The sequence below is a fragment of the Ruegeria sp. AP7 genome (assembly GCF_056539905.1).
The window spans coordinates 1-54,958 of record NZ_JBQFVT010000015.1 but is presented as its reverse complement, the minus strand read 5'-3'; the positions used below and the strand labels follow the sequence as shown (position 1 = coordinate 54,958).

Genomic DNA, 54,958 nt, shown 5'->3' with positions numbered 1-54,958 from the left:
GTTCCTGAAATAATGATTTTCCAGCCGTGCAAAGGTACGGGCGTATTCCCCGGGGCTTTCCCCAACCGATCCGTTGGTGTGGATTGAGGCCAGAGCGTTCTCCCAATGAGACCAAGCGCGCGCAAAGAGGATCTCGGTCGCACGATCGCCCGAAAAGAGGCGCTTGTGATAGGCATTGATCGCGTCAGACTGTTCGGCCTCGGGCAACAGGGATGCAAACTTGGCCCACTGTTCCGGCCAAAACTTGCCCGCACCGCCACCATAAAACCAATCGAGCTCGGCCTGCGTCGCCAGAAACACGCCGCGCAACACCAGACGGTTGACCCGATCCGGGTGTGTCTGCGCGTAAATCAAAGCCAGTGTTGCACCCCAGCTGCCGCCAAAGACAATCCAGTCCTCGATACCAAACAGCGTTCGCAACCGTTCGATATCCGCGACCAGATGCCAGGTCGTATTGTCTTCGACCGAGGCCGTGGGCCTTGAACGGCCACAACCGCGCTGATCAAAGAGAATCACCCGGTAGACCTCTGGATCGAAATAGCGCCGCATCGCGGGGCTGCAACCGCCACCCGGCCCACCATGCAGCACCACGACCGGTATCCCATTGGGATTACCGCATTGTTCCACATAAATACGGTGCCCATCACCCATATCAACGACGCGCTGATCGAACGGATCGATCGGCGGGTAAAGATATTGAACTGCGCGCTTTTGGTCCGGGTACTTATCCATTACGGCCCTATATAGTCCTTAAGCGTAAAAGAGCACACGGAGACAGGAATGCAAGCGCATCCGAACACGGTCGACCCGTCAGAGATCGCAAAATTCGAGGCGATGGCCGCCGAATGGTGGGACCCGCATGGGAAATTCAAACCTCTGCACATGCTGAATCCGTGCCGTCTGGATTATATCACACATCAGATCGCGGGTGAGTTCGACCGCGATCTCAAGACCTCACATCCCTTTGAGGGGCTGTGCCTGCTGGATATCGGCTGCGGCGGCGGGCTGCTGAGCGAACCGATGGCGCGATTGGGCGCGACGGTCGTGGGCGCCGACGCCGCCGAAGGCAACCTGCCCGTCGCCCGCATCCATGCCGAGCAATCGGGGCTGGATATCGACTATCGCCACACCACCGCCGAGGATATGGCAGCCGCAGGTGAGCAGTTTGACGTGGTGCTGAACATGGAAGTGGTCGAACATGTGGCCGATCCGCTGGGTTTCCTGACCGCCTCGCAGCAGTTGTTGAAACCGGGCGGGCTGCTGATCTGCTCGACCATCAACCGCAACCCGAAATCCTATGCTATGGCGATTTTCGGGGCCGAGGTCGTCATGCGCTGGCTACCGCGCGGCACGCATGAGTGGAACAAGTTCATCACGCCGGATGAGCTGTTCGACCTGCTGCGTCAGGCCGGACTGGAGCCGGTGGACCGCAAGGGCTTTGTCTTCAACCCGATCCTGTGGAGCTGGTCGATCTCGGACCGGGATTTGAGCGTGAATTATGTGACGGCGAGTGTGAAGGCGGGATAGGATGGGTGTAAACACCATCCAAATACTGACAAAAATTAACTCTTCAACAGCTATTTAGATGGAACTTGAGCGCGGCATCGCTCTTTATCAATCGGGGCGCGATTTACAGGCGAGAGCAGCTTTCAAACGTGCCCTTCAATATTCACACGCAGCCCCACAGAGTTGGGTACAAGGCTCATTGATCGTATGAACACCTTTGAAGATATGGGCGCTGTAGATCTTTGAGAGTCGGTTGTCTCGAAAACCAAATAGTTGCGCTCTTCACTCCCCCTCCAACTGCAACCGCAAATCTCGCAGCACCGGCAGCGTGCTGCGGACGCGCTCCAGCCCCAGCTCTCCGACCACGCGGTTGATCAGCGGGGCAATCGAGGAAATCGCCTGATCGCGCGCGCGGCGGCCGGCTGGGCTGATCGCGACCATTTTGCGGCGGGCGTCGTCCCAGTCGGGGCGTATGTGAATGTATCCAGCCCATTCCAGCTTGGCCAAGGTGTTGGTCATCGCTCCGCGCGTGACGTGGAACGTGTTGGCCAGCTGCGCCGGGCTGCGTTCATCTCCGACAAAGACCAGATGGTTCAGCACCGAGAAATGTGAGATTTCCATGCCCTTGGGCAGCACCCGGCTCAGCCGGTTGCGCAATAGCTGGTCTGCGGTCAGTATTTCGCTGAACAGCGTGACCGCCAGGGCATTTTTCTCGTCCGTCATAAGCCCGGTTCTGGATCAGGGACCTTTGAAAGGCCGTACATGAGTCAATGAGGGCACACGCCGGCGCGCCTCGGACACAGAACTATCATGCAATTCGAAAAAGTGAATGCCCGGATCGGTGCCTGCGTCGATGACGACCTCTCCCCAAGGGGCCACGACCATGCTGTGGCCATGAGTATATCGGGTCTTGCCGCGCGTCTTTGGATGCGCGCCAGTCTGCGCTGGGGCAAGCACCCAGCAGACGGTTTCAATCGCCCGCGCGCGCAGCAGGGATTCCCAATGTGCAGCACCTGTGACCGGCGAAAACGCTGCCGGGACGGTTAGAATCTGTGCTCCAGACTGCGCCAGCGCTGCATAAAGATGCGGAAAGCGGATATCATAGCAGATCGTCATACCAACTTTCCCGAAATCTGTATCTGCGATCACGGCATTCTCGCCGGGGCGATAGTTCTTCGATTCGCGGAACGTCTCGGTCTCACTGACCTGCACGTCAAACATGTGGATCTTGTCGTATCGCGCCACGATCTGCCCCTGCGGGTTGATCATGAAGCTACGGTTGGCAAAGCGGCCATCGGCATCGTGGGTCTTGATCCCCAAAGAGCCGATCAGCAGCCAAACACCCAAATCAGCGGCCTGCTTGCGCAGGCCAGCCAGGGTGATGTCATCCTCTTCATGCTGCAGAACTTCGCGCTGCCGCGTAGTGCTGGTTGAGACGCAGTTCGTCACCTCGGGCGTCAAGATAAAGCCCGCGCCTTGCTCTGCCGCCTCGGCCATCATGGCGCGCACCATGTCCAGATTCTGGACCGGGTCGTCCGACGAAGTGATTTGCAGCAGAGCGGTCTGCATCAGGCCGCGAGCAGGCGATCCAGCTTGCCCTGACGTTCAAGCTCGTAGAGGTCATCGCAACCGCCAACATGAGTTTGGCCGATGAAAATCTGCGGGACAGTGCGTTTCCCACCCGCCCGCTGGATCATTTCGGGTTTGCGTTTGGGATGCATCAGCACGTCGACTTCCGAGAACTTGACGCCTTTCTGCTTCAACAACCGTTTGGCAGCGTGGCAAAAGCCGCACAGCGGCGAGGTGTAGATTTCTACCGGCTTCATATTTCGTCCCTTTGGGTTCCGCACATTCATGGGCGAATTAGGCATCCTTGGCAACGCGCGCCAGTACCAACACGAAAATATGATTTGCTCCTGAAGCACGGCAAACACGCGCGCAGGCCTCCAGTGTCGCACCCGAGGTCATAACGTCATCGACCAGAAGAATATCGCGGCCCTGTGTCATACGTTCTCGTTTCGGATGTACAGCTATGGCGTCGGCGAGTGCTGCGGCACGTTCAACCGCTGTTTTGCCATCCAGGACAGGCGTGCGTCTGATTCGAACCAAAAGATCAGGGCATACGGCCAGACCCGTTTCCTGACCCAGATGATGCGCAAGCAGTGCGGATTGGTTATATCGCCTGCGGATCATTCGGGACCAATGCAGCGGGACTGGCGCGATCAACATGTTGGGGCGAAACACTTCGGACCCGGCTTGTGCCATCCAGCGCGCAGCCGGGCGCGCCAGTTCCGTACGATCCCCATGTTTCAACGCCAGTATCAGCGATTTGGCACCCCCTTGATACATCAGAGCTGCCCGACCGTCCTGCCAAGCGCGCGGCCTTGTGAGGCAGTCGTCGCATTCGATTCTATGCCCATCCCGTGCGCCGGGGACCGGCACGCCGCAACTTTCGCAAACTGCGCCACCGATAAATGGTGTGTCTCGCCAGCATGGACCGCAGAGGCCAAAGTCGGATTCAGTCAGCGCACCGCATGAAAGGCAACGCGGGGGATAGATCATCTCGACAACGGTTTGAATCCCCCGACGAATGCGATACTTGCGGCTTATGAAACTGCCGTCCGACACTGCACCCTCTCTGTTTGACCGCTCTGCCCTCGCGCTCCACCGCAGCCGCGCGCAGGATGAGGCGCTGTTTCTGCACCGCGCCGCTGTTGACGAGGTGCAGGATCGTCTATCGATGGTTAATAAAACCTTTAAGGCGCCTGTCGTCGTGACCCCGTTCCCACACATCTGGGAAGGATTATGGACCGAGGCCCGGTTCATCCCGGATGATGAGGTTCTGGACCTGACGCCAAGCGCGCATGACCTGGTTATACACGCGATGGCGCTGCATTGGGCAAACGACCCGGTTGGCCAATTAATCCAATGCCATCGTGCTCTGAAACCTGATGGTTTGCTCTTGGTCGTGTGCTTGGGCGGCGAAACCCTTCAGGAGTTGCGTTCAGTACTGGGTCAAGCGGAGATTGAGATTACGGGCGGTCTAAGCCCGCGTATTGCACCGATGGCAGAATTACGTGATCTGGGCGCGTTGCTGCAACGGGCTGGTTTGGCTTTGCCCGTTGCAGACAAGGCAACGTTATCTGCCGAATATCGCGACCTTAACCATCTGATGCATGATTTGCGCGCTATGGGAGAAACCAATGCGCTGCAAGATCGTCTGAAGCAACCGACCCGGCGGGCTGTTTTCGAGAAAGCGCAGGAAATCTATGCCGCTCATTTCGCAACCTCCCAAGGCCGTTTGAGGGGAACTTACGAACTGGTCTGCCTGACAGGCTGGTCCCCTGATGACAGTCAGCCCAAACCTTTGCGTCCGGGATCGGCCCAAATGCGCCTTGCTGATGCGTTGGGCACGGATGAGGGCAAACTGCCCGATTGACGACCGTCCTTTTCCCGTTATTTCAGGCCAGACACATAAATTCAGGAAGCTTCACATGTTTGATGCCACTCGTCCTACCCACGCGCCCGCAGAGCATCCCAAGGTTAAAACGGGACGTGTCGGTGTCCTGCTGGCCAACTTGGGCACACCTGATGATTATAGCTATTGGCCCATGCGGCGTTATCTGAACGAATTTTTGTCAGACAAGCGCGTGATCGACTACCCGGCCTGGAAATGGCAGCCCATTCTGCAAAGCATCATCCTGACCAAACGCCCTTTCAGTTCGGGCGAAGCGTACAAGTCGATCTGGAATCACGACAAGGGTGAAAGCCCTTTGATGACGATCACCAAGGACCAGACCGCCAAGATACGCGAGGCGATGCACGAACAGTATGGCGATCAGGTCATGGTCGAATTCTGCATGCGCTACGGGAATCCTTCGACCCCTTCAAAGGTGCGCCAGATGGTGGAAGAAGGCTGTGATCGCATCCTTTTCTTCCCGCTCTACCCGCAATATGCCGGGGCTACGACCGCCACAGCGAATGATCAATTCTTCCGTGCGTTGATGAAAGAAACCTGGCAACCGGCCAGCCGAACTGTGCCGGCCTATTTCGATGAACCCTCTTATATCGACGCACTGGCAAGTTCGGTCGAGCTTGCCTATGCAGTGATGGAGACCAAACCGGATGTCCTCGTGTGCTCGTATCACGGCATGCCGGAACGCTATCTGCAGCAAGGTGATCCCTACCATTGCCAGTGCGTCAAAACCTCAAGACTTCTGAAAGAGCGTTTGGGTTGGTCAGATGACCAGCTTGTCTCAACCTTCCAATCGCGATTTGGGCCGGAAGAGTGGCTGAAACCCTACACCGTCGATCATGTGGCCGATCTTGCGCGGGCAGGTAAGAAAAATATCGCCGTTATCGCGCCTGCGTTCTCTGCCGACTGCATCGAAACGCTGGAAGAGATCAACGAAGAGATCAAGGAAAGCTTCGAACACGCGGGCGGCGAATCGTTCACCTATATCCCGTGCCTCAACGATGATGATTCGCATATCGCGGCACTGAGCAAGGTGATCCAAGACAATTTGCGCGGCTGGTTGGAATGACGGCCCACTTAACCAAACACACAAAAAAAGGCGGTGGTTTGCACCACCGCCTTTTTAAATTGATAAAGTCTCGTCGACTTAGCTTGCTGCAACAGCTGCGGCAACTACAACCAGCAGGATCAGCGGCAGGATGATGCCCTGCGACGAACCTTGGGTTTCTTCGACAACAACAGGTGCTTCAACAACCGGCTCTTCCAGGTTGCCAGCATATGCGGTCGAAGCAGCAGCAGTCAGAGCAGCAGCGAGAACGAGTTTCTTCATATTAACCTCCAGAATTTGCGCGATTCCCAATAGCGAAACCGCACATCTAAGACTTACCTCGTGAGTTTTTCTAATCAGCTATCCCCATGGATTGCAATTGCAACTTACGTAAATGGCAGGTTCGCGCGCGAAAATGTCGTCAAATTAGCAACACTTGCGTACCGACCTTGGCCATTGAGAACAACTCAGCGATATCTTCGTTGAACAAACCAATGCATCCGTTCGAAGACCGACGGCCGATTTTGCGTGTATCATGGGTGCCGTGAATGCGATAATATTTCCAACTCAGATATAAAGCGTGCGTTCCCAATGGGTTATCAGGTCCCGGCGGGATATAATCAGGCCATTCGGGGTTGCGTTTTTTCATCGATGGCGTCGGTGACCAACTTGGACCCTCGACTTTGCGGATGACACTGGTGCGCCCACGACGGGTCAATTCTTCGGTCAATGGCACTGACGAGGGGTACAGTTTGTATACGGATTGATCATCTGACCAATAATGCAGCGCTCGGGATACCGTATCGACCAGAATGGCGCCGTTTCTGGTATTGGAAAAGTAAGGCTGCCAATCCAGCGCCCTGAATCCGGATACATTGCGTCGTACCTGAGGCTCAGGTTCGGGCGCAGGGCGCAACGGATCACCCGGAATGTATTGGGCTAGCGCAGGCGAAGCCAAACTGGCAGTGGCAGCCGCCAGAAAGCCGCGACGCGTCGGAGACAAAAGAGTTTTCTTGACCATGTTGAGCGGTCCTTTGTTATGAGCAAATGCAATTTCTGTGATATTTTATGGCCAGAATGCTTCAGTCGCAAATCAAACCGGCAGAATCACGCAAGGTTGGGCCTTTGTGCGTTTGCTCTGGGCGCTCAGGCAGGCTATTTCCGTGGTTGACACTAAATTCAGGCCGATCATGACACGTATTCTTTCTCTTCTAGCGATTTGTTTAGTCGCACTTGCCGCATGTACCGATTCGGGTACGACAACTCTTGGTGCTGATGGCAGGCCATTGCCGAGCGTCTATAAAATCCGCGGCAACCCAGAAAAGTTGCAGTTCCGGATGCTGGATTCAGTAAACGCACTACGGCAAGCCTCAGGTCTGCAGCAAGTTCAGTTGAACGCACAGCTGAACGCTGCCGCCGAGACTCACTCTAAGGACATGGCCCGCCAAAATCGGCCCTGGCATTTTGGTTCGGATGGGTCTTCCCCCCTGGATCGGGCTTCGCGGGTCGGATATTATGGCACCTTCCTGGGCGAAGCGATCTCGGAGACCTATGAGACCGAGACGGAAACGCTGGCTGCTTGGATGCAAGAACCCGGACCGCGTGCGGTAATAATGGACCCCAAAGCCACACAGATGGGCTTTGCCTGGCACCAGGAAAAAGGCGGTAAAATCTGGTGGACATTGGAGATGGGCACCGGCGGCTGAGTAACCCGGTCACAGGACCGAACGAACCTTTGACTGTCTATCACCCATGCGAAACGAGCACCCTCGCAGACACTTGCGAGGGTGCTGTCATTTCAGAGAGGCCAATTTGGTAAAAAGTGAGCTCAAACGGCCTGCTGCAGCGATCCAAAAGGGTGGTGGAGTTGGATAGCAACTTGCATTGGGTTTTAACGCTGCCTTCGGGGCATCCGCTAAAGCGTGACATAGTTCACGGTGATATCCATCGTGTTCCTCTAAGCAATCCCAATGCGAATCAAGATACCCAGACAAAACAGAAAATGGATATCGCTGATTTTGTTCGGCGGAATCGCAACATTCCTGATGCTCGGCGGCGAGTTTACAGGTTCGCACGACACATGTCGCTTAAGGTGCTTTACACTAACAATGCAGGAATGGGTGGATGAAGGGCACAAAATCTATGTGATCGCCGGCCTCTACCTGGCCGCCATATTCAGTTTTCTTTGGGATCATCTTTAGTTGGACTGATCGGCCGTGTATTGCCCGCAAAAGGCGGCGCCAACGATGACTACCTTGCCGTCGTTCAACGGATTCTTCGTTTCTTAGTACCTTACGCCGCCTGCATCGACTGAGCTTCGGTCAGGATCGCATACAGCTTTACCGGATCAGGATTTGCCCGCAACTTCGCGCAAACCGATTGCTCACGCAATGTGCGCGAGACCAACGCCAGCGCCTTCAGATGCTCAACCCCGGCTTCTTCAGGGGCAAACAGCGAAAACGCCAGATCAACGGGCTGACGGTCGACCGAGCCAAAGTCGATGGGTTTCTCGAGCATGACAAACACACCCGAGACCGATTCCAGTTCCGACAACCGAGCGTGCGGAAGCGCAACACCATGGCCAACGCCAGTCGGGCCAAGGCTCTCCCGCTCGAGCAAGCTTTCAACGATGGCCTGCGCATCCAGCCCAAGCGTCGCAGCGCCTACGTCGCCAATTTCCTGAAACAATCGCTTCTTACTGGACGCAGCGGACAATACACGCACCGCTTCGGGCTTTAGAATACTCGAAAGCTCCATCAATCTGCTCCTAAGCCGTGCCCCCTCTGCGAGGGGGCGTTCCGACTATTCTTGCCTGTTACGGATCAATCCAGCCAATATTGCCGTCCTCACGACGATATACGACATTCAATCCGTCCTTGTTCTCATTCCGGAACACCAGCACCGGGGCACCGGCAAGTTCCATTTGCATAACAGCTTCTCCCACACTGAGCGATGGGATCTTGGTCTCCATCTCAGCCACAATCATTGGCTGCAGCGATTCGGGTTCATCCGCCGTGTTCGATTCGTCAGAGGCGAGGATATAAGAGGACGCGCCAAAGAGTTCAACCGGCTCGGATCGATCCTTATGGTGGTCTTTGAGGCGCCGTTTGTAACGCCGTAGTTGTGTCTCCATCTTGTCACAGCAGCCTTCAAACGCCGCATAAATCTCGGTCGCATGAGCCTTAGCCTGAGCGGTCAGGCCAGTCGACAGATGCACAGTGGTTTCGCATACATATTCATGCGCCGAACGGGAAAAGACGACGTTGGCGTCAGTCGGTCGCTGGGCGTACTTGCCCACGACCTCGCCCAGTTCGGTCTGCACGTGGGTCTGCAGCGCCGCACCGATGTCGATCTGTTTTCCGCTGATTTGGTAACGCATGTGATCTCCTTCACAATTCACACCCATTCTGACGCCGCGTAACGCGACTGACTTGTTTTTATCGGGTGGGGGGTATCGGCATTTTCTGCGGTTGCCGCTGATCCTCCCCTTCCAAGAAGGGACATCGAGATCCTGACTGGAACCGAAGCAATGCCATGTCCCAATTGATGCAAGGGACGGCGGGAGAGTCAATCAAAACAGATGTGTTTATGCGAGATTTCCGCCATGCGCCCGGCGCATTTCCGCGTAAACTTATGAAATACGGAAGTTTTCGCCCAGGTAGACCCGACGCACATTTTCGTTTTCCACCACCTCGTCTGGGGTGCCGGACATCAGAACTTGACCGTCATGCAGAATGTAGGCGCGATCCACAATTTCCAGCGTTTCCCGGACGTTGTGATCCGTGATCAAAACCCCGATACCCCGTTTCTTCAGATCAGCCACCAAATGCCGGATATCACCGACACTGATCGGGTCGACCCCTGCAAAGGGCTCGTCCAACAGCAAATAATTCGGATCGGCGGCCAAACAGCGCGCGATCTCAACCCGGCGCCGCTCACCACCCGAGAGAGCAAGCGCTGGTGCGCGGCGCAGATGTTCGATCGAGAAATCCGATAGCAGCTCTTCAAGCCGCTCTTTCCGGCGATGAGCGTGTTTGACCGTGATATCCAGAACCGAGACGATATTGCCCTCGACACTCATACCGCGGAAAATTGACATTTCCTGTGGCAGATAACCAATACCCAACCGCGCACGGCGATACATTGGCAGAGTCGTGACGTTCTGCCCGTCAATGGTCACGGTACCTGCCTCGGGAAAAACCAGCCCTGCGACGGAATAGAACGTGGTGGTCTTGCCCGATCCATTCGGCCCCAGCAGCGCCACGACCTCAGATCGGTTCAGCTCCATAGACACGTCACGGATGACGGTCTTCTTGCGATAAGACTTGCGCAGCTTCTCGATTTTCAGACCGGAAGAGCCTTCAGCGATGGACAATTCGGGACGGTTCATCAGTTGCCACCTTGCTGCAGGATCGTCTTGACGCGCCCCGACATCGTTGCGGTTCCGGACGTCAGATTTGCGATCATCTGATCACCGCTGATAATGCTGGGCCCCTGAGTCAGCAGCACATTGCCCTTCATTTCGATCACACCGGAATCGATGGTGTATTCCGCCCAATCACCTTCGGCAGCGTCAGGTGGACTGACCAGAACGACATTTTCCGTCGCCTCCATCCGATCAATGGCCGAACGTTCTTCGTTATACATGACAAGAACACGATCTGCGGTCAGGCGCATTTCACCCTGTATGACGATCACGTTGCCGATAAACTCGGCAGAGCCGTCTTCCTGATTTACGTTCAGAGTCTCGGACGTGACTTCAACCGGCAGGGTCGGGTCAGCGTTGACCGATCCAAATGCCACCTGAGCCTCCTGCGCAAATGCAGGCATGGCCCCAACTGCGATGGCACAACACAAAACGGCGACACGTAAATCGAACACAAGTTATCTTTCTGCTTTTTGCGGCTCGTATATCAGCTTCACGCCGCCTGTAAAAAGAATATGGACCGGACCGTCCTTTTTTACAGTCCCAAAAATCATTCGTCCTGCGGTAAAGTCGCCAATCGGACCCGTTCCGTCAATCTGACCTGGGCTGTCGCCGCGGATTTCATCCAAAGATGTATTCAAAAGATCAGTCGTTACCTGAATACCATCCGCCGTCGTGATGACTACATCGCCCACAAATGTCGCGGTGCCCTTGTCTGGCCGGATCATGCCTGTATTCGATTCAAGTGTAATCTCGCCACCGCTGCTCAACTCAAATCGCCCCTGAACCTCAGACGCCGTTGGGGTTTCTAGTTCACCGCTTTGGCTGGCACGACGAGCCTCGACCCGAATCCCTTCGCCCTTGCGGGTTACACCTTTGTAGTCGGGGCGGGTAACGACCTGAGCTGTCAGTCGCTCTCCAATATCCTGATCACTGAAGGGCACCGACACATTGGTGTCGATGCTGCGGGACAGCAAAAACACAGAGGACAATATAAGAATCGCCGCCAGTGGTAGCAGAACTTTCAGAAACTGCACCCAACGGGAATGGCGATCCACTTCGGCCATATCCTTAACCCAGCCCTACACGCAGACAGTCGTGGATATGCAACAGCCCCGATGTCGGACCATTGGTCTCGGGATCCACCACAAAAAGAGAAGTGATCTTGCGATCATTCATGATCGAAACCGCCTCTTCTGCCATTGCGTTTGGCGCGATGGTCAGAGGATTTTCGGTCATTACCTCGGTGGTGTTTTTGTTCAGTAGCCCGTCCATGTTTCGACGCAGGTCACCATCCGTGATAATGCCCAGCAAACAGCCGGCCTCATCAGTAACGCCAACGACCCCAAAGCTCTTCTGGCTCATAACCAGCAGTGCCTCGCTCATCGGAGTACCGGCAGTTACCAGAGGCATATCTTTGTGCATCAAATCGCGCACGGTGGATAATTGCGCCCCCAGTTTGCCTCCTGGGTGGTAGGCACGAAAATCCTCGGGCCTGAAATCTCGGGATTTCATCAACGCGATTGCCAAAGCGTCACCCATCGCCAACGTCAGAGTGGTCGAGATCGAGGGAACCATACCAAATCCGCAGGCTTCTCCCATCGATGGAATAAGCAGGTGCACGTCAGCCTGCTTCATCAACGTGCTTTCGGGCTTGCTGGACAGACCAATCAGCGGAATTCCAAAACGCCTCGTAAAGGCCAGCAGATTGGCAAGTTCCGGCGCTTCACCTGAGTTCGAGATAGCCAGAACCACATCCCCTTTCGAGACCATGCCCAAATCACCATGGCTGGCCTCGGCCGGGTGGACGAAATATGCTGGCGTACCGGTACTAGCCAAGGTCGCCGCGATCTTGTGGCCGATATGCCCGGATTTACCGATACCGCTAATGATGATGCGGCCTGTGGCCTGCAGGATCAGTTGCACGGCCTCGGCAAAATGCTCGTCCAAGCCTTCGGCAAGGACGTCCAAGGCACGGGCCTCATCGGTGATGACCTGGCGTGCAGTTTTCAAAAAGGACTCAGTATCTGTCATGAGTGCGCAAAAATATCAGTTTCGGGCCAGCCTGCGAGGTCAAGCTTCGCACGCGTGGGTAGGAAATCAAAACAGGCCTGTGCCACCTCGGTACGGTCTTCACGGGCAAGCCGACCGTCCAGCGCGTCGCGCAGACGGTGCAGATACAATACATCCGATGCAGCATAGTCCAGCTGAGCATCCGTCAGGGTTTCCGCACCCCAATCGCTCATTTGCTGCTGTTTCGAAATATCGACACCCAGCAGTTCCTGACACAGGTTCTTCAGGCCATGGCGGTCGGTGTAGGTACGCACCAACCGGCTGGCGATCTTGGTGCAATAGACCGGCGCTGCAAGCGCACCGAACGCGTGATACATGGCTGCAATATCGAAGCGGCCAAAATGGAACAGCTTCAACACATTGGGGTCCTCAAGCATTGCACAGAGGTTCGGAGCTGATGATTGACCCTTTTCGACCTGAACGATGTGACAATTTCCATCCCCACCCGACATCTGGATGACACACAGCCGGTCCCGGTGCGGGTTCAGCCCCATGGTTTCGCAATCGATGGCCACGACCGGGCCCATATCCAACCCTTCGGGCAGATCGTTTTTATACAGATAATTCGCCACGCCGACTTCCTTTGTGCGGTCTCGACCCCGAGATAGGAGGTTTCGCAGCCAAACTCAACGTCCTCGGCGCGCGCGTAGTTACAGCATCGCGACCAACTTGACAATAACCCCATGGGGGGGATAAGGATACACCATGACATCCCATACCCATAATTCTCACCCGCAGATCACCGCGCGCCTGAAACGCGCGCACGGGCATTTGGCCAAGGTGATCACCATGCTCGAAGATGAAGCCCCCTGCGCTGACATCGCTCAGCAGCTTTTTGCGGTGGAGAAAGCTATCACCAACGCCAAGCGCGTGCTGATCCATGATCATGTTGATCACTGCCTGTCTGGTGAAGCGGATCAGACTGCCATCGAAGACTTCAAAACCATAACCAAGTACCTCTGACCAATGCTCAGCGTCCTGACAAATCGCACCTATCGGCATTTGCTCGCTGCCCAGATTGTGGCCCTGACAGGCACCGGTCTGGCGACAGTGGCGCTGGGGCTTTTGGCATTTGATCTGGCCGGAGATTCAGCAGGGTTGGTTCTAGGCACCGCGCTGACCATAAAGATGGTAGCCTATGTCACCGTGGCTCCTCTTGCCGCAGCCTTTGCCGAACGTTTGGACCGGCGTAGAATGCTTGTGGCATTGGACATCGTGCGCGCAATCGTCGCTCTATGTTTGCCATTCGTCACTGAAATTTGGCAGGTCTATGTGCTGATCTTTGTCCTGCAATCGGCTTCTGCCGGGTTCACTCCGGCCTTTCAGGCGACGATTCCCGACGTTCTGACAGACGAACAGGACTATACCAAAGCCCTGTCTCTGTCGCGTCTGGCGTACGATCTGGAGAGTCTTCTAAGCCCGATACTGGCCGCCGCACTCTTATTGATCGTCAGTTTCGACAGTCTGTTCCTGGGCACCAGCATAGGCTTTCTCGCTTCCGCCCTGCTTGTGGTATCTGCAACACTGCCTTCCCCTAAACCGAAAGTACCACGCGGCATCTATGACCGGACCACCCGTGGCATCAGAATATACCTCAAGACCCCACGCCTACGTGGCCTGTTGGCTCTGAGCTGGAGCGCAGCGGCCATTAGTTCGATGGTGATCGTTAATACCGTTGTGATCGTGCGTGGTGATCTCGACCTGTCTGAAAGCGCTGTTGCCATTGCACTGGCCGGTTTTGGTGGTGGTTCAATGTTGGCTGCGTTCGCGCTGCCACGCCTGCTGGATCGGATCCCTGATCGGCGTGTCATGCTGAGTGGTGCCGCAATGGCAACCGGAACCATGGCGGTGGCTGCTATTCTGACCGCTACCATACCGATGACGCTAAGCGTGCTGACTGCGATCTGGATACTGGTTGGCTTTGGATATTCCAGCACACTGACACCATCGGGCCGCCTGCTGACCCGATCTGCACATCCCGAAGATCGCCCGGCAGTCTTCGCCGCTCAATTCACACTGTCTCATGCCTGCTGGTTGGTGCTGTATCCGTTAGCCGGGTCGCTGATGACCTGGTTTGGTTCGACGGTCGCCATGGCCGGGATGGCCACCGCTGCCGTTTTGGGCCTTATCTTCGTGATAAGGGTTTGGCCTCGCACCGACGCAAAATCTGTGGTCCACAACCATCCGGAACTGCCGCCGGATCACCCGCATCTCGCTGGACCCAAACCGCATGCCCATCCGATCATCATTGACGAGTTGCACCCTCGCATTCCTCATGAACCTTGAGCTTTGCCCGGCATCTACCTTAAACCCGGACACAGCTGCCTCATCCCGGAGACCGCATGGACCAGCTTGACCGACGCATCATCGCCGCTCTCCAACACAACGCGCGCGACTCGACTACGCGCATCGCGGCAATGCTGGGTGTTGCCCGGACAACTGTGCATGAACGCATTAATCGCATGGAAGAGCGGGGTGTTATTGCTGGTTACTCCGTCGTACTGAGAGAAAACGAAGACACTCCGAAGGTACAGATCGTTGTGCTGCTAGAAGTGCAGCAAAAGGAAACCACGCGCATCATCAAACGGCTTGAAGCCTATCCCGAGGTGAAGCTGTGCTTGTCGATCAATGGTGAGTTTGACCTGTTGCTGTCAGCCGAAGCCCCACGAATCGAGGACCTTGATATTCTGGTTGACGAGCTCGCGCGCATCCCCGGTGTTTTGCGCACTAACACCAGCGTTGTTTTCGGCCGCAAGATTGATCGAAACTGAGATGCGCTAACCCTCTGTAAACAGATAATTGGCTAGCTTGAGAGGGACTGACCAGAATCCCGGACCGGCAGAATGCCAATTCATAAACTTCTCATTGCTGCGCTTTTGGCGCATGTCTTTCTAGCCCACACCGGACATGCAACATCGACAGCCGCGCTGTGCGATCACGCCGCGCGCCGCGCAGCTCAGGCCGAGGGCGTTCCTCTTGACGTCCTCAGGGCAATTGCTCGGGTCGAAACAGGCCGTACGCTGGACGGTAGACTGGAACCTTGGCCCTGGACCGTCAATCGCGAGGGGCAAGGCTATTGGTTCGCCTCTGAGGTCGAAGCAAAATCCTACGTGTTCGACATTTTCAAATCCGGCACTCGCAGTTTTGATGTGGGATGCTTCCAGATTAATTACCGCTGGCACGGCAAGGTCTTTCGCTCGATCGATGCAATGTTCGATCCGGACGAAAACGCCGCTTACGCAGCTCGATTTCTGTCCCAGCTCTATGCGGAGCTTGGATCATGGCCTGCCGCTGCCGGGGCCTACCATTCGCGGACCCACGAGCACGCAGCGGCGTATTCAGACCGCTTTCAGACTGTATTGGCGCAATTGAATGGATCACCCCTAGTCAGTCGGCGCGATCCATTCACAGCTGCGGCAGCTCCGCTCATACCCTTGAGCGCACATCCGGCCGAACAGAAAGCGCTGGGGTCTCTGGTGCCAGATACCACCTCCGCCACCGCCTTCATTACGTTCAACTAGGAGCAGACCGTGCCCCGTATCGATCCCCGCACCTTGTTCTCTCCGACCATTCTGCTGGCATTAGCGTTGATGGCGGTCATCGTCATGATGATCCTGCCAATGCCCGCCTGGGTTCTGGATGTGGGTTTGGCCGCCTCATTTGCACTGGCGATCCTGATCTTCACCCTGACACTGTTCATTGAGCGGCCTTTGGATTTTTCATCCTTCCCGACGATCCTGCTGGCCTCACTGATGCTGCGTTTGTCGCTGAATGTGTCCTCGACCAAGCTGATCATCGGGCAGGGGCATACTGGCACCAATGCGGCTGGCGACGTGATCGAGGGCTTTGCCCAATTCGTCATGAGCGGCAGCATATTTTTGGGGCTGGTGGTGTTTGGCGTGCTTTTGATCGTGAACTTCATGGTCATTACCAAAGGAGCGGCGCGCATGGCCGAAGTCGGCGCTCGGTTCGCACTGGACGGAATGCCCGGCAAACAGCTTGCCATCGACAGCGACATGTCTGCCGGAGCCATCGACCACCATCAAGCCAAAGAACGGCGTGAACGCGAACAACAGGAAACCACCTTTTTTGGCTCGCTCGACGGGGCGTCAAAATTCGTCAAAGGTGACGCCATCGCCGGGCTGCTGATCACGCTGCTCAACCTTGTGATGGGGCTGGTCATGGGCGTTATCGTGCATGGGATGCCAGTCACATCGGCCTTTGAAACCTATGCCATCCTGACTGTCGGCGATGGTTTGGTCTCGCAGATTCCAGCGGTGATCATATCGATCGCCTCCGCTTTGTTGCTGGCGCGCGGCGGTACGCAAGGCGCAACTGACAGCGCGATATTTTCGCAGCTTGGACGCCACCCGGCAGCGTTGGGGACTGTTGCAGTTCTGATGGCTCTGTTTGCGTTGGTTCCCGGCTTGCCGTTTCTGCCCTTTATTCTGGGGGCCGGGGTTCTGGGCTATGCCGCATACTCCGGTATCCGGAAACGAAGCGAAGAAACCGAGACCGAACCGCAAGTGGTCGATGCTGAAACTCCGGTCTCGCAAGCCATCGGAGACATCCTGGACCTTGATGATGTACATCTTGAATTCGCACCTGACCTGGTCAGCATGGTATTGAATCCTGGTACCGGCCTAGATGCACGGATCGCCAATATGCGGACCTATGTCGCTTCAAGCTTTGGCCTGATCCTGCCCGAGATACGTCTGACCGACCGCGCGGACCTGCCGACGGGCACCTATGTGATCAAAGTGCAGGGGGTCGAACAGGCTCGTGGTGTTCTAAACTCTGAACTTGTGCTTGCTCTGGTACAAGAAGCGCACGATTTTCTACCCGACGGCACGGACGTGACTGAACCCGTTTATGGGGCTCCTGCACGCTGGATATTACCCAAAGATCAGGAGGCCGCAGCACTCAATGGGGCCACAATCGTCACCCCCCCGGAAATCCTTGCGACCCATCTGCTTGAGATCATCAAGCAGAATTTCTCACGCTTGCTGACTCTGAAATCCCTACGCCGCCTATTGTCCGAGATGACGCGGCTCAGCGATCCGACTCGGGCAGAGGCAAACCGCAAGCTGCTGGACGAACTGATCCCCGACAAAGTACCGATCGACACGCTGCATGCAGTCCTGCGGCTGTTGCTTGATGAGCGGGTCTCGATCCGCAACATGGCACTGATTCTTGAAAGCGTAGCCGAAGCGCGCCTGACCACAACTCAGCCCGCAGGGATTTGCGAAACCGCGGCACGGCTGCAAACTGTGCAGTTCCAGCTGGAAAGTCTTTATTCCGTGACCGTCCGCAACGCCAACCTTTCGCTGGTGAACTTCCTCAGATGAAAATTCTCGCATTCCTGTTGATAATCTTGCCTTGTATCGCAAACGCCGGTGCTATCCGTCTGAAAGATCTGGTTGATTTCGACGGCGTGCGCGGCAACGACCTGGTGGGTTATGGCCTTGTTGTCGGTCTGAACGGTACCGGAGACGGCTTGCGTAACTCTCCGTTTACCGAAGAAATCATGTCCAACATTCTCGAACGGTTGGGTGTGAACGTGAATGGCGAGGATTTTCGCCCGAAGAACGTCGCCGCCGTATTGGTTACAGCCACACTTCCGCCCTTCGCACGTGTCGGTGGTCAGATTGATGTAACCGTCTCTGCGATTGGAGATTCCAAAGGACTTCTTGGAGGTACGCTGATCATGACACCCCTGAACGCGGCAGACGGTCAGATCTATGCCGTGGCCCAGGGAACAGTATTGGCTGGTGGTGCTGCGGTTGAGGGTGACGCAGCTTCGGTCGTAAGCGGCGTTCCCACATCGGGAGTCATACCCTCCGGAGCGCGCGTCGAGCGTGAGATAGACTTTACCCTTTCCGACCTAACGCAACTCAGGCTGGCTTTGAGGGAGCTGGATTTCACGACCGCCAGCCGTATCGAAGCCGCGATAAACACCGAATTTAACCGGGCCGTTGCACTCATGCGCGACTCCGGCACTGTGGAGCTAAGCATCGATGCAACGCGCGCAGTTTCTACCGCCCACGCAATCGGTCGGATCGAGAATATTTTGGTTGAACCCCAAAGCAAGGCCCGTGTTGTCGTCGATCAGAGATCGGGTACAATCGTAATGGGTCGAGATGTCAGGATTTCGCGCGTAGCGGTGTCGCAGGGCAACTTGACCCTCACCGTCGAGGAAGCCCCTATTGCCGTTCAACCCAATCCTTTTGCGCGTGGCGAAACAGTCGTCGTTCCGCGTACTTTTGCCGGAATCGAGGAAGAAGAAGGAACTGGACTGGCGGAAATTCCCGAAGCAACCACTCTTTCCGAAGTGGTTGCCGGGTTGAATGCCTTGGGCGTATCGCCACGCGACATGATCGATATTTTGAAAACCATAAAAGCTGCCGGTGCGCTTCATGCTGAGTTCATCGTCAGATGAGCAGTATCGCAAATGCTATCAACAAAGAACCTCTCTGAATTCGACTTACTTGGATTTCCAACTATCCAGCCAGCGGCGTAAACCTTTGCGTTTTTCATCAATCGCATCACTGGCGGCGTAAAGACCATCTTCCATGTTTTCCAAAACCGGGTCGATCTTCTTTTGCCGGAACCGGCGCCACCGAACCCAAATGGCCCACACCAGCGCAGCAAACACAGTCAGGAAAATGATGTTGAACCAGGGGATGATGCGGACATCCGGCCCCTCGACATGCCGGATGAAAATTGCGTTGGGGAAGATCGACATGAACTCATTGCGCCAGCCATAATGCGTTACGACCACCCAATCGGGGTTATCTTTGGTCGATTTTGCGTCGTTAGCCTCGGTATAGAGGTTCGCTGTGTCGAACTTGAAATAGGGCGGCCAGCCCCAGCCGGTGTCTTCGTTGCGATAGACAATGGGCTTTCCGTTGGCGCGCACCGCCTGAATGAACTGCACATCGCGGTTTGACAGGCTGGTGGATTGATCTTCGGGCTCGGACCAGAAAATCCGGGTCCAGTCCGTCAGGTCTTGACGCTCTTCATAGGTGTTGACGATCCGCACAACATCGTGCTGCGGCAGGGAATACTGCAGGATCACGGCAATCGTGCCCCAGAAGATGATAATGAACGCCCATTTCACATAGGCCATGCCTTAACCCTCACATGTAATTCACGATGTAGATCAGCGCGCCAATCGCCACCCAAGGCACAATATAGACACCCAAAATCAATTTGCGCCGGAACGAATTGTCGTAGACGTGCAGACCACGCGCCACAAACGCTTCTTTGTTGCCGGTTTTGCCTTTCGCGTCCCACCAGGTTTCCAGCTTCTGCCGCCTTACGCTGCGCGAATAAAAGGAAAGCGCGAAATAGGCGATCGTCTGGACAACCAGCAGGATCAAGAACAGGCGCATTGCTCCGAACATCTCAATCCCTCCCGACTGCGCCCCAGGGGCCAACCCGCGCAATCACCGCTTCGCTGACCCGGTCGTTACCGCTCATGTCCGGCTCATGGCCAAACAAGGCCGCACGGGCACCAGCCTTGTCCACCTGATACTCGCGCGCAAGGAAATCGGCAACATAGGCTTTCTTGGCCTCTGGCCAGTTGGAGTAGGTCTTATAGAACAGCTCCTTGTGGCAGATGAACAGCTGGCGCGGGTCCAGCGGGGCAAGCTCTGCCAGCAGCATGTTCACCAGATCGCGATTTGGCGTATCGGCTGCGCGCAAGGTATAGAAATAGGCCGCATGGTCCGAGGTGATCCGCGGCCAGCGGCCTCCATCCGTCGCCCAGCGCAGCAGTTGCGCAAGGCCGTGATACGCTTCGGGTAGGCGATCCGCGTGGTTGCGAGCGAGGCGGCGCATGTCTCTGCGGTCCAGTCCGGTCAGATCGACATCAGCATCCGCAGCGGCGGCAATGGTCAAGAAGTCCATCTTCTGCTGCAGTATCGCAGCAGCATCCACGCCGCGTGCTTTGACAATCGGTTCAACCAGATCGTTGTAGTCCAGAAACTTTGCAATCTGGTTTCGCTGCGATGGGCCAAAGACGTATTTGATCGGCATATTGTCGGGCCTTTCGCCCATGCAAATCGCCGCCGGGTGGTCCATATCCGGGAACAGGTAGAGCCCGCCAAAGTGTGCCGTCCAGAAATTACGTTGCTCGAATGCGGTGTGGCGCAGGTGAACAGGGTTGCGGGTGACGTCACCGGTTTCCTTGGCTGTCTCGATCATCTTGGCGATCAGCACGTCGTCGAACCAGGCGTCCTCTTCGGTTTTAAAGCGTTCGACCATGCCCGCTAGCTGCTGGGCCTTGCGCAGGGTGCCGCCTGCGGTATCAGCCTCAATCTCGATCTTGCTCAGGTTCAACAGGTCGCGCGGGGTAGTGAGTTTGATGACCGAGTTCACCAACTCTCCGGCCACCGCATCGGTTGCGGTCAGGACAAACAACTGCGCCTCGTTCATCTCGATGAATTCGCGCAGGATATCGCGTGAGGTCGAGAATTTGACGTTCAGCAAAGGCGCGCGTTTCTGCTCGGTCGTCAGCAGGATAAACTGCCGGTTGACCCCGTTGGGGTTGAGGTAGAGTTCGTCCTCCAGCTCAATCCCCACCTCGGGCGAATAGCCCGAGATATCGACATGGAAATCCGTCAGCGCAGTGGTCTTGCCCGCCAGATGCTGCAACGCGCGGTTATACCGCTCGACCAGAACCGGGCTGGAGATGTGGACGAGGTTGCCAAACATCAGGCCTTTTTCGATGAGACGGATCATGACATTTGCCTTTTCGCACAACGGTAGCGATGCGCCGCGTCTACTGGTTTACTCAGAATTACGTTTGTCATTTCGAAACCCAACGACAGAACTGGTACAGTGATATCGCAATCACGCCAATAATGGCTCCAATCACCAGAAAACTAACAAATATCTCGCCTGGCGGGTCGGTAACAGAACCTGTACGAACAACGCTAAAGTGCTCAGACGATAAACCTTCCCAGCCGCAAATTGTAACCGCCATGAAAATCGCCGGAACGAATGCAATTACCGCAACGAAGATGGCCAAGCGGAAAACAGTCACCCTTTGCCCTCCAAACATTTGTCTGCACCATCCCGGGAGTTCACGATACGCATGCGCGTCAAGCCGAAACTCGTTGCTGCTATGAAGATCGCTGGAATGAACCAGGTAATTGCGCTTTGCAGGAACTGAGTTCGCATCTGACCGGGACCAAAAGCGTGCAGCAACGACTCCGGGTTGTCTAACGAGGCACCGTTTATCCAAATCTGAAACAGTGAACTCCACACATAACAGATTGCAAAAATGATCAGGCATAGTGTGGCGAACGAGCCAAATGTGCCCGGCCTCGTGCGAGCCACAGCGATCCCGAAAAAGATACAAGCCGCAATCAAAGTGGCTAGGATAAGAAAAAGCCCTCCAATCACTCCTTCCCCTCCAGATATCGCCGCTTTGCCTCTTCCATCCGGCCCATCTCACGGACGGCGTTTTCGATGGCGACCTCGTCGCTCTTGTCGGCATAGCGGAACTCGCTGTCGGCGTAGCGGTTGATTTCCTGCATCACCATTTCCACCGTGATCGGCTGGCGCAGGTCCTCGATCATGGCCTTCTTGGCGTCGTAGTCGCGGAACAGGAATAGGTCTGGGTTCTCCATCCATTCATCGGGCAGCTCGAAATCCATCGCGCGGACCTTGACCGCGTCGGTGATGTTCTTGATCGCGCGGCCAGTGAAACGCTCATCCGCCTGTTGGATCGCCTTGAGGTAGGTGCCCAGCTTGGCGATCGTGTCCATCTGGCCGATCTCGCCGGACACGCGGTCATAGACCTGCAGCAAGGCGTCCTCATGCGGGCGGGAATGGCTTTCGAAGCTGGCCGCGACGGCCTTTTTGATCTCTTGCGCAGCATAGGCTTCGTGTTCGCCCAGCGGGATGTCGTGGTTGCGGCCCATCAGCAGGTGCATGATGTCGATGTAGTCTTCGCGCGTCTGCGGCCCGTCCACCAGGAACCGCGCGCCCGCCCGCTGGCGCAGGGCGTCGTCGACATTCTCAGGGTAGTTCGAGAACATGCCAAAGGTGCAGTTGCCGCGCACAACGGTGTTGGCGCCCGCAAAGCTCTCCATCAGAACGGCGGTGATTTCCAGTTGCCCGGCTGATGACTGCCTGTCGCCGCGTTTGCCCGCAAGTTGATCGATGTCGTCGATGGTGCCGAAGCCGATGACCGAGGGGTCGATGATCGTGTTGATAAACGCCTTGGCGTTCTGGCCCGATTTGCCCTGATAGCTGTCGATATTGTCGGTGCTCAGGTTCTGATAGCGGAATGGATAGCCCGCGTTCTGGCAATAGTCGTTGATCAGCCCGGCCATCATCTGGATCAGGGTGGTCTTGCCGGTACCCGGTTTGCCGTCGCCCATGAAGGTGAAGATGAACCCGCCAAGCTCAGCAAACGGGTTCAGGCGGCGGTCAAAATCATAGGCCATCACCATCTTGGCCAGCTTCATCGCCTGATATTTGGCGATATGGTTGCCCACCACCTCGTTCGGTTTCTTGAACGTCATGGTCAGGGTGGTGGATTTGGCCTTGGAGGCGGGTTCGAACCCTCGAATGGTCAGGTCATCGGCCTCAATATGCCAAGCGGCATTCTGGAACGGGGCCAGATGGCCCACAGACCCGGCGCGAAGGGCGGCTTTCTCCATCAACTGCTCGGCATAGGCGCTGGTTGCAGCGATCAGATGCGCATCATCCGGCGCGTGCTTGGCCAGCGTTTGATCCAGCTCCCACAACGCGCCATGCAGAGCGAGTTGGCCGTTGTCGGTCAGAACCTCTTCGATCTCACTGATGTCGACGGTGGTCTCGCCCAGATGCGAAGACATCAGATAGGCCAGCGCATTGCCCAGAACATGTGACGTGATCAGCGCTTCGGCGGTCAGTAATTCCGAGAATTCAGTCTTGCGGGCGGCAGGCAGATCTCCGGCAAGGTTTGCACGTTTCAGATCGGCCAGCGGGGTCTGTTCCGCATACACCTCGGCCACGGCCAGAGCGATGGCGATGGCCCGTCGGATCGCCTGCTGCGTCGTGGCCTGCGGTGGCGAGACCAGCGTGTCGCCCTCATCCGAGGCCTCAATCCGTTCGACCAGATGCACCCCGTCGGCGCGCGCAACGCGGCGCGTCACCAGCCCCGGTGTCGTAGACCGGAACCGACGCCCCATCGAAACACCCGGAGACCGTTCTACGGCAGCCTCAACAGGTTTGGCGATACGCGGCGCATGCTCGAACCCGTTCAACATTGCGGTCGCGGCTGCGTAATGCTTGCGAATGTCGTCCTCGCGCAATTCCATCTGATCTGACGTCAAACTCATCTTCTTCCTCGCAATGCCAGGCTGAAGCCCGGCCTACTCAAATTCTGTAGGGCGGGCTTCAACCCGCCACTTGTCTCAGTACCTCAACACCTGCCCGGCCTTGCTGACGACGAACTTGCGTACATCGGCAAAGCCCGGCGGATTGCGCTCGGCCAGCACCTGAAACGGGCGCTGCGGCAGGATGATCGACCGTTGGGTACGGGTGGCTCCGGTCTCGGCCCCTTGCCCACCAAACGGGTCCAAAGCGAAGACCTCGCGCTCGACGGTGGAAAACCACCCGGCGCGTTCCTCTATGACCTCTTCGCTTTCCAGTTCTTCGGTGGTCCAGGCCAACGCCCAGTCCTGACCTTCAGGCGCCTGCGCGTCCTCCAACACCTGACGCAGAGGGCCGGATTGCTCGGTATAGGCCGAGGAATACATCGGCCCCACATGGATGCGGCGCAGGTGTTTGGGGTGCAGGTCGTCGAAATCCTGATCGAAGCCCTTGGCGATGGTCACCAGTTTCAACCCGCCAAGCGACTGCGCCATCAGATGCGCCTGCACTTCGGGCCATCGGCGTTGATCCTTGGGTAGCGCCGTCTTGCCACTGTCCTCCAGTTGCATCAGATACATGACCGGTAGGTTGATCTGGCTGTCATAGACCGCCCAGTGGATCATGAATTTTCGCCGCTCGCCCTCATTCCCGATCCAGTGGCATTCGGGATCGTTGCGGGCCCAGAACAGCTGACCTTTCAGCAATTCCTCGTAATAGAGCCTTTGCGACAGCGCGAATTGCAGCTTGGTCGGGATTTCCTGATCGCCAATGATGGTGCGGATCATATCGGTTTTCAGGTCATCTTCCGAGGGCATATTCGCCAGATGCACCTGCGCCTGTTGCGCGTCATTGGCCATGGTCAGCAACTCGGCCGCGACCGGAAAGCCGCTGTCGCGCTTGTCCATGGCGAGGCTGCCAAAGAACCGCCCCGTATCGCGCCCGACCAGCAGGTATTTCATGCTGAGCGCGCGGAAGGTGTAGAGCAGCCCCGAGAGGTAGCGCGACACAATCCGCACCTCTTGCTTGCTGATCGCGCCCTCAGCCTCCATCGTCGCGGCCACGCGCAGGAGGTGGACGGTGATCACCTCGAATTTGCGGAAATAGCGGCGCGAGGCGAAGGTGTCGGTCAGGCCGACATGGTCTTGGGTGGGGTCGTTCATTTTCTTTTCGATCCAAAGTGTTGGATGCCAAACAAGTCCCTTATTGATCGGGGCCAACTTGCTGTCGTTCTGTCTAAGAGTTTAAGAATGGAAACAAACACCCAAACCATACCAAACCAAGTCTGTACAAACAGATACGCGAAACCAATAGTCCATATCGCTGCTGGAACGTACCAAAGGTACTTGGCAAAACCTTCAAGCTGGAATGCTGGAAGGTCCTTCGCCAAATACGCAAAATAAAGCGATAAGACTAACGCTGCCAAAACTCCGACGTACTTTATTACGGGGTTTCTGAGCATTACCCACCATACAAATTCTTATCATGCTTCTCGACAATCGAGGCAAACCGACGGGCAAAGCGCTCATCTGCCTTGGCCTTTTTCTCCAGCACGTCGCGGGCAAAGACCATGTGGTCCTCATGCGCTTCCAGCATGTCGGCCATTTTCTGATTGGTTGCGGTGCCGATGGCGGCCATGGCGGTTTGGGCCTCTTGGTCGGTCTGCACACCGATCTCATTGATGCGGTGGGCCACGTCCTGCTGCTGCGCGGTTTTCAGCGATTTGGTCAGGGCATCATACAGCACCACGCGCTGCTGTGTGTCTGTCTGCAGCTTGTTGATCAACACCATCTGCGTCGCCGCCTGGTTTTGCAGTGAATCGACCCAGGTTTTACCCTTTTCGATATAGCGCTCCAGCGTCTGGCTTTTGGCCAGCTTGACCTGCTCTTCCTGAACCTTGGCGTTGTATTGCTTGTTCAACTCGGCCAGCTCGGTTTCCAGCTGGGTCCGCGCGGCGGCGTCCTGTTCGACGCTGATCTTGTTTTCCAGCGTGATGATGGTCGGGTCCATGCTCTGAATCTCAGACCGCAGCGCCTCCAATTCGGCCACCGTCGCCTCACGGTCGTCCAGAGTGACGGTCAGGTTGTCCTCGACCTTGACGCGTTGCTCCTCCAGCACCGACAATTGCCCTTCCAGCAGCTTTACGATCACGTCGGATTTTGCGATCAGGTCCTGCAGCTTGTCGTCGATGTTGGCGGTGCGCATCCGCTCCTGGCGCATCGACTCGGATTTGGCCTTGGCGAAGATGCCAACAAACGACTCCCATCCGGTTTTCGAGCGCATCTCATCGAAATCCTTGGAAAACGCATTGGTGACGTCATCCAAACCCATGATCAGCTCGGCAATATTGGCGTTCATGACCTCGGTATGGGCGTGCACATCCTCAAGCGTGGCATTTTCGATGTCGATATCCGCCTCGGCGGTGCCAATCTTGGCCCGAGCCGCATCGATCCGCGAAGTCAACCCTTCGATCTGCGACTGACTTTCGCGCACTTTGGCCTGAGTTTCCTGAATCAACGCTTCAAACTGCTGGTTCGACATCTGTCCTATTCCTTTTTTTCTTATCTACCCAATAAGATAGGGGATGTTACAAAGATTTACATCCCTACAAGCGATAAAGTCCCACAGAGTGTCGCAAACTCGGACATGAAAAGATAGGTGGGACAACCCTAAGACGAACAGAAAGCCTAAGGCGCGCTTCTGGTACAACGCATCAGGGCTGAGACGGGAACAAAAGCAACAATTGTACCCCAGAACGACAACGCCCCGCGTCTGGAGGAACGCGGGGCGTGTATTGCGATAACCCAGAGAGGAGAAGATTATCGCGACGTGATCAAAGGCGTCAGTTCACGGCTTTTGCGTCAACCACATCCTTTTCGATCGCACTAGCTGAAGAGATCTCGATCCGGCGCGGCTTAAGTGCTTCGGGCACTTCGCGCTTCAGGTCGATGTTCAGCATGCCGTTTTCATGGCTCGCACCGGTGACGCGAACGTGGTCGGCCAGGGCGAAGCGGCGCTCGAATGCGCGGGTCGCGATGCCACGGTGCAGGTAGCTGCGATCCTTGTCTTCGGCGGATTTTTTGCCAGAGACAACCAACGAATTTTCTTTTACTTCAACTGACAGATCAGCCTCAGAGAACCCGGCAACAGCGACCGAGATGCGATAGGTGTCGGCATCGGTCTTTTCAATGTTGTAAGGGGGATAGCTGGGCTGAGCCACATCGTTGGTCAGAACCCGGTCCATCATGTCTGCGATCTGATCGAAACCGATAGTGGCGCGGTGAAGCGGTGCAAAGTCAAATGTACGCATGTCGTATCCTCATCATTGAGCGATTTACGAATTTGCCCTCCGATATGGACGGGCGGTGAGTTTCCCGGACCCCAATCGTGGCGATCCGGTAAAATTCAGATGGGAAGCGGTTGGTTCGGGTTCAAGACCCGCCAGCGCTGATGAATTTGGCACCCGAGCTGGATTTGTCTGATCCGGGCTGCAATCTGCGGATCGTGGCCGTTGGCCGGGGTGCATCACGGCGCAGGATCGCCTTCAATTCTGAAACGATTCCCGACAACTCCATTCCGTAGCCGACTTTCTGACCACCATTCGTTGAAATTGCCGAGGCAACCGACAATATCTGCCAGCGCGGCCCCTTCTTTGCCAGAATGGCCGAGCCAGACGATCCAAATGTGACGTCGCAGTTAAAGACGATCAGGCCCTGTCCACGCTGAAGAATGTGACAGGACCGCTGCCGCAGGATCGCGTCTTCCCTGCCGCGCCCATAAGATGCGACGCTGATTTCATTGTCGGTTACGCGGCCACTGTGCAGGGCAAACGGATCAGCAATAGAGTAGGGAATCGGCTCTTCCAGCCGCATTAGAGCCACATCCACCCGAACCCGAGGGGCCGATACAGGCGCGTTCGCGACAAATTCCGGGTGCGCGGCGATCTGGATGACCTTCCGCTCGGCCAGCGCTTCGCCATCGCTTAGCCCGGCGCGAAATGTCACTTCGCCGGGGGCGTATGGTTTACCAGTCGCCTTGTCCAGCGCGCAGTGGGCGGCCGTCAATACGATATCCTGAGCAATCAAGGTGCCCGTGCAAAAACCTTTATCGCCAAAATCCAGTCGGCCAACCGCTTCCCAGCCGTAAAGATCGTCCCGGTCAGTTAGACGGCGCTTGTTTCCTGTTTGGGCCTGCGATGTAGTTGCAATAACAGAAAAACATAAAATTATTTTGAATAACAACCGGGTCATGGCTTAACGAATTTTGCTCCAAGGTGTTTGGTGTTGTTGTCCAGAGACGCGTTCATACCTCGCCCTTGGGAAAGCTCGGCCTGCAACAATTCCAGAGATTCGTTCAAGTCGGTGCCCAGCGCAACGCGTTGACCCTGCATTTCAGCTTTGGCGGCTACGACTGAAACGATGCGAGGGCGTTCACCCTCAAACGAAAAAATCGGCGCACCGGACGCTCCGAAATCCACGTCACAAGACATGATCAGGATGCCCGCCTGACGGCCGATGACTGAACAGACCTCTTGCAGAGACGGTGCTTCGGCCCGGTCATGGGCGTAAGAGACAACACCGACCTCTTCACCGCGAGTTAGGCGGTGTCCGGTTTCAAAAGGTATGACCGATGTGTTTCGGATCGGCTGCCAGAGCTCGATCAATGCGATATCGTGACGTACGCGTGTCGCCGATAAATCACCGACATATTTATATTCCGGATGCACCACCGTGCGCCGTGCCGGTCGATAGGCCGACGCATGCCCAAGACGCCAACCCGCCAGAAACTCGATCCGCGCAGGATCAATTCGCTGTTTCGTCCCTTTATCGAACAGGCAATGCGCTGCGGTCAGAACCAGCGTTGGAGATATGAGCGATCCGGTGCAGAACCCGGTTCCATCAATATCCAACCGGCCAACCGCCATCCACTCTCGCCCAGCGTCAGTGGTATCAAGGCTTTTAAGCCCTGAATCCTGCGCCTGCCCGGCCAAAGGCAGCAAGCTAAGCGTAATAGCCGTGATCCAGTTGCGCACACAGGTCTCCGGTCAAGTGGTCCGATCAACAATCGTATGCTGCGGGTACGGCGAAAATAGGGCAAATGTGGCCCGTCCTGGATTCACTCTGATCTGATGCCCGCTTGCAGCAATTGGCTAACGTAATTGCGGTATGCCGCTGGTATCACTGTGCAGCGCGCGCGGTTTGGGCCCTCCTGTGGCCCAATCCAGCAGTTCGACGGTATGGACAACGGGCGTGTCGGTTCCGGACCCGATCTGCATCATGCACCCTATGTTTCCTGCTGCGACCACATCGGGATTTCTGGCCTCAAGCGAGCGCACCTTGCGCTGTTTTAGCTGACTGGAAATTTCAGGCTGCATAAGGTTATAGGTTCCGGCGCTGCCGCAGCATAAATGACTATTAGTAGGCTCTAACACAGTGAATCCAGCAGATTTCAACAGACTTTTGGGGTGAGTAGTAACTTTTTGGCCATGCTGCAGAGAGCATGCTGCATGGTAGGCAACGACCAGTTCTTTTTTGTCTCTGAATGGCAAATCCAACTGAACCAACAGTTCGCTGATATCCAGCGCCAACGCCGACACCCGCGCGGCATCTGCAGCAAGTGGGTCGTTGCGGAACATGTGGCCATAGTCCTTCACCGTAGTCCCACACCCCGATGTATTAATGACAATCGCATCTAAGCCATCGCCATCCATTTCGCGCGTCCAGGCCCGGATGTTGGTGGCGGCAGAAGCGTGGCTTTCGCCCGTTTTACCCATATGATGAGTTAACGCTCCACAACACCCTGCCCCTTCGGCAACCACAACTTCACATCCCAAGCGTGTCAGCAGACGAATCGTGGCGTCGTTGATGTCTGTATTCAGCGCTTTTTGCGCACACCCAGTCATCAACGCCACACGTTTGGTTCTTGAACCTTTTGGTGCAAAACTCTGGGGGTCATCATTGCGACTAACCGGCGGAATATGCTTGGGCGCCATATCCAGCATCGCTTTCAGGCGCGCATCCGGCATCAAAAACCGGAACGGGCGGCCCAGCTTTGCACCAATCAGCGCCCATCGAAAGCGCATAGGATAAGGTAAGATTTTGGCCAGTATCCAACGCAGTGCCTGATCCGAGAATGGACGTTTGTAATTGTCTTCGATGTATTCCCGCGCGTGATCGACCAGATGCATATAGTGCACACCCGAGGGACATGTGGTCATACAGGCGAGGCAGGATAAGCAGCGGTCGATGTGCTTGACGGTCTTTTCGTCCGGGACACGTTCATTCTCCAACATATCCTTGATCAGATAGATGCGTCCGCGAGGACTGTCCAACTCATCACCAAGAACCTGATAAGTGGGGCAAGTTGCAGTACAGAAACCACAATGAACGCAGTTCCGCAGAATTTCATTGGACCGCTCAATCGCGGGGTCCTGCAGCTGCTTTTCGGTAAATGTCGTCTGCATCGCCTACCCCATAAGACCCGGATTGAACACGCTACGCGGATCGAATTTCAGCCGAATTGCCTTTGTTAGAGCCTTAACCTGATTGTTCTCTGGTTGAAACCGACCAAATTCGTCCATCGTATGGGCATCTGCACGTACAAGGCTCGCATGGCCCTCGAAGGCCCCCAAGCGCGCACGCAAATCCGTGCCCTTTGGCACCAGCGCCCATATCAAACCACCACCCCAATCAAGCAGGGTCCTCCCTGCTTCGATCCGATCCGCAATGACCGGGGCATCACCGGGTTTCACCGACAAGCGCCAGACATCGCCTTCCAGATCATGGAACGCACGCACATCGCGCAGATCAGCCCACCGCTTGCGCGACTCCTCCAACTCGGTGCATTCGTTGCCAAGGATTTCGCTCAATCGTCTAGCCCGATAAGCGACCGAGTCGGCAAATCCCTCGATCCTCAGAAACGCCTGTCTATCCTGCGGATCATACGCCGCGCCGCTCACTTCGTATGGGGATCTCAGGGCAGTCGACATAAGATCAACTGCGGTTCCTACATCATTGGCGCTGACAGCCAAGGTGGCCTGAGTCTCTGGCTTGGGCAAAACCTTCAACGAGACTTCTGACAAAACCCCTAATGTGCCCCATGACCCGGCCATCAGTTTCACCAAATCGTAGCCGGTGACATTTTTCATCACCCGTCCACCATTTTTGATGACTTGCCCAAGGCCATCGACATAACGGACGCCCAGCAGGAAATCCCGGCAGGCCCCGGCCTGAATTCTGCGAGACCCCGAGATGTTGGCTGCAACAACGCCTCCAATCGTCGGTTCACCAGTCGTGCCCAACAAACCGCGGTGATCCATTGGCTCGAATGCCAATTGCTGACCCTCGCCATCCAGAGCTGCCTCAATCTCAGCAACAGGAGTTCCCGCACGCGCGACCAGAGTCAGCGCTCCGGGTTCATAGAGAGTAATCCCGCTCAGTCCAGCGGTGCTCAACTCCGGTTCCGCACCGACAACGCCGCGTGTGCCACCGCCCGCAATACATACGGGTCCGTTAAGCCCAGCAACGGTTTCTGCAAGTTCAGCCTCGGTTTCAGGTCTCATTGCGTTCATCTTTTCACAAATTACTTGAGGGTGTGGGCAAAGCCCCTATTCCGCCGCCATCCTGCGCCCCGCTGACGACGCCAATGGGAACACTTTGGCTGGGTTCAGCAGCCAGTTGGGATCAAACACATCTTTCACAGCCATCTGTGCCTCAAGATCCTGAGCCGCATATTGATGAGTCATCAGATCTCGCTTTTCGATGCCAACCCCATGCTCCCCCGTCAGGCAGCCGCCGGCATCGACGCAAAGCTTCAGGATGTCCGCCCCGAACGCCTCACATTTCTCAAGATCACCCGGTTTGTTGGCGTCGAAAAGGATCAAAGGGTGCATGTTCCCGTCACCGGCATGGAACACATTGCCGACCGGCAGGCCGTAATCTTTGCTCAGCTCCCCGATCCGGCGCAGAACATAAGGCAGAGATGAGACCGGGATCGTCCCATCAAGACACATATAATCGTTGATCTGCCCCATCGCACCAAAGGCCGATTTCCGCCCCAGCCAGATACGCGCGCTTTCATCAGCGGATTGGCTTTCGCGCAGCTCAACGGGATTGTGGCGTTTGGCAATCTCGATGATCTTCGAAAGCTGGCTGTCGATCTCAGCCTCTGACCCTTCAACCTCGACGATCAGCAACGCCTCACAATCGGGATAGCCAGCATGGGCAAAATTCTCGCAGGCTCTGATACAGAGGCGGTCCATAAACTCGATTGCGACGGGTAGAATGCCCGATTTGATAATGTCAGAGACACAATGGCCCGCAACTTCGTTGTCATCGAACCCCATCAGAACAGGTCGCGCCCCTTCGGGTTTGCGCAAGATCCGCAGCGTTGCTTCAGTCACCACGCCCAGCTGCCCTTCGGATCCGCAAATCACACCCAGCAGGTCCAACCCACCAGCATCCAGATACGCGCCTCCAATTTCGACCACACTGCCATCCATCATCACCATGGTGACGCCCATCAGGTTGTTGGTCGTCACGCCATATTTCAGACAATGTGCTCCGCCCGAATTCATCGCGATATTCCCGGCTATGGCGCAGGCAAGTTGGGACGAAGGATCAGGGGCGTAGAAGAAATCCTCTTCTTCAACGGCTCCGGTCACACTCAAATTGGTTCGGCCGGTCTGCACCTTGATAAACCGATTGTCGTAGTCGACCTCCAACACTTCATTCATCCGAGCAACGCCTAGGATCACGCAATCCGCTGTTGGCAAAGCACCGCCGGCCAACGAGGTCCCCGCACCGCGCGGCACCACGGGCACACTCAGTTCGTGGCAAATGCGCAAAACATCGGAAACCTGCTGTGTTGTCGACGGCAGTACCGCCAACAAGGGCGGACATTTGTAAGCGGTCAACGCATCACACTCATATGCACGTGTTTCGGCCACATCGTGGATGACGGCATCCCCCGGCAGGACCTGCTGCAAACGCGCAACCAAAGCTTGCTTACGCGCCATGACATCCGGATTTGGCTTGGGCATTTCCATCGCTGACCCTCCATTTGGTAAAATTATATTACCAATTTTAGCGGCTGGCAAGTTTCTGAATCCAGCAATAGTGTCGCGGCATGACCTGGATCGACCGCGCATTGCTGTTCTCTCCGTTAGACTACGTTGCCGTACTGCTTCTGTTTGCAGCTTGGCTGGGAATTGGGTGGAGGATCGAGAATCCTTCCTCTCAGAAACCGTCGGTATCGTTGATGATGGATGATTTCCGCAAGGTCTGGATGCGAGAGATGGTGACGCGCCAGCCACGTGTGTTCGATGCTCAGGTGATCTCGGCCATGCGTCAGGGCAGTACGTTCTTTGCGTCAACGATCATGATTGCAATTGGCGGTGGCTTGGCGCTGCTTGGCAATACCGAGCGCTTGGCTGGAGTTGCCGAAGACCTTGCCATTGGCCGTGCGCCCGCAATGGTTTGGGAAGTCAAAATACTGATTATTCTTCTTTTTCTGTCGAGCGCATTTCTGAAATTTGTCTGGTCGCATCGTTTGTTTGGATATTGCGCCATCCTGATGGCCGCGGTTCCAAATGACCCCGACCATCCGCAGGCCTATGCCCGTGCCGCTCAGGCGGGCGATATCTGCATCACGGCGGCGCGCAGTTTCAATCGCGCGTTGCGGGCTACCTACTTTGCGTTGGCATCCATTGCCTGGATTTTGGGACCAATGGCATTAATACTGAGCTCAGCCGTTACATTTGGCGTCCTATATCGTCGCGAATTCGCCTCGCACTCGCGAACCGTCATGATGACAGCGCCACCAAACACAGAGTCGTGATCGCAATGCCGCGCCCGAGCGCATAGTTTGACCCCATGCGATATCTGATTCTCAGCGCCTTACTGGCCAGCCCCGCCTTCGCTGACTCCCCGACGATCGAACAGGTCTCGGCCCGTTCGAACGGTGATACCTGGCGATTCGATGTCACGATCCGTCATCCCGATACCGGATGGGATGATTATGCCGACGGCTGGCGAGTTCTGGATATGCAGGGAAACGAACTGGGGATGCGCGTGCTGCACCACCCTCATGTTGACGAGCAACCCTTTACCCGGTCTTTGGGCGGGGTGATGATCCCGGACGGGACCACGCAGGTGCAAATTCAGGCGCGCGACAATGTCGGTGGTTGGAGCGAAGACACGACAGTGGTCGATCTGAACTGACCTTCAGAACACCCCGAGGCTGAGACCTGCCGCCAGGGCCGCACCAATTTCGCGACAGTTATTCAGTTGGTCTTGAGGAATGATCTTCTCAGCCAGGATTGCCTCGGGCGTTTGCGCATGAGTGCAGATGATCAGAGGCGGTTGCACCTCTTTCAACCGCCACCCCGTTGCGATCCGTGCCATCTGTCGCGCGGCATTTTCACCATCTGATCCGGCGCAGACCATCTGCGCATAGGGTCGACCTTCGATCTGACCCAGCACCGGATAATAGCAGCGGTCGAAAAACTCTTTCATCAGCCCAGAGATCGCGGCCAGGTTCTCGGGCGCGCAGAAGATATAGCCATCAGAGGCCAGCAGGTCGTCTGGCCCGGCCTGATCGGCGGATTTCAGGATGGTGTTCGCCTCGCCTCGCGCTGCATCGGCAGCGGCTTCGGCCATCTGCCGGGCACCGCCGGTGCGCGAATGGTAGACGATCAAAAGCTGCGCCATATCAGACCCTATGATAAGGACCGCCTGACAAGATGGTTGCGGCCCGGTAGAGTTGCTCGGCCAGCATCACACGGACCAGCATATGGGGCCAGACCATTGACCCAAAGGACAGGGAAAAATCGGCCTCGGCCCGCAGATTAGGGTCTATTCCGTCCGCTCCGCCGATGATCAGCGCCAGATCCTGTCGGCCCGCATCGCGCCATCCACCCAATTTTTTTGCGAAATCAGGTGAGGACATCACCCGTCCGCGCTCATCCAGCGTACAGATCACCGCGCCGTTGGGCAGAGCTTTCCGCAGCAGCGCGGCCTCGGCCCCCATGCCCGCGTTTTTCTTGTCTTCGACCTCGATCACCCGCGCGGGACCAAAACCCAGCGCACGGCCGGTTCGGTCGAAACGAGTCAGGTAATCATCAAGCAGGGATTTCTCCGGTCCGGCGCGCAATCGCCCGACCGCAACGATGCTGATACGCATGTCTCTCTCGCCTCCGGCCCCTCAATACGGGCCGGGATGGCGCCTCAATTCGCCGAGGCGCTGCCGCCCTGAGGCAGCCACATCTTTTCCAGCTGGTAGAATTCACGCACTTCGGGGCGGAAGATATGAACGACCACGTCGCCCGTATCGATCAGCACCCAGTCGCCGGCATCCTTGCCTTCGACCTTCGAGGTGAAACCGAATTCCTGCTTGATGCGATCCGTCAGCTTTTCCGCCATGGCAGAGACCTGACGGGTCGACCGACCCGAGGCAATCACCATGTGATCCGCGACAGAAGACTTACCTTGCAGGTTGATCTGCACGACGTCTTCGGCCTTGTCATCGGAAAGTGAGGAAAGGATACGTTCAAGCAGCTTATCGCTGATTGACTGAGAGTGGGCCATTACTTTGGCCCCATCATCGGCGGGCAAACCCGCCTGTGTATGTAGAGACAGGACATAGTCCTCCTTTGCAACGCGCCGCCAAATCCCCGGCGCTGGGGTACTAATAAGGTAACAAGGGGATTGCAACATTTCAATGAACGGGCTGCTTCACGCAGTGACATCGGCTCACTCTTTGGCGAGTTGTTGCGCCTCTGCGTCGTCCGGCAGCAGACGAACTTCACGTTGTGGGAAGGGTAGCGAGATGTCTTCAGCCTGGAACGCATCCCACAACGCCAGATAAACATTGCCCCGGATGTTCGTCAGCCCTTTGGTCGGATCACTAATCCAGAACCGCAGCACATAGTCCACGCTGCTGTCGCCAAAACCGGTGATGTGGCAGACGGGTTCATGGGATCCTCCACTTAGCACTCGACCAACCGATTTGACGGCTCGTATCGCCGTTGCCCTCACTTTGTGAGGGTCGTCGCCATAGCTGGTTCCGAATTCCAGATCCAGCCGAACAAACTTGTCCGAATGCGACCAGTTCACCACCTGATTGGTGATCAAATCCTCGTTTGGGATCAGGTATTCCCGCCCATCGCGCGTGACAACCGAGACATAGCGCGCGCCCAGCGCATTGATCCAACCGAACGTATCGCCCAGCGAGATCACATCGCCCGGCTTGATCGATCGGTCCATTAGAATGATGATGCCCGAAATCAGGTTCGAGACCACTTTTTGTAGCCCGAACCCGATCCCTACACCAATCGCGCCGGACAACAGCGCAATCCCGGTCAGATCAAAGCCAAGCGTGCGGATCGCGGCCATGAACACTGCGCCATAGAGCAGCACCTGAATTCCCTTGGCGAGTAACACCTGCATCGATGGCGTGATGTCATCGTTGCTCTTAAGCCCGCGTTCAGCCGCGCGGGTCCCGATCCTTGCGAGCGTTAGTAGAATGCCGATCAGCAGGACGGCTTTGATGATCCCCAGCGCCGAGATATGGAGATCACCTATCGAGAGCGCCACACCGTCCAGAAAACCGGCGACATCATCCGTCAGATTCAGCGCGATTAGGGTTGCATAGACCCACATGGACCATTTGAAAATCTGCCGCAGTGTCCGGTTGCGCACCAAGCGCGATACCAACGCAATGGCCAACCAAGCCGCTGCCAAGGTCGCAAATACACCTATGATATAGCTACGCGAAGGCCACGTTGTTTGCTGCATGACCCAGTAGAGCCCCCAAGTCAGCAGCACGAAATAGACCAGCGTCAAACGCCGCATAAGTTGGATTAGAATGCGCAGCCGCCATTTCGGCCAGCCGGTACGCGCGCGCGCCCATACATCCCATCTTTTTTGCGTCAGAAGTTTCAGAAGAAACGCCAACGCCCATAGGAACAGGATGATAACCAATTGATACTGCCGCCAACCGGGCGTGACCATCAGCTCGATCAAATTTTCAATCTGTTCTGAAAAGGCCGCCGTCATATTGCCGTAAAGCTCGGACAGCGTTTCTGGTAACAGATCCTGGTTCATGCCTGTCAGCTTGGCCATCCATTTGAGGGGATGCAAGCCCCTACCCGGATTGAACCTTGATTGACGGCAAACCCCGTTATATCTGGGGCGCATGAGACTCAATGTGGCCCAAGAACAGAATCTGGAAGATCGCGCGCGGTTGCGTGAACGGTTCTTTGGGGCTGCCCGCACGGTCTTGGCCCGCCTATCGGCGGCCTAAGCCAACTCGCCAGCTATTTCTCATTACATACGGGAGAGGACCGATGTCCCCCAAAACACTCTATGACAAGATCTGGGATGCCCATGTCGCGCATGAAGCCGATGATGGCACCTGCCTGCTGTATATCGACCGCCATCTGGTTCACGAAGTGACCAGCCCACAGGCGTTCGAAGGTCTGCGCATGGCGGGCCGCAAAGTGCGCGCCCCGGAAAAAACCATCGCCGTGCCGGACCACAACGTTCCGACCACTCCGGACCGCGTGAACGGGATCGAAAACCCGGAATCACGCATTCAGGTCGAGGCACTGGACAAGAACGCCAAGGATTTTGGTATTCACTACTACCCGGTGAATGATGTTCGTCAGGGCATCGTGCACATCGTTGGCCCGGAACAGGGTTGGACCCTACCCGGTATGACCGTTGTCTGCGGCGACAGTCACACGGCGACTCATGGCGCATTCGGCGCTCTGGCCCACGGTATCGGTACGTCTGAGGTTGAGCACGTTCTGGCCACGCAGACCCTGATCCAGAAGAAATCCAAAAACATGAAGGTCGAGATCACCGGCAAATTGCAGCCGGGCGTAACCGCCAAAGACATCACTCTCGCCGTAATTGGCAAGACTGGTACTGCTGGCGGCACCGGATATGTCATCGAATATTGCGGCGAAGCGATCCGCGATCTGTCGATGGAAGGGCGTATGACCGTCTGCAACATGGCGATCGAAGGCGGCGCGCGCGCTGGCCTGATCGCACCGGATGAAACCACCTTTGAATATGTCAAAGGCCGCCCGCATGCCCCCAAAGGTGCACAGTGGGAAGCCGCGATGGACTGGTGGAAAACGCTTTATACCGACGAGGGCGCGCATTTCGACAAAGTCATCACGCTGCGTGGTGAAGATATCGCGCCAGTCGTCACTTGGGGCACCAGCCCCGAGGATGTACTGCCGATCACCGCATCCGTACCGCATCCCGAAGATTTCGAGGGCGGCAAGGTCGACGCGGCCCGCCGTTCGATCGAGTACATGGGTCTGGAAGCCGGTCAAAAGCTGAGCGACGTTGAAATCGACACTGTTTTTATCGGCTCTTGCACCAACGGTCGGATCGAAGACCTGCGCGCTGCGGCGGAAATCCTGAAAGGCAAGAAGATCAAGGACGGCATGCGCGCCATGGTCGTACCAGGCTCGGGCTTGGTGCGTGCACAGGCCGAAGAAGAAGGATTGGCCGAAATCTTCAAAGATGCTGGATTCGAATGGCGTCTGGCGGGATGCTCGATGTGTCTGGCGATGAACCCCGACCAACTACAACCGGGTGAGCGCTGTGCAGCGACTTCGAACCGCAACTTCGAAGGTCGTCAGGGCCGCGGTGGGCGCACCCATCTGCTCAGCCCCGCAATGGCTGCCGCAGCGGCAATCACTGGACGGCTGACAGACGTCCGTGAAATGATGTAAGACTCTCTCATATCTAGATATTTGATGGAGAGACTAACATGAGTGATTGGGTCAAATGGCTACTGCTGGGACTTTTGTCCATAGCATTCGGTGTGTTCGTATTGGGCGCGCCGGTCGTGGCGTCCGTTGCCGTAACAGTAGTAACCGGTGTGTTGCTGCTGATCGCAGGCGGATTGCAGATCGCTGGTGGCTTCACGGTTGAAGGCACTGGCAACAAAATCCTGTCACTCATCATGGGTGCGGTCATGCTGTTCCTGGGCTGGTCCTTTCTGGATCATCCACTACAGGGCACGCTGACACTTGCGACTGTGGTGCTGATCCTGTTCATGGCAGGCGGCATCGCGCGGATCATCCTGTCGTTCCAAATGAAGGGAACACAGTTTTTCTGGCCCACGATGATCTCGGGCATCTTGTCGATCATCCTCGCAGGCATCATCTGGAGCTATGTGGGGCAAGAGCCGCAGGCGTTGCTGAGCATACTGGGGATCTTCCTGGGCATTGAGATGCTGTTCAACGGGTTCGGATTGGTCTTCATGGCGTTCTTCGTCAAGAACGCACCCAAGGACGAAACAACGGAAGCGAAAGAAGCTTAAACGCGGGACATGGGCGCGGCCCTCTTCCGCAGGAGTGTAGAAATGGAAAAGTTCGAAAAAGTCCACGGGGTGGCCGCCCCAATGCCGTTGATCAATATCGACACCGATATGATCATTCCCAAAGTGCACCTGAAGACCATCAAGCGGTCCGGCCTTGGCGTCGTGCTGTTTGACGAGATGCGTTATCACGACCACGGCGGCGAGAACGAAGAGTTCGTGCTGAACAAACCCGCCTATCGCCAAACCGAGATTCTGGTGGCGGGCGACAATTTCGGCTGCGGCTCATCCCGTGAACATGCGCCTTGGGCGATCAAGGATTTCGGCATCAAGGTCGTGATCTCGACCAGTTTCGCCGACATCTTCTTCAACAACTGCTTCAAGAACGGCATCCTGCCCATCGTGGTGGAAGAAGAACATCACGCGATTCTGATGGATGACGCGCATAAGGGCGAGAATGCTCGTATGACCGTGCATCTGGAAGATCAGCAGATCACCACATCAGATGGTGTGGTCATCGAATTCGACATCGACCCACACCGCAAACACTGCCTGCTGAACGGTCTGGACGATATTGGTCTGACGATGGAAAAGGACCATCACATCGACAAGTTCGAGGATCACGCAAGCCAAGCCCGTCCCTGGGTATGATTCTGGGGACGAATCTGTTGATACTCAACCTAACGGGGTCGCAAGCGCGGCCCCGTTCGCATTCTTGGGGTTAAATCGCCCCAATCCACTACATCTAGGTATCATTTTGAGATACACGTCGGATTTGCGTCAAAATTGATGCAATCCCGCACCAGTTGCGCCATCATTTTGCCCGAAACTCAGTGTTTTCTGCTCTCTGACTTGAGCGAATTACCGCTTATCAGCCAAGGTGGCACCTAACAGGTCGCCGCCAGTGAACGAGTGGCGCGCGCAAGTTGGACGACAAGTCGACTTAGAATCGACAGCTCCGGTTTGGAAAGGGTTCGGATTGTGATTGCACGCACGACGGGCGCGGCGATACGTGGATTATTGGTGGCACTAATGGTGCTAACCCCCGCGTTATACCTGCCCACATCGACGTCTAACGGGACTGAGATTATCGTCTTTCTGGCGATCCTTGCGTTTATTCTAACATTCTCTGAATATAATTCGGCCTTCCCCAGCTTTATCGAATTCCGTGACGCCCCGCCGGTAAACAGGTTGCGTTTTGTTGGCCTGATGTCGATGGTCACCTTTTTAACGCTGATCTGTAAGAATGCGTATGCCCCCACGGATCTTACGGGCGTATTCTATTCTATTGGCTTGATGGTCGCGAATGTGGTGGACTTTCCCTATTCGCCTGTTCGGCTCGTGGTTCTTGTGCTTCCCGGAAACGCCAGCGCACCACTTATTGAGCTTGTCAGTATATCAGCCAGCATCGCCTATGTCGCGGCTTTGGTCACCATCGCGAGCTTTGCCTACGCCGTAAAACTCAGAGGATGGCCAACAGGAAATGGCGCGTTCAACGTTTGGACCAATCTGCCTTTGTTTGACCCGACCAAGGGTGGAGATGTTGTTGCCCGATTGCAGCGCGATGGGCGGCTGAACATCGCAATTGGGGCGTTGCTGCCCTTCCTGATCCCTGCCCTGATCAAGCTGATGGCTGCATTCATCACTCCGATAGCGCTCGGCAATCCGCAGACGTTGATCTGGACCCTTTGCGCATGGGCCTTCCTACCGGCCAGCATGATCATGCGAGGCATGGCGACCCTGCGCATTGCCGGCCTGATCGTTGAAAAACGCCGCGCATACTCAACTTCCGAGTCTACTCAAATCGCATGATCCGCCTACTGGTTCTGTTGCTGCTGCCGATTGCGGCACATGCAGAGACGTTGCGCATCGCAAGTTACAATACTGAACTTAGTCGCAAGGGACCTGGCCTGTTACTACGCGACATCCGGCGGGAAGATCCACAGGTTACGGCGGTTATTGAGGTGTTGGTAACAACCCGCCCAGACATCGTTGCACTGCAAGGGCTCGATTGGGATCTGGACGGGCTTGCGCTCGACGCTCTGGTTGATGCACTGGAAGGCCATGGCTTGAATTATCCCAACAGCTATTTCGAGCAACCCAATTCGGGGCTCGAAACCGTTGAAGATCTAGATGGGGACGGAAAAACTGGTGGTCCGGGCGACGCACAGGGATGGGGGCGCTTCACGGGCCAGAGCGGCCTGGCAGTCTTATCCCGCTATCCCATCGCAGCCAGAGAGGTCCAGTCCTATACCGAGATGCTTTGGAACGAACTTCCCGGTGCCCGGTTACCAAAAATAAACGGAAATCCATTTCCCTCGCCTCAGGCACAAGCGATTCAGAGGCTGTCATCCACATCACATTGGGTCGTCCCGATCGACACCCCTGTTGGTCGTATCAATTTGATGACGTTTCACGCCAGCCCCCCTGTCTTTGATGGTCCCGAAGATCGCAACGGGTTACGCAACCGGGATGAAATTCGATTCTGGTCGCTACTGCTGGACGGTAAATTGGGGCCTACTCCTTCAGATCGGTTCGTCATCGCAGGCGATGCCAATCTGGACCCGCACAACGGCGAAGGGCACAAGGCTGCAATCAACGATCTTCTTGCCGACCCTCTGATCCAAGACCCTGTGCCATTGGACCCTGCCGGATCGGCCGCAACAGTTCAGTGGAAAGGAGTAGGCGAAATGAGAGTGGATTACGTATTGCCCTCATCCGATTGGCACGTGCACGATGCAGGTATTTACTGGCCTGAGACCGAAGCCCGAGCTTCGGCAGAAGCAGCAAGCCGTCACCGGCTTGTCTGGGTCGATCTCATCAACCAATAGGCGCCTGCGGTCATGATCGCAAAGCTGCACCGGTTCGTTGCGCCGCATCAGAGACTTTAGGTTTTGGGATCGCATTTCTAAGCGCCTCGTTGGGTTCAGTCAGCGAAAATCCCGGCAGCAATTCGTTAAAGAAACTTCCATCCAGACGATGCGGTGTATCCCATAGGTAGCGCATTTCAAGCAGATGTGGGGCTAGACGCCAGAAGGGGCGGGCCAACTGCAACGGCCACCACGCCATCTGCTTAAGCGCAATGTCTTGCCCAATCATCTGTGACAACATCTGTGCCATTTCATTGCCGGTCAGAGTGTAACCTGCAAAAGGAACATCGCAGAAACGCGGCAGCTCGCCGCGTATGTCTGCCAGGGCCACGGCAGATCGGGTCAGATCGGGCAAGTAGGCCCAAGAGTGCGGGATGTCGGGATTGCCCGGGTACACAAAGCGACCGCGCTGCAAGTGTTTGATCATGATCTGATCGAACCAGTTGCCCGAGGCCGTGGTGTCGATGAAATCTCCTGCGCGCAACATAATTGTCGATACGGATGAAGCGCGATATGCCTCTTCCATTTCGATGCGGATGCGCCCCAGCGGATTGCGTGCAAGATGGGGTGTTTCACTGGACCAAGGTCCAGGCGTATCCGCGCCGAAGACATAAACGTTGCCGGGCACAATCACTGTCAAATCATGTTCAGATGCGACATCTATGACCTGTCGATGCAATTCAGGGACTTGCTTCGCCCAATCGGGATACAGCGGGTTCCAAGCGTTCACGATAACGTCTGCCCCGCGTGCTGCCGAGTGTAGATTGTCGCTGCGTCGATCAAACCGGCGCACGCCCCAACCCGCGTTGGAAAAAGCCTGTGCAGCATTGCGACCAAAGCGGCCACTGGCCCCGAGAATAAGTGCTGTTTGTGACATCGGTCCCTCCATTCAACACCAATCTATTCATTCATCAGTATTTGGAAATTGCCAAAAACCGCAGATTATGTATTCGTTTTTGAATGGCAAATTCTCTTCAACTTTCTGACTGGTCCTTGATCCAAAGTTTTCTCGCTGTTGCGGAAACGGGCTCATTATCCGCGGCCGCGAAGCAACTTGGGCGCAGCCAGCCAACGCTGGGGCGTCAGGTGCATACGTTGGAAGAAGAACTGGGCGTGTCGCTGTTTGAGCGCCACGCGCGTGGGTTGACGCTCAGCGAGGTGGGGCAGCAGGTGCTGCCGATGGCACAGCAGATGTACAGCGCGGTCAATGCGCTTGGTTTGACGGCGGCCGGGCAGGCCCAGCAGCTGGAGGGCTCGGTCAGGATTACCGCCTCGGTCTTTGTCTCGCACCATTTACTGCCACCGATAATCGCCGCGATTCGTCAGGCTGAACCGGCTATTCAGCTTGATCTGGTCGCCTCGGATGCCAGCGAGAATCTATTGTTTCGCGAAGCCGACATCGCCGTGCGCATGTACCGCCCCGAACAAGTCGACATTGTGGCAAAACATATCGGCGAGGTGCCGTTATGTTTCTGCGCCTCACGGTCCTATCTGGACCGCGCAGGACGGCCAGCAACACCGACAGAGTTGATGCAGCACGACCTTGTGGGGTTTGACACCAACGAAGACATCATCACCGCCATGCGGAACAAGGGCTGGCCCGCCAGCCGGGACAGCTTTGCCACGCGCTGCGATAACCAGACGGCTTATTGGGAACTGATCCGCGCAGGATGTGGGATCGGGTTCAGCCAGCTCAGCATCGTGCTGGCTGATCCAGAGGTCGAGGTGTTGGACATTGATGTCGAGATACCGGTGCTGCCGGTCTGGCTGGCCGCCCCTCAGGCGATGCGACAGACCCCGCGCATCCGCAGGGTCTGGGATCTGTTGGCCGAAGGGTTGAAGGCGCGGCTGTAAAGCCGCCTACAGCGCGCCAGTATAGGTGCCGCGCGCAGGATAGTTATTGGCCAAGGTAAATTTCAAACCGCCGACGATGTCGGACATAGTCGGTCGCGCAAAAGGCGTTGTCTGCTGCCAGACGTAATAGAGGGTCTGATCGGGCTTGATATAGAAATGCCCCGGTTCGGCGAATAACGCTGGCTCGGCACTACCTTCACGAGCCACGGAGATATTCAGGCCCCAGACATCCCGCGCATCGGCCATGGACAGGCCGTACCCAACACGCAGCTTCGAGACCCCGGCTTTCTCCACCGTTTCCGCCGCTCGTTCGCCGGAATCCGTGGTGATCATGATCACTTCGACCCCCAGTTCGGCGAAATCACCCAGCGCGGCTTCGACCTCGCCCATCTGGCGAATGCAGATCGGGCAATGCAGGCCTCGATACTGAATCACCAGCGTTCCGTTTTCGCCTGTGTCACGCTCAAGATCAAAGGTGCCATGGCCTACGGTTTCGATTTTTAGCGATGGGGCCGGATTTCCGGGTGTCAGCATGTGGTTTCCTCGTGATTTGACGGGTTCGTCTCATTGACCCGATGCGCCGCAAACGCTAGGGCCTGTGCGACAAAACGCAAGGAGACTGTCGATGTCCAACCCCTCGCTCCTCATCCTGCCCGGAGACGGAATTGGCCCGGAAGTTATGGCCGAAGTGCGCAAAATCATCGATTGGTTCGGTGCCAATCGCGGTCTTCAATTTGACGTGAGCGAGGATCTGGTTGGCGGCGCTGCCTATGACGCACACGGGAAGCCCCTGTCGGATGAGACCATGGCCAAGGCGCAAGAGGTCGATGCCGTTCTGCTGGGTGCTGTTGGTGGCCCTAAGTATGACGATCTGGACTTCAGCCTGAAGCCCGAACGTGGCCTGTTGCGTTTGCGCAAGGAAATGGACCTGTACTCCAACCTGCGTCCCGCTCAGTGCTTCGACGCGCTGGCGGATTTCTCGTCGCTGAAAAAGGATGTGGTCGCTGGCCTCGACATCATGATCGTGCGCGAGCTGACCTCGGGCGTCTATTTCGGCGAGCCGCGCGGCATTTTCGAGGAAGGCAATGAGCGCGTTGGTATCAACACTCAGCGCTACACCGAATCCGAGATCGAACGCGCCGCGCGTTCGGCTTTTGAGCTGGCGATGCGCCGGAACAAGAAACTGTGCTCGATGGAAAAAGCCAATGTAATGGAGTCGGGCATCCTTTGGCGCGAAGTCGTAACCCGCGTGGGCCAAGAATACCCCGAGGTCGAGCTGTCGCATATGTATGCCGACAACGGTGCGATGCAGCTGGTGCGTGCGCCCAAGCAGTTTGACGTGATCGTCACCGACAACCTGTTCGGCGATGTGCTGTCCGATTGCGCCGCGATGCTGACCGGGTCTTTGGGCATGCTGCCGTCCGCCTCACTTGGCGCACCGATGGCCAATGGTCGCCCCAAGGCGATGTACGAACCGGTACATGGATCCGCCCCCGATATCACGGGTCAGGGCAAAGCCAATCCGATCGCGTGTATCCTCAGCTTCGCCATGGCGCTGCGCTACAGCTTCGATCAGGGCGACGAAGCAGGTCGTCTGGAAGCGGCGATCGAAAAGGTTCTGGCCGACGGTGTTCGCACGGCAGATCTGCTGGCAGAAGAAGGTGTTCAGCCAGTATCGACCAGCGAAATGGGTGATGCAATTTTGGCGGCACTCGACGAAAGCGTCTGATCTTACGATCATTCAGACATCAAAGGCGGTGCCCAGCGCACCGCCTTTTTTGCATGTCAATTTCCGAAAATGTTGTTCAGCAGATTGTTGATCGCCTTATCCAAGCCGGTCTGTTTCTTACGGCGCTGTTGCTGAGGCTGAGCAGTTCTGACCGGTGGGTCCGGCTCCAGCATCGGCAATGGCGTTGGCGTCATTCCTTCCGTGACGCGCAACATCGTCTCTTTCCAAATTTCCGCCGGTAGACCGCCGCCCGTCACACCCGACAAAGGCGTATTGTCATCATACCCCATCCAAACACCCGCAACGTAATCGGCTGTGAACCCGATGAACCACGCATCCCGCGCGGCCTGAGTCGTTCCGGTCTTGCCCGCCACCTGCCAGCCTGGCAGTTTTGCGCGCCCACCAGTGCCTTCCGAGACCACGCGCTCCATCATCCAAGTCAGTTGTTTGGCGGCCTTGTCGTTGATGACGCGTTCACCGATGCCGGTTGTCGTGACCATGACGGGATCAGACTCACCCAGCAGCTTCAGTTCAGTCAGTCCATACGGCTCCACCGCTGAACCGCCGTTCAGGATACCGGCATACGCGCCGGTCATCTCGATCAGAGTGCTTTCCGATGCGCCCAGCGCCAGCGCGAGCCCTTCAGCCAAATCACTTGAAAGGCCGAAACCGCTGGCAACGGTGCGGACATTATCAAGCCCAGAAATATCTGCCACTTTGACCGCCGGGATGTTCAATGAATTCTTAAGCGCATCCGCCAATGTCACCCGGCCATAGAACTTGTTGGTATAATTCTTCGGGCACCACTGACCCGACCCTGGGATATCCCAGCAGGTGGGTTCATCCATCACCGTATCCAGCGGTGAATATCCAAGCTCCAACACTGTTGCATAGACAAACGGTTTGAATGACGACCCCGTCTGACGCAGAGCCTGCGTGGCCCGGTTGAACGCGCCTGACACACGGGTCTTGCGCCCGCCGACCATACCGCGCACAGCGCCATCGGCGGACATCACCACAATGGCGGCCTGCGCTTTGGATCCTTCGCGCACTTTTTCCTGGAAAATGAATTTCAGCGCCTCTTCTGCTGAGGTTTGAATGCGTTGATCCAGCGTTGTCCGGATCACCACGTCCTCGGTTGTGTTACGTGTGAAAAACTCAGGACCACTGGCCATGACCCAATCGGCAAAATAGCCACCGGCCCGGGCGGCGGCGGCTTCGGACAACTGCGCCGGACGGCTGCGCGCCTCGCTGGCCTGTGCGCTGCTCAGATAGCCTTGAGCTTCCATTAGCCCAACCACCAACCGTGCCCGGTCCTGCGATCGTTGCAGGTTGTTCGTGGGCGCATAGCGAGAAGGTGCCACCAGAAGCCCCGCCAACATTGCGGCCTCGGCCGGCGACACTTCGGCAGCCGAAATCCCGAAATAGCGCTGGCTGGCGGCTTCGAAGCCGCGCGCACCTGCGCCAAGGAAGGCACGGTTCAGATAGATCGTCAGAATTTCATCCTTGGTGTATTTGACCTCCATCGCGATTGCGTAAACTGCCTCTTTCGCTTTGCGCCAAAGCGAACCCTGACGGCAATCGGCTTCGTATGCGGCCTCTGATTCCCACGCGCTGGGATCATATGGGACACCGAGGCAAAGCAGCTTTGCTGTCTGCTGTGTAATCGTCGATCCGCCGTGACCAGACAACGGACCACGCCCTTCGCTCAGGTTGATGCGTACCGCGCTCGCGACACCGCGCGGGCTGACACCGAAATGGCGGTAGAACCGCTTATCCTCGGTCGCGATCACGGCATTCTTGAGATGCGGCGAAACTGTATCCGCGGTGATCACGCCACCAAACTGATCGCCGCGCCAGGCAAAGACCTTGCCATCACGGTCCAGCAAGGTCACCGAGCCCTTCGCCCGCCCATCTAACAAGGCATCCACATCCGGTAGCGATGTGTAAACGACACCGACGGCCAACGCCAACAGCAAGCCAGCCACCGCACCAATCCGCCATGTGACGCCCCAGAACAGACGCCAGAGCCAACGGAACAGGCGTCGGAAAATGCCGCCTCCTTTGCCGCCGGAACTGCGACGCGTCTTCTTCCGCGCTGTCTTGCGCGGAGCGGTTTTTCGGGCAGCCGACTTCTTACCAGCAGGTTTTGCAGCCCGCTTGGTCGCCACAGGTTTTCGACCTTTGGACGGGTATCTTTTATCCGCGACCAGTCGCGGTTTTCGGCGGTTGGACTCAGTCATGCTCAAACTCTGCCCGGTTATACTTTTGGGGCACCATACCCCGCCGGAACGGCCATGTAGAGGTGTGAAATTCTGGTATTTCCCCTCACTTGTTTGCCCATTTTTTCATCATATAACGCTATTCGTGCAAAAAATGTGCAAATTTGCTGATTATTCCCCCTCATTTCCCCTGTGAGAGCGTTCCTTCAGAGCCTCGAATGCGCATTTTTCTGCAGGTGCAAAATACCCGGCCACCCGGGGTAATAGAGGGGAAAGACGTGAAACTGATCATTGCGACAATCAAACCGTTCAAGCTTGAGGAGGTGCGCGAGGCGCTGACCAATGCAGGCGTGCGCGGCATGATGGTGACTGAGATCAAAGGGTTCGGCTCGCAATCGGGTCACACCGAGATTTATCGCGGCGCAGAATACGCCGTGAATTTCGTACCCAAGATCAAGCTTGAGATCGTGGTGCCCGCCACGATGGCCGACCAGATCATTGAAACCATCACCACCACCGCCAAGACCGGCAAGATCGGCGATGGCAAGATTTTCGTCCTCGATGTCGAGCAAGCCCTGCGCGTGCGGACCGGGGAAACCAACGAAGAGGCGCTTTAAGCGCGCTCACTCACAATCATTCGAGGACTGACAATGAACCTGATGAAATCTCTCATCCCTGCCGCCGCGATTGTCGCGTTGCCGCAGATGGGTCTTGCGCAAGAGGCCGCTACCGGCGAGCCCGCGCAACACACCCAATACATCTTCACCACGCTGCTGTTCCTGATGGGCGGCTTTCTGGTGTTCTTTATGGCCGCAGGCTTTGCCATGCTCGAAGGTGGGCTGGTGCGGTCCAAGAACGTTGCTATGCAGATGACCAAGAACATCGCCCTGTTTTCCATTGCTGCGATCATGTACTGGCTGATCGGCTTTAACCTGATGTACCCCGGTGATGGCTGGACCATTTCAGGCTGGCTGGGTCCTTTCTTCTCGACAACCGTACTTGATCCAGTGGGCGTTGGTGCAGATGCAGCCGCACTTGACTACGCATCGATCGGATCAGATTTCTTCTTCCAACTGGTCTTTGTCGCCGCAACCGCCTCGATCGTGTCAGGAGCAGTCGCTGAACGGATCAAGCTTTGGCCTTTCCTTGCCTTCGTTGTTGTGCTGACCGGCATCATGTACCCGATATCGGGCTCGTGGCAGTGGGGCGGTGGCTGGTTGTCTGAAGCTGGCTTCTCGGACTTCGCTGGTTCGACCATCGTGCACTCGGTCGGTGGCTGGGCAGCTCTGGCAGGTGCCCTCATCCTTGGGCCGCGTATTGGCAAGTACAAGGACGGCAAGGTTCACCCGATGCCCGGTTCGAACCTGGCGCTTGCTACCTTGGGTACCTTCATCCTGTGGCTGGGTTGGTTCGGCTTCAACGGTGGTTCTCAGCTGGCGATGGGCACCGTAGGAGATGTCTCGGACGTGTCGCGCATCTTTGCCAACACCAACATGGCCGCCGCGTCAGGCGCGGTTGCTGCCTTAATCCTAACGCAGCTGCTGTACAAAAAGCCTGACCTTACCATGGTGCTGAACGGCGCGCTGGCCGGTCTGGTTTCGATCACCGCTGAACCCCTGGCCCCAACCCTGTTCGGCGCCCTATGGATCGGTGCCGTTGGTGGTATCATCGTAGTCTTCGCGGTTCCGATGCTGGACAAGTTCAAGATCGACGATGTTGTGGGCGCTATCCCGGTTCACCTGTTCGCCGGCATCTGGGGCACCATCGCCGTGATCTTCTATGGCGAGGCCAGCTTGATTACGCAGCTGACTGGTATCATCGCCTACGGTGTATTCACCTTTGTCGCCGCTCTGATCCTGTGGACCTTACTGAAAGCCACTGTCGGTATCCGCGTCAGCGAAGAAGATGAGATCAACGGTCTCGACATGGCTGAGCTTGGTATGGAGGCCTATCCGGAGTTCTCCAAAGGTTAATAGCCAACCCCATACAAACAAAAAACCCGGGCGTTCGCGCCCGGGTTTTCTCAATTTTGCGATGTTGTTCAGACACCAACATCAATAATCGCCTGAGCCAGAATCGGCACGGTCGTCGCATTCAATCCCGCGATATTCAGACGGCTATCACCAACCATGTAGATACCATGATCCGCGCGCAGCTTTTCAACTAGCTCAGGTGCAGCGCCCAGACGCGAGAACATACCCCGGTGTTGCGCGATAAACCCGAACCGATCCGATCCGCTGAGGCGCTGCAACTCGTCTGCCAGTTGTCGACGCAAGCCCAGCATCGACAAGCGAACTTCTTCCAGCTCGGCGGCCCAATCGGCGCGCAGAGCTTCATCATTCAGGATCGTGGTCACAACGCGCGCGCCATGATCGGGTGGGAAAGAGTAGTTTTGGCGATTCAGAAACGCCAGCGAGGATTGGTTCAACGCAGTCTGAGCCGGATCATCACTGATCGCCATCAGCAGACCGGTACGTTCGCGATAGACGCCAAAATTCTTCGAGCAGGACGCCGCGATGAGGCAGCGTTTCACGGAAGAAGCCACCAAACGCGTCGCCTGCGCATCTTCCTCAAGACCATCGCCAAAGCCTTGATAGGCGATGTCGATCATGGCCACGAGACCGCGTTCGTTGATCAGGTTCACGACTTCCTGCCACTGCACCATGTTCAGGTTGGCGCCCGTTGGGTTGTGGCAACAGCCGTGCAACAGAACCACGTCGCCCGCATTTGCGGTTTTCAGATCTTCGATCATGCCATCGAAATCAACACCACGGGTATCGCTGTCAAAATAGCGGTATTCGGCGGTTTCAATCCCCAGATAACGCAGGATTGACGGATGGTTCGGCCATGTGGGGTTCGACAGGAAGACACGGGCCGACGGATTAGCCATGCGGATCAGTTCAAACGCCTGACGACAAGCCCCGGTTCCGCCGGGGGTCGCCACGGCAGCAATATTGCCACGTGGCACGGCGTCCCCAAGGATCAGCCCGATCATCGCGTCTGCATAAGCCGGATCGCCCGCCAACCCGGTATAGGCCTTGCTTTCTTGCTCTTCGAGAATTCGCTTTTCGGCAGCCTTCACTGCACGCATCACCGGTGTGACACCTTCGGCGTTCTTGTACACACCGACACCCAGATCGATCTTTTGATCACGTGGGTCCTCGCGGTACATCTGCATCAGCGCCAGAATCTTGTCAGCGGGTTGCGGTTTGAGGTTCTCGAACATCAGTTCTCTCCGGTTGCGACGGGCAGGGTCGGGAAGGCACCCCATTCAGCCCAGGAGCCGTCATAAAGCGAGTGGTCTTTCTTGCCCATGCGCTCGAGCGCAAGGCTGAGGATCGCTGCGGTCACGCCCGACCCACAGGACGTGATCGTGGGTTTCGACAGGTCCACACCTGCAGCTTCGAATATTGCACGACAGTCTTCGGGTGACTTCATCGTGCCGTTTTTGTTCAGCAGCATTCCAAATGGCACATTGCGAGAACCGGGGATATGGCCCGAACGCAACCCTTCGCGTGGCTCAGCCTCGGCACCAGCGAAACGAGATGCCGAACGGGCATCGATTATCTCGTGATCATGCAGTTTGGCAGCCGCAGAAACCTGCGTGACATCGCGGATCAGATGGTTCTGCACCCGCACGGTCATGTGACGGTCGCGAATAACCGGAGGCAGGTCCTCAATCTCTCGACCTTCGGCCTGCCATTTGGGCAACCCACCATCCAGAACGGCGATGTTTTCCTGCCCCATCAGACGGAACAGCCACCAGACCCGTGCTGCCGACATCAGACCGGCGCCATCATACACCACTACCTGATGGCCATCACCCACTCCCATTGCCCGCAAGCGCGACATGAATTTCTCGACCGGAGGTGCCATGTGCGGCAGATCCGAACGATGATCGGAAATCTCATCAATATCGAAAAAACGTGCACCGGGAATGTGGCCCGCGTCATACTCTGCCTTGGCGTCGCGGGCTTGCTGCGGCAGGTACCACGACCCATCCAGTATCCTTAGATCAGGATCCTTGATATGAGCGGCAAGCCATTCGGTAGAAACGAGTGTTTTTGGATCGTCCTGCATCAAAGCCTCCCCTAAGCGAGCTTGGGTTTTCCCTATACTCGGCGCGATGCGGGTTCAAGGCTGGATAGCGCTAGCGCTTCGGTAGCATTGGATTTAACCCGCCCGACGCAGGCGAAAGTGCTGAATGATCCCGATCACACTGATGATGATCCAGAAGCCCTCGATCAGCATCGATGCCAGATTGAAGTTCTGCATCAGCGAAAACACGATCAGAACCGAACCGATCAGGTTCACCACCGGAAAGCCCAGATCGTCTGAATTCATCATGCGCATCTGGGTGGCAAAATAGGCTACAACCACAATCAATGCCCCAAAGGAGCCAATCGCATCGACGAATGTCAGGCTGTCAAAGAACGCAGTCACGGTGGTTCGATCCTACTCTAGATTTTCGACCGATTGGGAATAGTGGTGCATGTTCAGGAACGCCGCCCCCTGATCACCAGCGCGGTATCCATGCGGCAAATCAGCAGCGAAGCGCAATCCCTGCCCAGCTTGCAGCGGAATCCATTTGTCCGCGCGCAGAATTTCCAAAACTCCGCTGAGCACAAAGACCTCTTCGGTCACCCCCGCCGCATGGGCTGGCGACTCATGGCTTTGGTTCGGGGACAGCTCAACATGAAATGTCTCGGCTCCCAATGCCGGATCAAAGGGAAAGACAATCTTGACCTCGATACTTCCCGGAAATGTCACGGTGCTGAACACATCGGTATCTGCCGTGTCGCGCATTGCGGCGGTGCCGATCAATGCGCTCAGCGGCAATTGGAAGCCCTTCGCGATCTTCCACAAGGTCGCGATGGTCGGGCTTGATTCGCCGCGCTCGATCTGACCCAACATGGCTTTACTAACCCCGGTCAGTTCGGCCACTTTAGACAGGCTTAACCCCGATGCAGCGCGAACATCCCTTAGTTTCAGCGTTAACTCGTCTGATTCCATATCCAAGCCTTGCGATTTGCCTTGTGCGTTATAACGTACATATGATACGTGCGCTATAACGTACACACCCAATATCGCAGCTTGGGCAATAGGGAAACAGCATCATGCCAATGTACCGATCCAGAACCTCCACCCATGGCCGCAACATGGCCGGCGCCCGTGGCCTATGGCGCGCCACCGGGATGGGCGACGACGATTTCGGCAAACCGATCATCGCCATCGTCAACTCGTTCACTCAATTCGTACCCGGTCACGTCCACCTGAAGGACCTGGGCCAGATGGTCGCGCGCGAGGTTGAGGCCGCAGGCGGCGTGGCTAAAGAGTTCAACACCATCGCGGTGGATGACGGGATCGCCATGGGACATGACGGGATGCTGTATTCCCTGCCCTCGCGCGAGGTGATCGCGGATTCGGTCGAATACATGGTTAACGCCCATTGCGCTGATGCGATGGTCTGCATCTCGAACTGCGACAAGATCACTCCGGGCATGTTGATGGCCGCCATGCGTCTGAACATCCCTGCGATCTTTGTCTCGGGTGGACCGATGGAAGCGGGCAAGATCGACATCGCCGATCTGGACACCAAAAAGATCGACCTTGTCGACGCGATGGTTGCTGCGGCGGATGACAAGTTCACCGACGAACAGGTCCAGCATATCGAAGAAAACGCCTGCCCGACCTGTGGGTCGTGCTCGGGCATGTTCACTGCGAACTCGATGAACTGTCTTGCGGAGGCACTTGGCCTGGCGCTGCCGGGCAATGGCTCGACCCTGGCCACACATGCCGACCGCAAAGAGCTGTTTCTGGAAGCCGGTCGCCGCATCGTCGAAATCACCAAGCGCCACTATGATCTGGACGAGAAAGGCTTCCTGCCGCGTGAAATCGCCACGTTCGACGCGTTCGAGAACGCCATGAGCTTGGATATCGCCATGGGTGGATCGACCAATACGGTGCTTCACTTGCTGGCTATCGCGCACGAAGGTGAAGTGCATTTCACCATGTCCGACATGGACCGTCTGAGTCGCCAGGTGCCGTGTTTGTGCAAAGTCGCGCCCAACATCGAAAACGTGCACATGGAAGACGTTCACCGCGCTGGTGGCATCTTCTCGATCCTGGGTGAACTCAGCCGCGCGGGCCTGCTGCATGAGGATTGTCACACAGTGCATTCGGGCACGATGGGTGAGGCGATTGCCAACTGGGACATCAAAGTCGCCAACAACCCGAAGGCGCAGGAACTGTTCAAGGCCGCGCCCGGAGGCGTGCGCACCACGCAGGCCTTCAGCCAATCAAACCGGTTCAAAGAGCTTGATACCGATCGTGAAGGCGGCGTTATCCGCTCGAAAGAACACGCGTTCAGTCAGGATGGCGGTCTGGCTGTGTTGTTCGGGAACATCGCGCGCGACGGCTGCATCGTGAAAACGGCAGGTGTTGATGAGAATATCCTGAAATTCACCGGCTCTGCTTATGTTTGCGAAAGTCAGGATCAGGCGGTGAACGATATTCTGACCGGTAAGGTCAAAGAGGGGGACGTAGTGGTTATCCGTTACGAAGGCCCACGCGGAGGTCCTGGCATGCAAGAAATGCTGTATCCGACTTCGTACCTGAAATCCAAAGGTCTGGGTAAAGCCTGTGCCTTGCTTACCGATGGGCGTTTCTCGGGTGGAACATCGGGGCTGTCGATCGGCCATGTCTCACCAGAAGCCGCTGAAGGTGGCGAGATCGGTCTGGTACATACTGGCGACAAGATCGAAATAGACATACCCAACCGCACAATTCATTTGGCAGTCTCTGACGAGGAGCTTGCGGCCCGGCGCGAGGTACAGGACGAAAAAGGCTGGCACCCCGCCAACCCACGCAAACGCAAGGTATCAACCGCCCTCAAAGCCTATGCAAAACTGGCTACCAGTGCAGCAAAAGGCGCTGTACGCCAGGTTTGACCTAGTTCAAACGGAAATGCTCCCGCGCCCGCAGCGGAACATCGGTTGCGCCGATAGCCCTTGCGGACTTGGGCCCGGCGCCGCGCCATGCGCGGC

60 protein-coding genes and 1 pseudogene (1 of these 61 cut by a window edge) are annotated in these 54,958 nt (G+C 56.5%); 23 read left to right on the top strand and 38 right to left on the bottom strand.

Features of this window, described 5'->3' with window-relative positions; translation table 11 throughout:
* Positions 1 to 732 carry the 5' portion of a prolyl aminopeptidase gene (pip, locus tag ACR0KN_RS19810; RefSeq protein WP_170781804.1) on the bottom strand. 246 nt of this gene lie to the left of the window's left edge, so 732 of the gene's 978 nt are visible here — the first part of the coding sequence; the start codon lies at positions 730 to 732; its stop codon lies off the left edge, out of view.
* Positions 733 to 780: 48 nt separating this feature from the next.
* On the opposite strand from pip, the gene ubiG reads away from it, so the two are divergent.
* Complete coding sequence (gene ubiG / locus ACR0KN_RS19805) at positions 781 to 1,527, top strand: bifunctional 2-polyprenyl-6-hydroxyphenol methylase/3-demethylubiquinol 3-O-methyltransferase UbiG (protein ID WP_480655953.1); 747 nt, start codon at positions 781 to 783, stop codon at positions 1,525 to 1,527.
* A gap of 261 nt (positions 1,528 to 1,788) precedes the next feature.
* On the opposite strand, the gene ACR0KN_RS19800 is transcribed toward ubiG, so the two are convergent.
* From ACR0KN_RS19800 to ACR0KN_RS19785, 4 genes are read right to left on the bottom strand one after another with little or no spacing between them, the layout of a single operon-like run.
* Entirely contained in the window at positions 1,789 to 2,229 is a 441-nt protein-coding gene (locus tag ACR0KN_RS19800) for a MarR family winged helix-turn-helix transcriptional regulator (RefSeq protein ID WP_010442526.1), read from the bottom strand.
* A gap of 15 nt (positions 2,230 to 2,244) precedes the next feature.
* Positions 2,245 to 3,075, bottom strand: coding sequence for a carbon-nitrogen hydrolase family protein (locus ACR0KN_RS19795; protein ID WP_480655950.1), 831 nt, complete (start codon positions 3,073 to 3,075; stop codon positions 2,245 to 2,247).
* Positions 3,075 to 3,332 carry a glutaredoxin 3 gene (grxC, locus tag ACR0KN_RS19790; protein WP_010442524.1) on the bottom strand — a complete coding sequence of 86 codons (258 nt, stop codon included), beginning with the start codon at positions 3,330 to 3,332 and terminating at the stop codon, positions 3,075 to 3,077. Before grxC ends, ACR0KN_RS19795 begins: the two co-directional genes overlap by 1 nt.
* A 37-nt stretch (positions 3,333 to 3,369) precedes the next feature.
* Positions 3,370 to 4,068: a double zinc ribbon domain-containing protein gene (locus ACR0KN_RS19785; protein WP_480655996.1), complete on the bottom strand. Its 699-nt coding sequence runs from the start codon at positions 4,066 to 4,068 to the stop codon at positions 3,370 to 3,372.
* 46 nt (positions 4,069 to 4,114) lie between these two features.
* On the opposite strand from ACR0KN_RS19785, the gene ACR0KN_RS19780 reads away from it, so the two are divergent.
* Together ACR0KN_RS19780 and hemH are read left to right on the top strand one after the other, a co-directional pair.
* Entirely contained in the window at positions 4,115 to 4,945 is an 831-nt protein-coding gene (locus tag ACR0KN_RS19780) for a methyltransferase domain-containing protein (protein WP_480655948.1), read from the top strand.
* A 55-nt stretch (positions 4,946 to 5,000) separates the two neighbouring features.
* Positions 5,001 to 6,050 (top strand): ferrochelatase, encoded by a 1,050-nt coding sequence (gene hemH / locus ACR0KN_RS19775; protein ID WP_480655946.1) that lies wholly within the window; start codon positions 5,001 to 5,003, stop codon positions 6,048 to 6,050.
* A 78-nt stretch (positions 6,051 to 6,128) separates the two neighbouring features.
* Here the strand turns inward: hemH and ACR0KN_RS19770 are convergent, their stop codons facing one another.
* Positions 6,129 to 6,311, bottom strand: coding sequence for a hypothetical protein (locus ACR0KN_RS19770; protein ID WP_010442520.1), 183 nt, complete (start codon positions 6,309 to 6,311; stop codon positions 6,129 to 6,131).
* Positions 6,312 to 6,450: 139 nt separating this feature from the next.
* Positions 6,451 to 7,050: a L,D-transpeptidase gene (locus ACR0KN_RS19765; RefSeq protein ID WP_010442519.1), complete on the bottom strand. Its 600-nt coding sequence runs from the start codon at positions 7,048 to 7,050 to the stop codon at positions 6,451 to 6,453.
* 169 nt (positions 7,051 to 7,219) lie between these two features.
* Here ACR0KN_RS19765 and dalA point away from each other — a divergent pair, with 169 nt between their 5' ends.
* Positions 7,220 to 7,735 carry a divisome-associated lipoprotein DalA gene (gene dalA, locus ACR0KN_RS19760; RefSeq protein ID WP_170473605.1) on the top strand — a complete coding sequence of 172 codons (516 nt, stop codon included), beginning with the start codon at positions 7,220 to 7,222 and terminating at the stop codon, positions 7,733 to 7,735.
* A 586-nt stretch (positions 7,736 to 8,321) separates the two neighbouring features.
* On the opposite strand, the gene ACR0KN_RS19755 is transcribed toward dalA, so the two are convergent.
* The 7 genes from ACR0KN_RS19755 to ACR0KN_RS19725 all read right to left on the bottom strand — a co-directional run bounded on the left by ACR0KN_RS19755 (position 8,322) and on the right by ACR0KN_RS19725 (position 13,100).
* The gene (locus tag ACR0KN_RS19755) at positions 8,322 to 8,786 is read right to left on the bottom strand and encodes a PTS sugar transporter subunit IIA (RefSeq protein WP_170473601.1); all 465 of its coding nucleotides are present in this window, start codon (positions 8,784 to 8,786) and stop codon (positions 8,322 to 8,324) included.
* A gap of 58 nt (positions 8,787 to 8,844) precedes the next feature.
* Positions 8,845 to 9,408 carry a ribosome hibernation-promoting factor, HPF/YfiA family gene (gene hpf, locus ACR0KN_RS19750; RefSeq protein ID WP_010442515.1) on the bottom strand — a complete coding sequence of 188 codons (564 nt, stop codon included), beginning with the start codon at positions 9,406 to 9,408 and terminating at the stop codon, positions 8,845 to 8,847.
* A 252-nt stretch (positions 9,409 to 9,660) separates the two neighbouring features.
* Positions 9,661 to 10,419 carry an LPS export ABC transporter ATP-binding protein gene (gene lptB / locus ACR0KN_RS19745; RefSeq protein WP_480655943.1) on the bottom strand — a complete coding sequence of 253 codons (759 nt, stop codon included), beginning with the start codon at positions 10,417 to 10,419 and terminating at the stop codon, positions 9,661 to 9,663.
* Positions 10,419 to 10,910, bottom strand: a complete 492-nt coding sequence (locus ACR0KN_RS19740) for an LptA/OstA family protein (RefSeq protein ID WP_480655941.1) — start codon at positions 10,908 to 10,910, stop codon at positions 10,419 to 10,421. The genes lptB and ACR0KN_RS19740 overlap by 1 nt, the downstream gene beginning before the upstream one ends.
* Before the next feature lie 3 nt (positions 10,911 to 10,913).
* On the bottom strand, positions 10,914 to 11,522 hold the full coding sequence (locus ACR0KN_RS19735; protein ID WP_480655939.1) for an LPS export ABC transporter periplasmic protein LptC: 609 nt from the start codon (positions 11,520 to 11,522) through the stop codon (positions 10,914 to 10,916).
* A 4-nt stretch (positions 11,523 to 11,526) separates the two neighbouring features.
* A complete protein-coding gene (locus ACR0KN_RS19730) occupies positions 11,527 to 12,489 on the bottom strand; it encodes a KpsF/GutQ family sugar-phosphate isomerase (RefSeq protein ID WP_480655936.1) in 963 nt (320 codons plus the stop codon).
* Positions 12,486 to 13,100 carry a ribonuclease D gene (locus ACR0KN_RS19725; protein ID WP_170775869.1) on the bottom strand — a complete coding sequence of 205 codons (615 nt, stop codon included), beginning with the start codon at positions 13,098 to 13,100 and terminating at the stop codon, positions 12,486 to 12,488. The genes ACR0KN_RS19730 and ACR0KN_RS19725 overlap by 4 nt, the downstream gene beginning before the upstream one ends.
* Positions 13,101 to 13,233: 133 nt before the next feature.
* Here ACR0KN_RS19725 and ACR0KN_RS19720 point away from each other — a divergent pair, with 133 nt between their 5' ends.
* The 6 genes and pseudogenes from ACR0KN_RS19720 to ACR0KN_RS19695 all read left to right on the top strand — a co-directional run bounded on the left by ACR0KN_RS19720 (position 13,234) and on the right by ACR0KN_RS19695 (position 18,967).
* Positions 13,234 to 13,491 carry a metal-sensing transcriptional repressor gene (locus ACR0KN_RS19720; RefSeq protein ID WP_170546747.1) on the top strand — a complete coding sequence of 86 codons (258 nt, stop codon included), beginning with the start codon at positions 13,234 to 13,236 and terminating at the stop codon, positions 13,489 to 13,491.
* Between the two features lie 3 nt (positions 13,492 to 13,494).
* On the top strand, positions 13,495 to 14,814 hold the full coding sequence (locus ACR0KN_RS19715; RefSeq protein WP_170775864.1) for an MFS transporter: 1,320 nt from the start codon (positions 13,495 to 13,497) through the stop codon (positions 14,812 to 14,814).
* 56 nt (positions 14,815 to 14,870) lie between these two features.
* Positions 14,871 to 15,299 (top strand): Lrp/AsnC family transcriptional regulator, encoded by a 429-nt coding sequence (locus ACR0KN_RS19710; RefSeq protein WP_170473559.1) that lies wholly within the window; start codon positions 14,871 to 14,873, stop codon positions 15,297 to 15,299.
* Between the two features lie 72 nt (positions 15,300 to 15,371).
* On the top strand, positions 15,372 to 16,049 hold the full coding sequence (locus ACR0KN_RS19705; protein ID WP_480655933.1) for a lytic transglycosylase domain-containing protein: 678 nt from the start codon (positions 15,372 to 15,374) through the stop codon (positions 16,047 to 16,049).
* Between the two features lie 69 nt (positions 16,050 to 16,118).
* Positions 16,119 to 17,813 (top strand): annotated as a pseudogene (locus ACR0KN_RS19700) (flagellar biosynthesis protein FlhA); the annotation flags it as partial.
* Between the two features lie 59 nt (positions 17,814 to 17,872).
* A complete protein-coding gene (locus tag ACR0KN_RS19695) occupies positions 17,873 to 18,967 on the top strand; it encodes a flagellar basal body P-ring protein FlgI (protein ID WP_480655931.1) in 1,095 nt (364 codons plus the stop codon).
* A gap of 45 nt (positions 18,968 to 19,012) precedes the next feature.
* Here the strand turns inward: ACR0KN_RS19695 and ACR0KN_RS19690 are convergent, their stop codons facing one another.
* The 13 genes from ACR0KN_RS19690 to ACR0KN_RS19630 all read right to left on the bottom strand — a co-directional run bounded on the left by ACR0KN_RS19690 (position 19,013) and on the right by ACR0KN_RS19630 (position 32,944).
* Entirely contained in the window at positions 19,013 to 19,657 is a 645-nt protein-coding gene (locus tag ACR0KN_RS19690) for a DUF1523 family protein (RefSeq protein ID WP_480655929.1), read from the bottom strand.
* Positions 19,658 to 19,667: 10 nt separating this feature from the next.
* The gene (locus ACR0KN_RS19685; protein ID WP_170473543.1) at positions 19,668 to 19,934 is read right to left on the bottom strand and encodes a hypothetical protein; all 267 of its coding nucleotides are present in this window, start codon (positions 19,932 to 19,934) and stop codon (positions 19,668 to 19,670) included.
* 1 nt (position 19,935) lies between these two features.
* On the bottom strand, positions 19,936 to 21,273 hold the full coding sequence (locus ACR0KN_RS19680) for a DUF6638 family protein (protein ID WP_480655927.1): 1,338 nt from the start codon (positions 21,271 to 21,273) through the stop codon (positions 19,936 to 19,938).
* A gap of 67 nt (positions 21,274 to 21,340) precedes the next feature.
* Positions 21,341 to 21,577 (bottom strand): hypothetical protein, encoded by a 237-nt coding sequence (locus ACR0KN_RS19675; RefSeq protein WP_480655925.1) that lies wholly within the window; start codon positions 21,575 to 21,577, stop codon positions 21,341 to 21,343.
* 358 nt (positions 21,578 to 21,935) lie between these two features.
* Complete coding sequence (locus tag ACR0KN_RS19670; RefSeq protein WP_480655923.1) at positions 21,936 to 23,867, bottom strand: AAA family ATPase; 1,932 nt, start codon at positions 23,865 to 23,867, stop codon at positions 21,936 to 21,938.
* 75 nt (positions 23,868 to 23,942) lie between these two features.
* Positions 23,943 to 25,061 carry a hypothetical protein gene (locus tag ACR0KN_RS19665; RefSeq protein ID WP_480655921.1) on the bottom strand — a complete coding sequence of 373 codons (1,119 nt, stop codon included), beginning with the start codon at positions 25,059 to 25,061 and terminating at the stop codon, positions 23,943 to 23,945.
* Positions 25,062 to 25,359: 298 nt separating this feature from the next.
* On the bottom strand, positions 25,360 to 26,439 hold the full coding sequence (locus ACR0KN_RS19660; protein WP_480655919.1) for a hypothetical protein: 1,080 nt from the start codon (positions 26,437 to 26,439) through the stop codon (positions 25,360 to 25,362).
* Between the two features lie 301 nt (positions 26,440 to 26,740).
* Positions 26,741 to 27,208: an Hsp20 family protein gene (locus tag ACR0KN_RS19655; protein WP_170775845.1), complete on the bottom strand. Its 468-nt coding sequence runs from the start codon at positions 27,206 to 27,208 to the stop codon at positions 26,741 to 26,743.
* Between the two features lie 121 nt (positions 27,209 to 27,329).
* Positions 27,330 to 28,148 (bottom strand): trypsin-like serine peptidase, encoded by an 819-nt coding sequence (locus ACR0KN_RS19650; protein ID WP_480655917.1) that lies wholly within the window; start codon positions 28,146 to 28,148, stop codon positions 27,330 to 27,332.
* Positions 28,145 to 28,930 carry a trypsin-like serine peptidase gene (locus tag ACR0KN_RS19645; RefSeq protein WP_480655915.1) on the bottom strand — a complete coding sequence of 262 codons (786 nt, stop codon included), beginning with the start codon at positions 28,928 to 28,930 and terminating at the stop codon, positions 28,145 to 28,147. The genes ACR0KN_RS19650 and ACR0KN_RS19645 overlap by 4 nt, the downstream gene beginning before the upstream one ends.
* 117 nt (positions 28,931 to 29,047) lie before the next feature.
* The gene (glcF, locus tag ACR0KN_RS19640; protein WP_480655913.1) at positions 29,048 to 30,361 is read right to left on the bottom strand and encodes a glycolate oxidase subunit GlcF; all 1,314 of its coding nucleotides are present in this window, start codon (positions 30,359 to 30,361) and stop codon (positions 29,048 to 29,050) included.
* A gap of 3 nt (positions 30,362 to 30,364) precedes the next feature.
* The gene (locus ACR0KN_RS19635; protein WP_480655911.1) at positions 30,365 to 31,459 is read right to left on the bottom strand and encodes an FAD-binding protein; all 1,095 of its coding nucleotides are present in this window, start codon (positions 31,457 to 31,459) and stop codon (positions 30,365 to 30,367) included.
* Between the two features lie 45 nt (positions 31,460 to 31,504).
* Entirely contained in the window at positions 31,505 to 32,944 is a 1,440-nt protein-coding gene (locus tag ACR0KN_RS19630) for an FAD-linked oxidase C-terminal domain-containing protein (protein WP_480655910.1), read from the bottom strand.
* Positions 32,945 to 33,024: 80 nt separating this feature from the next.
* Between ACR0KN_RS19630 and ACR0KN_RS19625 the strand changes: the two genes are divergently transcribed.
* Positions 33,025 to 33,735, top strand: coding sequence for a DUF599 domain-containing protein (locus tag ACR0KN_RS19625; RefSeq protein WP_170781763.1), 711 nt, complete (start codon positions 33,025 to 33,027; stop codon positions 33,733 to 33,735).
* A gap of 35 nt (positions 33,736 to 33,770) precedes the next feature.
* Positions 33,771 to 34,118 carry a hypothetical protein gene (locus ACR0KN_RS19620; protein WP_260023665.1) on the top strand — a complete coding sequence of 116 codons (348 nt, stop codon included), beginning with the start codon at positions 33,771 to 33,773 and terminating at the stop codon, positions 34,116 to 34,118.
* A 3-nt stretch (positions 34,119 to 34,121) separates the two neighbouring features.
* Here ACR0KN_RS19620 and ACR0KN_RS19615 read toward each other — a convergent pair whose 3' ends face one another.
* From ACR0KN_RS19615 to ACR0KN_RS19600, 4 genes are all read right to left on the bottom strand, one after another.
* A complete protein-coding gene (locus ACR0KN_RS19615; protein ID WP_480655907.1) occupies positions 34,122 to 34,607 on the bottom strand; it encodes a flavodoxin family protein in 486 nt (161 codons plus the stop codon).
* A gap of 1 nt (position 34,608) precedes the next feature.
* Positions 34,609 to 35,079 carry a 23S rRNA (pseudouridine(1915)-N(3))-methyltransferase RlmH gene (gene rlmH, locus ACR0KN_RS19610; RefSeq protein ID WP_480655905.1) on the bottom strand — a complete coding sequence of 157 codons (471 nt, stop codon included), beginning with the start codon at positions 35,077 to 35,079 and terminating at the stop codon, positions 34,609 to 34,611.
* A gap of 44 nt (positions 35,080 to 35,123) precedes the next feature.
* Positions 35,124 to 35,483, bottom strand: coding sequence for a ribosome silencing factor (rsfS, locus tag ACR0KN_RS19605; protein WP_039541351.1), 360 nt, complete (start codon positions 35,481 to 35,483; stop codon positions 35,124 to 35,126).
* A 165-nt stretch (positions 35,484 to 35,648) separates the two neighbouring features.
* Positions 35,649 to 37,019 carry a mechanosensitive ion channel family protein gene (locus ACR0KN_RS19600; RefSeq protein ID WP_480655903.1) on the bottom strand — a complete coding sequence of 457 codons (1,371 nt, stop codon included), beginning with the start codon at positions 37,017 to 37,019 and terminating at the stop codon, positions 35,649 to 35,651.
* 73 nt (positions 37,020 to 37,092) lie between these two features.
* Between ACR0KN_RS19600 and ACR0KN_RS19595 the strand changes: the two genes are divergently transcribed.
* The 6 genes from ACR0KN_RS19595 to ACR0KN_RS19570 all read left to right on the top strand — a co-directional run bounded on the left by ACR0KN_RS19595 (position 37,093) and on the right by ACR0KN_RS19570 (position 42,068).
* Positions 37,093 to 37,200, top strand: a complete 108-nt coding sequence (locus ACR0KN_RS19595) for an isopropylmalate isomerase (RefSeq protein WP_082025160.1) — start codon at positions 37,093 to 37,095, stop codon at positions 37,198 to 37,200.
* A 43-nt stretch (positions 37,201 to 37,243) separates the two neighbouring features.
* Positions 37,244 to 38,647, top strand: coding sequence for a 3-isopropylmalate dehydratase large subunit (leuC, locus tag ACR0KN_RS19590; protein WP_170546810.1), 1,404 nt, complete (start codon positions 37,244 to 37,246; stop codon positions 38,645 to 38,647).
* 38 nt (positions 38,648 to 38,685) lie between these two features.
* Positions 38,686 to 39,240: an HdeD family acid-resistance protein gene (locus tag ACR0KN_RS19585; RefSeq protein ID WP_480655900.1), complete on the top strand. Its 555-nt coding sequence runs from the start codon at positions 38,686 to 38,688 to the stop codon at positions 39,238 to 39,240.
* Between the two features lie 42 nt (positions 39,241 to 39,282).
* A complete protein-coding gene (leuD, locus tag ACR0KN_RS19580; protein WP_010438759.1) occupies positions 39,283 to 39,888 on the top strand; it encodes a 3-isopropylmalate dehydratase small subunit in 606 nt (201 codons plus the stop codon).
* Between the two features lie 330 nt (positions 39,889 to 40,218).
* The gene (locus tag ACR0KN_RS19575; protein WP_170546816.1) at positions 40,219 to 41,049 is read left to right on the top strand and encodes a hypothetical protein; all 831 of its coding nucleotides are present in this window, start codon (positions 40,219 to 40,221) and stop codon (positions 41,047 to 41,049) included.
* On the top strand, positions 41,046 to 42,068 hold the full coding sequence (locus ACR0KN_RS19570; protein WP_480655898.1) for an endonuclease/exonuclease/phosphatase family protein: 1,023 nt from the start codon (positions 41,046 to 41,048) through the stop codon (positions 42,066 to 42,068). The genes ACR0KN_RS19575 and ACR0KN_RS19570 overlap by 4 nt, the downstream gene beginning before the upstream one ends.
* 10 nt (positions 42,069 to 42,078) lie before the next feature.
* Here the strand turns inward: ACR0KN_RS19570 and ACR0KN_RS19565 are convergent, their stop codons facing one another.
* Positions 42,079 to 42,984 (bottom strand): Rossmann-fold NAD(P)-binding domain-containing protein, encoded by a 906-nt coding sequence (locus ACR0KN_RS19565; protein ID WP_480655896.1) that lies wholly within the window; start codon positions 42,982 to 42,984, stop codon positions 42,079 to 42,081.
* Between the two features lie 83 nt (positions 42,985 to 43,067).
* Between ACR0KN_RS19565 and ACR0KN_RS19560 the strand changes: the two genes are divergently transcribed.
* Complete coding sequence (locus ACR0KN_RS19560) at positions 43,068 to 43,961, top strand: LysR family transcriptional regulator (RefSeq protein WP_480655894.1); 894 nt, start codon at positions 43,068 to 43,070, stop codon at positions 43,959 to 43,961.
* A 6-nt stretch (positions 43,962 to 43,967) separates the two neighbouring features.
* Here ACR0KN_RS19560 and ACR0KN_RS19555 read toward each other — a convergent pair whose 3' ends face one another.
* Entirely contained in the window at positions 43,968 to 44,495 is a 528-nt protein-coding gene (locus ACR0KN_RS19555; protein WP_480655892.1) for a redoxin domain-containing protein, read from the bottom strand.
* 91 nt (positions 44,496 to 44,586) lie between these two features.
* Here ACR0KN_RS19555 and leuB point away from each other — a divergent pair, with 91 nt between their 5' ends.
* A complete protein-coding gene (gene leuB / locus ACR0KN_RS19550) occupies positions 44,587 to 45,690 on the top strand; it encodes a 3-isopropylmalate dehydrogenase (protein WP_010438745.1) in 1,104 nt (367 codons plus the stop codon).
* A 56-nt stretch (positions 45,691 to 45,746) separates the two neighbouring features.
* On the opposite strand, the gene ACR0KN_RS19545 is transcribed toward leuB, so the two are convergent.
* A complete protein-coding gene (locus tag ACR0KN_RS19545) occupies positions 45,747 to 47,933 on the bottom strand; it encodes a transglycosylase domain-containing protein (RefSeq protein ID WP_480655889.1) in 2,187 nt (728 codons plus the stop codon).
* A gap of 257 nt (positions 47,934 to 48,190) precedes the next feature.
* Here ACR0KN_RS19545 and ACR0KN_RS19540 point away from each other — a divergent pair, with 257 nt between their 5' ends.
* Positions 48,191 to 48,529, top strand: coding sequence for a P-II family nitrogen regulator (locus ACR0KN_RS19540; RefSeq protein WP_010438740.1), 339 nt, complete (start codon positions 48,191 to 48,193; stop codon positions 48,527 to 48,529).
* Positions 48,530 to 48,562: 33 nt separating this feature from the next.
* Complete coding sequence (locus ACR0KN_RS19535; RefSeq protein ID WP_010438738.1) at positions 48,563 to 49,885, top strand: ammonium transporter; 1,323 nt, start codon at positions 48,563 to 48,565, stop codon at positions 49,883 to 49,885.
* A 68-nt stretch (positions 49,886 to 49,953) separates the two neighbouring features.
* On the opposite strand, the gene ACR0KN_RS19530 is transcribed toward ACR0KN_RS19535, so the two are convergent.
* From ACR0KN_RS19530 to ACR0KN_RS19515, 4 genes are all read right to left on the bottom strand, one after another.
* On the bottom strand, positions 49,954 to 51,138 hold the full coding sequence (locus ACR0KN_RS19530) for an amino acid aminotransferase (protein WP_480655887.1): 1,185 nt from the start codon (positions 51,136 to 51,138) through the stop codon (positions 49,954 to 49,956).
* Positions 51,138 to 51,992 (bottom strand): 3-mercaptopyruvate sulfurtransferase, encoded by an 855-nt coding sequence (gene sseA, locus ACR0KN_RS19525; protein WP_480457668.1) that lies wholly within the window; start codon positions 51,990 to 51,992, stop codon positions 51,138 to 51,140. Before sseA ends, ACR0KN_RS19530 begins: the two co-directional genes overlap by 1 nt.
* Before the next feature lie 93 nt (positions 51,993 to 52,085).
* On the bottom strand, positions 52,086 to 52,355 hold the full coding sequence (locus ACR0KN_RS19520) for a CBU_0592 family membrane protein (RefSeq protein ID WP_170473430.1): 270 nt from the start codon (positions 52,353 to 52,355) through the stop codon (positions 52,086 to 52,088).
* Positions 52,356 to 52,367: 12 nt separating this feature from the next.
* Positions 52,368 to 52,925, bottom strand: coding sequence for an XRE family transcriptional regulator (locus tag ACR0KN_RS19515; RefSeq protein ID WP_170703691.1), 558 nt, complete (start codon positions 52,923 to 52,925; stop codon positions 52,368 to 52,370).
* A 104-nt stretch (positions 52,926 to 53,029) separates the two neighbouring features.
* Between ACR0KN_RS19515 and ilvD the strand changes: the two genes are divergently transcribed.
* Positions 53,030 to 54,862, top strand: coding sequence for a dihydroxy-acid dehydratase (gene ilvD / locus ACR0KN_RS19510; protein ID WP_480655883.1), 1,833 nt, complete (start codon positions 53,030 to 53,032; stop codon positions 54,860 to 54,862).
* Positions 54,863 to 54,958 lie beyond the last annotated feature (96 nt).

Bases quoted from the DNA above. Each gene is read 5' to 3' on its own strand.
- ACR0KN_RS19655 (WP_170775845.1), bottom strand. From the start codon at position 27,208: ATGCGTACATTTGACTTTGCACCGCTTCACCGCGCCACTATCGGTTTC.
- ACR0KN_RS19755 (WP_170473601.1), bottom strand. From the start codon at position 8,786: ATGGAGCTTTCGAGTATTCTAAAGCCCGAAGCGGTGCGTGTATTGTCC.
- ACR0KN_RS19615 (WP_480655907.1), bottom strand. From the start codon at position 34,607: ATGGCGCAGCTTTTGATCGTCTACCATTCGCGCACCGGCGGTGCCCGG.
- ACR0KN_RS19730 (WP_480655936.1), bottom strand. From the start codon at position 12,489: ATGACAGATACTGAGTCCTTTTTGAAAACTGCACGCCAGGTCATCACC.
- ACR0KN_RS19765 (WP_010442519.1), bottom strand. From the start codon at position 7,050: ATGGTCAAGAAAACTCTTTTGTCTCCGACGCGTCGCGGCTTTCTGGCG.
- ACR0KN_RS19770 (WP_010442520.1), bottom strand. From the start codon at position 6,311: ATGAAGAAACTCGTTCTCGCTGCTGCTCTGACTGCTGCTGCTTCGACC.
- ACR0KN_RS19650 (WP_480655917.1), bottom strand. From the start codon at position 28,148: ATGACCCGGTTGTTATTCAAAATAATTTTATGTTTTTCTGTTATTGCA.
- ACR0KN_RS19710 (WP_170473559.1), top strand. From the start codon at position 14,871: ATGGACCAGCTTGACCGACGCATCATCGCCGCTCTCCAACACAACGCG.
- ACR0KN_RS19560 (WP_480655894.1), top strand. From the start codon at position 43,068: ATGGCAAATTCTCTTCAACTTTCTGACTGGTCCTTGATCCAAAGTTTT.
- ubiG (WP_480655953.1), top strand. From the start codon at position 781: ATGCAAGCGCATCCGAACACGGTCGACCCGTCAGAGATCGCAAAATTC.
- ACR0KN_RS19635 (WP_480655911.1), bottom strand. From the start codon at position 31,459: ATGAGACCTGAAACCGAGGCTGAACTTGCAGAAACCGTTGCTGGGCTT.
- ACR0KN_RS19625 (WP_170781763.1), top strand. From the start codon at position 33,025: ATGACCTGGATCGACCGCGCATTGCTGTTCTCTCCGTTAGACTACGTT.
- ACR0KN_RS19705 (WP_480655933.1), top strand. From the start codon at position 15,372: ATGCCAATTCATAAACTTCTCATTGCTGCGCTTTTGGCGCATGTCTTT.
- ACR0KN_RS19785 (WP_480655996.1), bottom strand. From the start codon at position 4,068: ATGATCTATCCCCCGCGTTGCCTTTCATGCGGTGCGCTGACTGAATCC.
- ACR0KN_RS19530 (WP_480655887.1), bottom strand. From the start codon at position 51,138: ATGTTCGAGAACCTCAAACCGCAACCCGCTGACAAGATTCTGGCGCTG.
- ACR0KN_RS19535 (WP_010438738.1), top strand. From the start codon at position 48,563: ATGAACCTGATGAAATCTCTCATCCCTGCCGCCGCGATTGTCGCGTTG.
- leuB (WP_010438745.1), top strand. From the start codon at position 44,587: ATGTCCAACCCCTCGCTCCTCATCCTGCCCGGAGACGGAATTGGCCCG.
- ACR0KN_RS19660 (WP_480655919.1), bottom strand. From the start codon at position 26,439: ATGTCGAACCAGCAGTTTGAAGCGTTGATTCAGGAAACTCAGGCCAAA.
- ACR0KN_RS19545 (WP_480655889.1), bottom strand. From the start codon at position 47,933: ATGACTGAGTCCAACCGCCGAAAACCGCGACTGGTCGCGGATAAAAGA.
- ilvD (WP_480655883.1), top strand. From the start codon at position 53,030: ATGCCAATGTACCGATCCAGAACCTCCACCCATGGCCGCAACATGGCC.
- ACR0KN_RS19795 (WP_480655950.1), bottom strand. From the start codon at position 3,075: ATGCAGACCGCTCTGCTGCAAATCACTTCGTCGGACGACCCGGTCCAG.
- ACR0KN_RS19780 (WP_480655948.1), top strand. From the start codon at position 4,115: ATGAAACTGCCGTCCGACACTGCACCCTCTCTGTTTGACCGCTCTGCC.
- lptB (WP_480655943.1), bottom strand. From the start codon at position 10,419: ATGAACCGTCCCGAATTGTCCATCGCTGAAGGCTCTTCCGGTCTGAAA.
- ACR0KN_RS19695 (WP_480655931.1), top strand. From the start codon at position 17,873: ATGAAAATTCTCGCATTCCTGTTGATAATCTTGCCTTGTATCGCAAAC.
- ACR0KN_RS19620 (WP_260023665.1), top strand. From the start codon at position 33,771: ATGCGATATCTGATTCTCAGCGCCTTACTGGCCAGCCCCGCCTTCGCT.
- ACR0KN_RS19555 (WP_480655892.1), bottom strand. From the start codon at position 44,495: ATGCTGACACCCGGAAATCCGGCCCCATCGCTAAAAATCGAAACCGTA.
- ACR0KN_RS19595 (WP_082025160.1), top strand. From the start codon at position 37,093: ATGAGACTCAATGTGGCCCAAGAACAGAATCTGGAAGATCGCGCGCGG.
- ACR0KN_RS19670 (WP_480655923.1), bottom strand. From the start codon at position 23,867: ATGAGTTTGACGTCAGATCAGATGGAATTGCGCGAGGACGACATTCGC.
- ACR0KN_RS19630 (WP_480655910.1), bottom strand. From the start codon at position 32,944: ATGGAAATGCCCAAGCCAAATCCGGATGTCATGGCGCGTAAGCAAGCT.
- leuD (WP_010438759.1), top strand. From the start codon at position 39,283: ATGGAAAAGTTCGAAAAAGTCCACGGGGTGGCCGCCCCAATGCCGTTG.
- ACR0KN_RS19570 (WP_480655898.1), top strand. From the start codon at position 41,046: ATGATCCGCCTACTGGTTCTGTTGCTGCTGCCGATTGCGGCACATGCA.
- grxC (WP_010442524.1), bottom strand. From the start codon at position 3,332: ATGAAGCCGGTAGAAATCTACACCTCGCCGCTGTGCGGCTTTTGCCAC.
- glcF (WP_480655913.1), bottom strand. From the start codon at position 30,361: ATGCAGACGACATTTACCGAAAAGCAGCTGCAGGACCCCGCGATTGAG.
- ACR0KN_RS19515 (WP_170703691.1), bottom strand. From the start codon at position 52,925: ATGGAATCAGACGAGTTAACGCTGAAACTAAGGGATGTTCGCGCTGCA.
- leuC (WP_170546810.1), top strand. From the start codon at position 37,244: ATGTCCCCCAAAACACTCTATGACAAGATCTGGGATGCCCATGTCGCG.
- hemH (WP_480655946.1), top strand. From the start codon at position 5,001: ATGTTTGATGCCACTCGTCCTACCCACGCGCCCGCAGAGCATCCCAAG.
- ACR0KN_RS19720 (WP_170546747.1), top strand. From the start codon at position 13,234: ATGACATCCCATACCCATAATTCTCACCCGCAGATCACCGCGCGCCTG.
- rsfS (WP_039541351.1), bottom strand. From the start codon at position 35,483: ATGGCCCACTCTCAGTCAATCAGCGATAAGCTGCTTGAACGTATCCTT.
- ACR0KN_RS19680 (WP_480655927.1), bottom strand. From the start codon at position 21,273: ATGATCCGTCTCATCGAAAAAGGCCTGATGTTTGGCAACCTCGTCCAC.
- ACR0KN_RS19585 (WP_480655900.1), top strand. From the start codon at position 38,686: ATGAGTGATTGGGTCAAATGGCTACTGCTGGGACTTTTGTCCATAGCA.
- sseA (WP_480457668.1), bottom strand. From the start codon at position 51,992: ATGCAGGACGATCCAAAAACACTCGTTTCTACCGAATGGCTTGCCGCT.
- rlmH (WP_480655905.1), bottom strand. From the start codon at position 35,079: ATGCGTATCAGCATCGTTGCGGTCGGGCGATTGCGCGCCGGACCGGAG.
- ACR0KN_RS19565 (WP_480655896.1), bottom strand. From the start codon at position 42,984: ATGTCACAAACAGCACTTATTCTCGGGGCCAGTGGCCGCTTTGGTCGC.
- ACR0KN_RS19665 (WP_480655921.1), bottom strand. From the start codon at position 25,061: ATGAACGACCCCACCCAAGACCATGTCGGCCTGACCGACACCTTCGCC.
- ACR0KN_RS19600 (WP_480655903.1), bottom strand. From the start codon at position 37,019: ATGGCCAAGCTGACAGGCATGAACCAGGATCTGTTACCAGAAACGCTG.
- dalA (WP_170473605.1), top strand. From the start codon at position 7,220: ATGACACGTATTCTTTCTCTTCTAGCGATTTGTTTAGTCGCACTTGCC.
- ACR0KN_RS19735 (WP_480655939.1), bottom strand. From the start codon at position 11,522: ATGGCCGAAGTGGATCGCCATTCCCGTTGGGTGCAGTTTCTGAAAGTT.
- ACR0KN_RS19690 (WP_480655929.1), bottom strand. From the start codon at position 19,657: ATGGCCTATGTGAAATGGGCGTTCATTATCATCTTCTGGGGCACGATT.
- ACR0KN_RS19800 (WP_010442526.1), bottom strand. From the start codon at position 2,229: ATGACGGACGAGAAAAATGCCCTGGCGGTCACGCTGTTCAGCGAAATA.
- hpf (WP_010442515.1), bottom strand. From the start codon at position 9,408: ATGCGTTACCAAATCAGCGGAAAACAGATCGACATCGGTGCGGCGCTG.
- ACR0KN_RS19685 (WP_170473543.1), bottom strand. From the start codon at position 19,934: ATGTTCGGAGCAATGCGCCTGTTCTTGATCCTGCTGGTTGTCCAGACG.
- ACR0KN_RS19715 (WP_170775864.1), top strand. From the start codon at position 13,495: ATGCTCAGCGTCCTGACAAATCGCACCTATCGGCATTTGCTCGCTGCC.